Source organism: Pantoea phytostimulans (assembly GCF_046118715.1).
Classification (GTDB): Bacteria; Pseudomonadota; Gammaproteobacteria; order Enterobacterales; family Enterobacteriaceae; genus Pantoea; species Pantoea phytostimulans.
Map to the genome: position 1 here is coordinate 57,672 of NZ_CP173699.1, position 57,671 is coordinate 115,342.

Here is a 57,671-nt window from a genome sequence, read left to right on the forward strand (position 1 = left end):
TTTGTTTTCCACTAGAGAATAACATCTTAAAACGGCACACCCATGCATCTTCTAAAACCCAGGGTGCTCGCCGATTGCGCAATGATGATCAGACGCAGGGTTTATACGATAAAACGCCCTGCATATCTCTATAATGGCTGCGCTAATGGAATTGTTAGGCCAATAACGCTTCAAGAAAATCCGCCAACGCTTTGCGGGGATCATCCTCTTCCGACACGATCATCTCAATGCCCCATTGTCCCAACACCTCTTTTGCTACCGGATTGTTGCGATTGGTAAACAGGTAGGATTTAGGCCGCGCGGTCGCCAGGCCGGTGCGGCCCCACATTTTGGTCAGACGATAAAACAGCAGACGAATGTTAAAGTCGCTGATGCTATAGCCAACGAACAATACCGAGTTGCCCATCACGTCGTGCGTCAATTTGATATCCAGCGGGGAATCAAAATAGAGCCGTTCAAAGTAGCTGCTTTCGTCCAGCACAATCGACGTATCATCGTCGAAATCACCATGCAGCTTAATGATGTGGCGCTTATCTTCCGTCAATGAGACTAAATCAGCTGCATTCGCGACCTTAAAATAAGGGACGCCGTGCGCTTCGTGTGCCGCTTCGAGCCAGCGATCGTAATTAGTGGTATAGATACGAGAGAAATTGCCTTGCGTGATCATGGTATGAATTTCGGAAGAACGAACATCAATATCAGGCCGATGCCATTCACGATCCATCCAACTGCGTAACGGGCCCAGCGAGCCTTTTTTCTGCTTGTAATATTCCGCCAAGGAAAGGTGCGTGCCGTAGGTGTTGAATATTTTAGGATCGTAGCCCAACTCGTTGGCGAGATGGGAAATTAACTCATGCCATTCCGGCAAGCCAAGGTTACGTGAGATACCGGCACCAGCAAAAAGAATCAGTTTTCCAGAATCGTAGGCGCGTTTTAATTCAGGTTTCATGCTACTCCCCGCGCAGTTTTTAAAAAGTTAGCAAAGCGATCCAGTGCGATGCGGCGCATGGAAATCTCATTTTTCTTGTCACCCATCTCGGCAAAGGTCTGATCATGACCCTCGGGAATAAAGACACAATCCCACTGAAAGCCGCGCGTACCCGCAGGTTTGGCCGCGATGGTGCCGCGCAGTTCGCCGGAAAATTGATACATTTTTCGACCGTCACAATAGCCCAGCACGGTTTTCGCCGTGACGCACTGGCTATCCAGCCCCTGAACCAGCGCAGTGAAGCGTTCAGCGTCTAAGCGGTTCCAGAAAATGCGTGTCAGACCGGCAGGCAAGCCATTCAGGCCATCAAGATAGAGACCGGTATGCTCCACAAACAGCGGACGCCCAATCAAGGAAAAAGCTTTGGTGAGTTTGTCGCGGATGAGTTCTAACTCATTTTCAGTTTGAATTTCTTCGATGCGGCGGGCAATAGGCAAAACTTCAACACCGACAGGCTCAAGAATTTTGCGTACCTCCGCCAGCTTTTGCTCATTGGCAGAAAGGAATCTGATTTTCATGCTACGTCCAGGTTAAGGTCCTGATGACATTTTTTATGATATTGCCAGGTCAGTTAAGCTGGAAAGTGTAGCGCAAATCGGCAGGCAAAGAGTGGACCGAACAGAAGCATCCTTGCTTCTTTTTATTAATAAACGATTCCCGGCGGGTTCACTGTCGAATGGCTGATCGCTTCATCCTGCTCGCCCCAACGCTGTAATACCTGCTGATATTGACCACCCGCAATGGTGCCATCCAGCGCCGTTTGTAGGGCATCGGCCAGGCCATTGCCTTTTTTGGTGGTCACAGCGACCCACGCGCGAAACGGCCCGGTGCCAACGATTTTGGTTTGCCCGCGTGAGGCCGCTTTCCAGGCGGCCATGGAATGTGGGCCAAACATCGCATCGGCGCGTCCAGAAAGCAGCAAAAGCGTCGCGGAGGCATCATCCGTTAAATAAATTGGCTGCACCGGCGGCAAACCTTTTGCACGATTTTTCTCATCCCAGCTCAGGAGAATCCGCTCCTGATTCGTACCGGATGCCACAATAATCCGCTTGCCTGCAATCTCTTCCGGCGAGTTGATTGAGGTCACTGAACTGTTAGCTTTCACCACAAAAGCATGGTTGTCCGCACGGTAGGTGGCGAAATCGAACTTCTTCTTCCGCTCTTCCGTTACGGCAATATTAAACATCGCCACATCGTAGCGCCCAGCGGTAATGCCAAGCGGCCAATCCTCCCAGGAAGCGGGAACCAGCTTGAGTTTTAAGCCAAGGCTGTCCGCCAGTAACCGCGCAATATCAGGATCGCTGCCGATGCGGGTCTGATTATCTGACGCCAACAGCGCCAGCGGCGGTGAATGGGTAGCGGAGGTCGCCACCGTTAACGTGCCCGGCTCGATAAAGTGAAAATTTGCGGGGATCTTTTTAATCGCATCTGGATTCGCAGGCGCGTTAATGGGCGTTTCATTTTTTGACGCGTCTAACTTCTCGGCGGCTCCCGCCGCCTGACTCACCAGCAAAACGGCTAACAAGGTTATTGCGCAGAAATTTCGCATGACTGACTCTTCCTGTAATTACAAAACACGTGCGAGGAACCGTTTAGTTCTTTCATGTCGTGGATTATTCAGTACTTGCGTGCTATTGCCCTGTTCTACGATTTTGCCATCAACCATGAACACCACGTTGTCGGCAACTTCACGGGCGAAACCCACTTCGTGCGTCACAATCACCAATGTGGTGCCGGAGCGCGCCAGCTTTTTGATCACGTCGAGCACTTCACCGACGAGTTCAGGATCGAGCGCCGAGGTTGGCTCATCAAACAACATTACGCGAGGGTTCAACATCAAGGCGCGCGCGATAGCAATACGCTGCTGCTGCCCCCCAGAAAGATGGCGCGGCCACGCATCCGCTTTGTGGCGCAACCCAACGATATCCAGCAATTCACCGGCACGCGTGACCGCGTCACGTTTTGTCAGTTGCCGATGCGCAATCGGCGCTTCAATCAGATTCTCAAGCACGGTGAGATGGGGGAACAAATTGAAGTTTTGGAACACATAACCGACGTTAATACGCTGACGTAAAATCGCGTGCTCTTTCAATTCATACAGCTTGTCGCCACGCCGCTGATAACCGATATAATCTCCATCAATCTGGATAAAACCCGCATCAACGCGTTCAAGATGGTTGATCGAACGCAGCAACGTTGACTTGCCCGAACCAGATGGCCCCAGAATCACCGTCACCGAGCCCGGTGCCAGTTCCAGCGAAACGTCATCCAGCGCTTTGTGCTTACCAAAACTTTTACTGACGCTGGTGATACTAATAGCGCCTGTGGTATGGACTGAGCGGTAATCAATGGCTTCGGACATGGCTAATTTCCTCAGTTGCGATCACCGGCGCGACGCGATTGCGCCATTGACGCCAGCGTGAAGGTTTTGGTTCGCGGGTTACGCTACGGGCCAGCCAGCGTTCAACGCTGTGCTGAATCACGGACAGCACGGTGGTGATAATCAAATACCAGGCCGCACCGACCATCAGCAACGGAATCACTTCCTGATTGCGGTTGTAGATCATCTGAATGGTGTAAAACAGCTCAGGCATTGCCAGCACGTAAACCATTGCTGTGCCTTTCGCCAGGCTGATGATTTCGTTAAACGCGGTAGGAATAATTGCGCGTAGCGCCTGCGGCAGAATGATGCGGAAAGTACGACGCGTGGCGGATAAACCCAGCGCTGAAGCCGCTTCAACTTGACCATGATCAACCCCCAAAAAACCGCCGCGAATGATCTCAGCGCTGTATGCCGCTTGCACTAGCGTCAGACCAATTACCGCAGCCGGAAACTGCCCCAACACGTTGATGGTCTGGAAGTTGCCCCACGACAGCGCGGTAAAAGGCACGCCAATCGATAAGGTGTCGTAGAGATAGGAGAAGTTGTACAAGATGATCAGCACAACAATCAGCGGCAGCGAGCGAAACAGCCAAATATAACCCCATGCTAAGCTACTCAATAACCAGGATGAGGAGAGTCGCGCCAGCGCCAGCAAACCGCCCAGCATCAAGCTGAAGACCGTGCCGAGTAGTGTTAATAACAGCGTTTGCCCTAAACCATGCAGGATTACCGGATCGAAAAACCAGCGGGCAAAGACACCCCATTCCCAGCGCGGATTAAACGCCACCGATTGCACCACGCCAGCCAGAATAAACAGGGCGATAATCGCCCCCACGGTACGTGCTGGATAGCGCGCCGGCACCACTTGCAATTGCGGTTCCTTACTCATCGTGCCTCCTTAACTGGCTTGGGCGACGCTTTGAACGTCAATCACTTTAAAAAAACGCAAACGGCCGTCATGCGGCGGCTGCCCATAACGCTCAAGATCGCCGCTGATATCGCATTGAGGTTGATAACCGTGCCCGGTATAAAGCCGCACGGCTTCCGGCTGGCGAAAACCGGTGGTGAGAAAAAGCCGTTGATAACCGGCACGCAAGGCGCGCCGCTCCAGCTCTTTCACCATCACCAAGGCCAAGCCCTGACGGCGCAGATCGCGGCGTGTCCAGATGCGTTTTAGCTCAGCGGTTTGCTCGTCATAGGGTTTATAGGCGCCCATTGCGATGATCTCGCCATCACGCTCCAGCACGATGAAAAGGCCGTGTGGCGGTAGATACCACTCCGTCAGTTCTACCTCTTTCTGCGAGGTGAAGTAATCACCATAGCGCGCGGCATATTCACCAAACAGACCTGCGAGGATCGGCTGCAATTCTGGTGCTTCTGGTGAGACTTCGCGAAAATGTTGCTGGCTCATATCGCCTCCTTAATCGCCTAATCCCGGCGGGTTGATCTCAGAACGATCAATGCGTTCTACGCCTTCACCCCAGCGGTTCAATACTTTTACGTAGTCGCCGTTTTGCATCACACCGTTGAGCGCGGTGCTGACAGGTTCCGCTAAACCGCTGCCTTTTTTCATCGTTACGGCGATATGCGCTGCTTTCGGCCAGCCGCCATCAACGCTGCCTACCAAGCGGGTTTTGCCATTCAACGCCGCTTTCCATGCGCCAATTACGTTGGGTCCAAAATAGGCATCAGCGCGACCGGATTGCAGCGCCAACGTTTGGGCGGCGTCATCTTTGGAGTAAACCGGGGTAAAGGGCTTCAAACCTTTGGCCTGGTTCTCTTTATCCCAGGCCAGGAGAATCGCTTCCTGGTTGGTGCCGGAACCAACAATGATGCGCAGCCCGGCTATATCTTCTGCTTTGCTGAGTGATTTAATCGGGCTGCTGGTTTTTACATAAAAGCCCAGCGAATCTTTACGGTAGGTGGCGAAATCAAATTTCTCTTTGCGATCTTTGGTGACAGTGATGTTGGTGATCGCTGCATCATATTTGCCCGACGCCACGCCTAACGGCCAGTCTTCCCAGGAAGTGGGCACCACGTTGAGCTTCAGACCGAGGCTGTCGGCAACGAGACGGGCGATATCCACTTCGCTGCCCAGCAAGGTTTTATTGTCATCAGAAAAGACCGTTAAGGGCGGCGAATTGAGTGCCGCGACCGCTACGGTAAAGGATCCCGGAACCGCAAAGCGGTGACCCGCCGGAATTTGTGCCACTGCCTGCGCGTTTTTACCGGTGTTGATCGGTGTTTTATTCGCCTCAAGGCTCACGCGCTGTCCGTTGTAATCCACATTGGTATCTTCAGCCCATGCACTACTGCTGGCAGCCAATAGCATCAGGGCGATCACTGTTTTCGTTTTTTGCATAGCGAAGACTCTTATTGTTGTGTGAACTGATTAACGGGTTGTTTCAGGGCAAAACTGTCGCGCAATGTGGTTCCGGGATACTCGCGACGCGATAAACCACGCGCCTGCAAAATCGGCACCACGCGATCAACAAAGCGTTCAAAGGTATCTGGCGTACCGCCGTTGATAATGAAACCGTCGGTGGCGTCGGTTTCAAACCAGAGTTGCAAACCATCAGCGACTTGTTCAGGCGTACCGTGGAACAGCGGGCGCGGGGTAGCCGCTTCCAGCGCAGCCTGACGCAGCGTGTGATTAAACTGACGCGCCTTGCTTTTGATTTCATCGGTGGTGCTGCGGAAGCTGTTTTGTCCGATATCGCCTAATTCAGGGAAAGGTTCATCAAGGGGATATTGCGAGAAGTCGTGATGATCAAAGAAACGACCCAAATAGTTGAGCGCATCTTTAATCGAGACCAGCGCAGCGGTGGTTTGATATTGCTGTTCCACGTCGTCGGCATCGTCGCCAACAATCACGCTAACCCCTTGGAAGATGTGCAAGTCTTCCGGTTTACGGCCTTTCTCCACCAGCTGCTGCTTAACGTCGCGATAAAACGCCTGCGCTTCTTCTCGCGTCGGTTGATGAGTAAAAATTGCATCGGCGTGGCTGGAGGCCAGCTTTTTGCCATCTTCAGACGCACCGGCCTGGAAGATAATCGGTCGGCCCTGCGGCGTGCGGCCAATGTTCAGCGGGCCTTGCACCTGAAAGAAATCGCCATGGTGATCCAGCGTATGCAGCTTGCTGGGATCAAAGAACTGGCCGCTCTCTTTGTTACGAACAAACGCATCCTTTTCCCAGGAATCCCACAACCCTTTCACCACCTGCAAATACTCATCGGCAATGCGATAGCGCAGCGCATGTTCCGGGTGCTGGGCGCGTGAGAAGTTCTTAGCAGACCCTTCCAGTGGCGATGTCACCACATTCCAGCCAGCGCGTCCGCCGCTCAAATGATCGAGGCTGGCAAACTGGCGCGCCACGGTAAAGGGTTCGCTGTAGGAGGTCGAAACCGTGCCGACCAGCCCCAAATGTTCCGTCACGCCGGCCAACGCGGACAGCAAGGTTAACGGCTCAAAACGGTTTAAAAAGTGAGGGATCGACTTTTCATTGATGAATAACCCGTCAGCAACAAACAAAAAATCAAGTTTGCCCTGCTCAGCTTTACGCGCAATCTTCTTGGCAAACGCAAGGTTGATGCTGGCATCAGCCTGCGCTGCCGGATGGCGCCACGCTGACATATTGCCTGACGCACCGTGCAAAATCGTACCCAGTCGAAGCTGTCTCGTTGTCATGATCTTCTCTCTGTTTTAGTCGTAGCGAGCCTGGCGAGAGTGCATTTGCCTCGCGTCCAGACGCCATTTAAAAAGGGGGATTAATTCAGAAGGGGTTCACAACATCGTGCGTTGAGATGTTGCAGCGCCTGCTGCGCCAGTTGGGCAAAATAGTGTGCGGCAGGGGCAATTGAGGCTTCATCTGGCGTGAAGGCGGCATGATGTAAACCAAAATCGCTGGCGCTGCCGATACTGACAAATACACCGGGAATTTTTTGCAGATAGTAGGCAAAATCCTCACCAAGCAGGTGCAAATCAGCCGTTTGCACGTGATAGCCGACCTGCGCCGCAATCTCGCTACTGAAGCGCGCCCAATCGGGATCGTTGATCAACACGGGCGGGCCAGGATGCCAACGAAGTGTCGCGTCGGCACCATGGGCTAAGGCAATGCTCTCCACCAACTGACGCAGTCGCTGTTCCAGTTCGGCGCGTACCTGAAGATCGTGAGTACGCGCGGTGCCGCCAAATTCCACCCCGCTCGGCAATACATTCCAGGTTTTACCGCCGTCAATGCGCGTAATGCTCAGCACCACGCTATCGAGCGCATTGAAGCTGCGGCTGGTTAAGGTTTGTAGTGCCTGAATGATCTGACTGGCAACCACAATCGCATCAACGCCTTGCTCAGGGTGCGCAGCATGCGCGCCTTTGCCGTTGACGTGGATAATGAATTTGTCCGCATTGGCATAAAACGCGCCGCCGCGCGTGGCGAAGGTGCCGGTGGGCAACCCCGGTTCGTTGTGCATGCCAAAAATAGCCTGTACATCCTCTAACACGCCCGCCTTGATGAACTGTTTTGCACCACGGCCAATCTCCTCAGCAGGCTGAAATAAGATGCGCACGCACCCTTTCAGTTGCGCTTCCTGCGCTTTTAATTCCAGTGCTGCGCCCAGCATTACCGCGCTGTGCAGATCGTGCCCGCAGGCATGCATCACACCAGGATGGCGAGAATGAAAGCTGACACCGCTGGCTTCGTGAATCGGCAGTGCATCGATATCGGCACGCAGCGCCACCCGCGTTTCACCGCTGCCAATTTCGGCTACCACACCGCTCTCCAGCGGAAAGTCCAGTAAGCGAATACCCGCACTCTGCAACCATTCACGCAGACGCGCAGTGGTCGCAAATTCCTTTCCGGAGAGTTCCGGCCAGGTGTGCAGTTCGCGTCGCCACGCAATCAACTGTGATTCATTCGGCTTCATGGTTTACCTCCGCTGAATGTCTGCACTCAGGCTTCGACCAGATGGTGCGTTGCCAACAACGCCAGCGACGCATGACGCGCAACGGGTTCGGCAATCGGTGTATCAATAATGAATTCGTCAATGTTGAAGTTCTGATGCAGCGCTTCTAGCTGAGCATGGACTTGAGCCGCGGTGCCTTTGAGCAGCGACGGCGTGCGCGGCTCGATCAGGTAATCGGAAAATCCCCCCTGCCGCACATAACGCTCTGCCTGTTCCAGGCTGCCGACATTCACGCTCGGGCCGTTTTTGACCTGCACGTGATAGTGCTTGAGATCGGACACCAGTAGATCCGCCTCAGCAGGAGAATCCGCCACCACAACCTGCACTGCAACCAAGGCACGTTGCCCCTTACTGAGCGTGGAATAGGTATTCAGCGAATGCTCAAGCAACGGGCGATCGCCATTGATGTGGGCAGCAAAAACAAATTGCCAGCCCAGCTCCGCCGCGAGTTTGGCACTCTCTTCGCTGGCACCCAGCAGAAAGCGATTCGCCGGTCGCGCCGGTTGTGGCGTGGCGCGTAAAACCTCTTCGTCATCATTTTCATCCTGCGCGCGGGTCTGCAACCAGTTATCAAGCAGGCGCAACTGTTCGGCGAAACTGCCCTTCTCGTCAGCGTGAACGCCCAGTTGCAGCGCATGGGTTGAAAGCGGTAAACCGCCCGGTGCTTTACCCACGCCAAGATCGATGCGTCCCGGCGCCAGTGAAGCCAACAGGTTAAAATTTTCGGCGACTTTATACGGGCTGTAATGTTGCAACATCACGCCGCCTGAGCCCACTCGAATATGTTGCGTCTGCGCGATGATCCAGGCGATCAATACTTCAGGTGAAGGACTCGCCAGGCGATCGGTATTGTGATGCTCGGCCAGCCAGAAACGGTGAAAGCCCCAGCTTTCTGCCTGCTGAGCCAGCTGTAATGTGCGCTGTAACGCGGCGCTGGGCGCTTCTCCCGTTACAACCGGTGATTTATCTAACAGACTCAGTCGATATGACATTCACCCTTCCCTCTTAAATACGATTTGTGGGCTAGTGTGGAGCGGAGGTTATATTTCGTAAAACAACAAATATGAAAATACGAAGTTAAAAAATGGCAATGCAACGTAATGCGCATTGTGTCTTGAAATGAATTACGAATAAAAAAACAGGCTTAATGCGAAATCTATTTATTAAAGTGTAATCACTCCGCCGTTAATTATTCGCGTTGCGGAAAGGCGGCAAGCCTGTTCATCCCCACCACAGAAAATTCAGGGTAACTGGCATGCACAAGCGCAGCCAACGCCTCTGCGACGTGAAGGATTGAGGGTATTTGTCAATTCCAGATAAGCTTTGACCAATTCGTTGCTTCACCTGATAGCGCCGTCATTCGATGATGATTCCAGCCTGCTAAGGCAATTAATAACAAAGGAATTCAACATGAAGACGTTATTACCGATTTCGCCATTGTCGCGCGCTTTGGCCTTTGCCTTACTCGCCGGGAGTTTTGCCAGCCATGCCGCTGAGACGCCGGTTAAAGGCGGCACGCTGATCTATCTTGAACAGCAGGCGCATACCAATCTTTATCCACCCGCAGGTGGGTTTTATCCTAATGGCGGCATACTGAATCAAATTACCGATAAACTGACCTGGCAGAATCCAAAGACGTTGCAGGTTGAACCCTGGATTGCAGAAAGCTGGACCACCAATGAAAATAAAACCGAATACACCTTTAAATTAAAATCGGGTGTCACCTTTTCTGATGGCACGCCATTAGATGCCAATGCCGTGGCTAAAAACTTCGATACTTACGGATTAGGAAATAAAGCTCAACGCCTGCCGGTTTCAGAGGTGATTAATAATTACGATCGCAGTGAAGTCATTGATCCACTCACGGTGAAGTTTTATTTCAAAAAACCGTCACCGGGCTTTTTACAAGGCACCGCAACCATTGGTTCCGGGCTGGTATCGCTAAGCACGCTGGCGCGTAATTTTGATCAACTGGGTGATGCGCGCAATATCATTGGTTCTGGCCCTTTTGTGGTCAGCGCTGAAAAGTTAGGACGCGAAGTCGATTTAACCGCCCGTAAAGCGTATGACTGGGGCCCTAAAAATGGTCAACAGCAAGGCCCGGCGAATCTCGACGGCATTAAAGTGATCGTCACCCCGGAAGACAGTGTGCGTATTGGTGCATTGCTGGCGGGTCAGGCAGATTTTATTCGTCAGGTACAGGCTTACGATGAGAAGCAGGCCAAAGACCAAAACTTTCCTATTTATGCCGCACCCACGCGTGGGGTAAATGACAGCATCAGTTTCCGTCCAGATAACCCATTGGTCAGCGATATTCGCGTACGTCAGGCGCTGCTGCATGCCACTCACTCGAAACAGGTGGTTGAAACGCTGTTCTCACCAAACTATCCGCAAGCAACATCGGTGATTGCTACCACTGCCGCTGGTTACGTTAATTTGGCTGACAAGCTCACCTTCGATCAGGCAAAAGCCAAAAGTCTGCTGGATGAAGCGGGTTGGAAAGCGGGTGCCGATGGCATTCGTGAAAAGCAGGGACAACGTCTGGCGTTGACCGTATATGAATCACTGCCGCAGCCGCAGAACAAAGAGGTGCTTCAGCTCATTGCACAGCAGTGGCGTCAGGTTGGCGTGGCGTTAACGGTAAAAGCCGGTGATGCAGGCAGTAAAACCATCGACAGCCTCGACCCGCAGAAAACACCGCTGAATGTCACCGAAGTCGGCCGCGCCGACCCTGATGTGATTAAAAGCAGTTTCTATTTTGCTAACCGCGATGCGCTGCTGCAAAAAGGCGGCTCCAGCGACAAGGTGAAAAACTTCCGTGACGACAAGCTGAATCAACTACTGGTGGATATTTCCGCTGAAGTTGATCCGGCTAAACGCCTGCAATTAACCGGCGACGTGCAGCGCTATTTGCTGGACCAGGCCTACGTGATCCCGGTGTTTGAAGAGCCGCAGGTCTTTGCGGGTGCGCCCTGGTTAAAAGGCGTCAATTTCGAAGCCGTTGGCCGTCCAGCGCTGTATGGCGCATGGCTGGAAAAACATTAAGTTGAGGTGAATGATGCGACGTTATCTGCTGCATCGGGTTGGGCTTGGGCTGCTGGTGTTATGGGCCGCTTTCACCCTCTCTTTCGTGCTGTTGCAAGTGCTGCCGGGCGACGCGATTTTGATTAAATTTCAAAATCCCGATCTTGGCCTCAGCCCACAACAGATCGCGGAGATGCGCGAGGCGTATGGTGCTGACAACCCGTTGTGGCAGCAATATCTGCATACGCTGGTCGCCATGCTGCACGGTGATTTTGGCTATTCCGTGCAGGCGGGCGTGCCGGTCAGCGATCAGCTAACCAGCAATCTGCCCGGCACATTACGCCTGGCGCTGTGTGGCTTTTTGCTGGCGATGGCTCTGGCGTTCGTGCTCGCGGCGTTGTCACGTTTTCCGGCGTTACGCAGCCTGCGCAATCTGTTGCAATCGCTGCCTGCGCTGTTCATTTCAGTGCCAACCTTTTGGCTCGGCATTGCCCTGATTCAGCTGTTCTCTTTCCAGCTGCGTTGGATTCCGGTGATCAATCCGTCGCCGTGGCAGGGCTTGATCCTGCCGATTATCACTGTGGCCATTCCGATTTCGGCTCCTTTGGCACAAATTCTATTACGCAGCATTGACGATGTGGCGACGCGTCCGTTTGTCGCGGTGGCTCGCGCTAAAGGGGCCAGTGAAAGTTATGTGCTGTGGCGCCATGTGTTACGTAACGCCATGCTACCGGTGCTCAACGTGGCCGGTTTGCTGTTAGGCGAGCTGATCGCAGGAGCGCTGATTACTGAAACCGTGTTTGGTCTGGGTGGCTTGGGCCAACTGACACAGCAGGCTGTGAATAATCAGGATGTGGCAGTATTGCAAGCCGTGGTGATGATTTCAGCGCTGGGATTTGTCGTGATTAACCTGCTGGTCGATCTGCTGATGCCGCTGCTGGATCCCCGGTTACAAACAGTGGGAGGTGCAGCATGAGTCTGGTTGATTACGCCAGCGCACGTCAAAAAACGGCGGCCACACCTCGCCGCAGTTTCTCTGTGCAACCCGGTTTATGGCTGGCCTGGTTAGTAATGATTGCTGCGCTGCTGGCCGCAGTGGCGCCAGGAGTGTTCACTGACTACAGCGCAACCGACGGTGTTGCCGGTGCGCAACGTTTAGCCCCACAACTCGGACACTGGCTCGGCACCGATCAACTCGGACGCGACCTTTATGCACGCATTATCTACGGCGCATCACATTCACTCTCTGCGGCACTGATTGCGGTAGCGATGGGATTGATCGTGGGAACCGCGTTAGGCGTGCTGGCAGGTTCAATCGGCGGCAGAACGGAATCCTGGCTAATGCGCGCTGTGGATGTGCTGCTCTCAATTCCGTCACTTTTATTGTCGTTAAGCGTGTTGATTCTCATGGGTTTCGGCACCTTGCATGCCGCACTGGCAGTCGGCGTTGCGTCTATCGCCAGTTTTTCCCGTCTGGCACGCGGTGAAGTCGTGCGCATTCGTCACAGCGAATACGTTGAAGCCGCCTTTGGTAGCGGCGGACGCTTCTCTACGGTGCTGTGGCGTCACATTTTACCTAACGCGCTGACGCCGGTTATCGCCTACGCCGCGTTGCAGTTTGGTCAGGCCATTCTGGCGCTCTCGACGCTGAGCTTTCTCGGTTACGGCACGCCACCGCCCGCGCCTGAGTGGGGATTATTGATTGCCGAAGGTCGAAACTATCTGGCAACCGCATGGTGGCTAACCACCTTTCCCGGCGTGGTGGTGATAGCCGTGGTGCTGTCAGCGAATCGCATCAGCCAGCAACTGTCAGGAGTCCGCCGATGAGCACGTTATTAAAGGTCGACAATCTCAGCCTGAGTTATCGCAGCGCCAACGCCTGGCAACAGGTGGTGCACAACGTCAGCTTTGAACTGAAAGCAGGTGAAATAGTGGCGCTGGTGGGTGAATCAGGGTCGGGCAAAACCACCACCGCGCAGGCGATTATTGGTTTAATGGCGGAAAATGGCCGCCGCGATAACGGCAGGATCTTGCTCAATGATGAGGAGATCAGCCAATGGTCGCAAAAGCGTTTTGATTCGCTGCGCGGCGCGCGCATTAGCCTGGTGCCGCAGGATCCGGGCAATTCCCTGAATCCGGTAAAAACCATTGGCGAACAAGTGGCAGAAATCTTGCGTCTGCATCTCAACCTTAGCCGTTCTCAGCGGCAACAGCGGGTGATTGACCTGCTCACACGGGTGGGATTAAGTCATCCTGAACAGCGTGTTAATCACTATCCGCACCAGCTTTCTGGTGGTATGAAGCAGCGCGTGCTGATCGCTATCGCCCTGGCATTGCAGCCGGACATCATCATTGCCGACGAACCCACCAGCGCTCTGGATGTCACGGTGCAGAAACGCATTCTCGATCTGCTTGATACGCTACGTCGTGAATCGGGCACGGCGGTGTTATTTGTCACCCATGATTTAGCACTGGCCGCCGAACGTGCCGATCGCATTATTGTGTTTCGTCACGGCGAGATTCAGGAAGCGGGCGTAACCGCAGACGTGATCACTACACCGAAGCATCCGTACACGCGGCAATTGCTGACCGATGCCGCACCGCGCCCGCGCCAGCCTTACTCTGCGGCCCGCTTTTCTGCCCCGGCTATTCAGGCAACAGCCATTAATAAAAGCTTTAGGCTGAGCAAACAACAGCGCTTGCAGGCGTTGAATGATGTGACTTTTCAGGTGCAGCGCGGCACCACACATGCATTGGTGGGTGAATCTGGCTCCGGCAAAACCACGCTGGCGCGCATTCTGCTTGGCTTTGAGCAGCCCGACAGCGGCAGCGTGAAGCTGGATGGCATTGTCGTCAACGGCATGAAGGGCGAAGCGCTACGCCAGTTGCGGCGAAAAATTCAGTTTGTTTATCAAAACCCGTTTGCCTCACTCGATCCGCGCCAGACGCTGTTTGAGATCATTGAAGAACCGCTGCTCAACTTTGAAAAGCTGAGTCGTGCAGAACGTCGCCTGCGGGTTGAAGCGGTAACTGCACGTGTGGCTTTGCCGCTGGCGTTTTTATCTCGTCGCGCCCGCGAGCTTTCCGGCGGTCAGCGACAGCGTGTCGCACTGGCGCGAACATTAATATTACAGCCCTCGATTCTGGTGCTTGATGAAGCCACCTCCGCACTGGATGTCACCGTGCAGGCGCAAATTCTGACGCTGTTGCAGCAGCTACAGGCTGAGCAAGGCTTGACCTATCTGTTTATCACCCACGATTTAATGACAGTGCGGCAAATAGCCGATAGCGTCACGGTATTAAAAGCGGGAGAAGTGGTTGAGCGTGGTGACGTTGTCACGATATTTGAATCACCGCAACACGCCTATACCCAAGAATTGATCGCGGCTATTCCCCCGCTTTACCCGACTCATCAAGAGGAACCTGCATGAATATCGGCTTTTTTACTCGCCTACTGGATAACGTCCCGGCGAAAGAGCGCTATCGGCTGGCGACAGAGCAGATTCAACACGCTGAGCGACTAGGTTTCGACGGAGCGTGGATTGCACAGCACCATTTTCATGAACAGGAAGGCGGCTTGCCGGCACCGCTGCTGTTTTTGGCGCATGTTGCTGCCCATACGCGCTCCATCCGTCTGGGCACCGCGATCATTACGCTGCCAATGGAAAACGCGTTACGCGTAGCGGAAGATGCCGCCGTATTGGATTTGCTGGCCGATGGACGACTGGAAATCGGACTGGGTTCAGGCGGTACGCCAAATTCGTTTTTACCGTTTGGCCTGACGTTTGCCGATCGCAGCGGCGCATTCAACGACAATTTGCACACCCTGATCAGCGCCTGGCGCGGTGATTCGCTAAGCCATCCGGATAACCACCTTTATCCGGCTGCCCCACAACTGGCCGAACGGGTATGGATTGCCACCTTCTCAGTTGAAGGTGCGATTCGTGCCGCCCAGGCGGGACACGGCTTGATGTTATCCCGCACTCAGCCGCGTCCCGCTGGACAACCTGAATTGCCGCTGGACGCCATTCAAAATCCGATTATTGACGCTTATCTGGCGGCGCTTCCAACCCCTGTAGCACCACGCATTCTGGCTTCGCGAACTGCCTTCGTCGCCGATTCCACTGATTATGCGCGGCGCATCGCCGAGCCGGGCATTCGTCAGCAAGCGGCGCACTATCTCGCCAGCGGTCATACGCTGCGTGGCGAAAGTTTCAGCGATTTACTGACGCAGTTTGATGCGCACGTTGGCGACGCCAGTGACGTTCTGGCTTCACTGGCGCAAGACAGCGTTTTGTCGCGCGTTACTGATATTTCGTTTCAGGTGCATTCGGTTGAGCCTTCACACAGCGACACGCTGCGCTCAATCGAACTGATCGCTGAAACCATTGCACCCGCGCTCAAAGCGGCGGGTTAAGCACGCTAACTGGAGAAGAAGATGACTCAACCCAACGATTTACTGGCTGCGCTGGCAGACATCGCTCCCGATTCTGAACTGGCGCAGGCACGTCAAACGCGTGACGCCGCTACACGACATGCGCAAGGCAGTTACGACGTGCTGTTTAGCCAGGCCGATGAAGACTTTCCCTTGGCGGAACGGTTCGCAATCGCGGCGCACGTGGCAGAATGGCACGCACAAGCGGGTTTGCAGGCGCATTACCAGCAGCAGGCAGAACCGCTGAGCGATAGCACACGCCATCAAGTTGCCCTGGCCTTTGCAAAGCGCTTGACCTTTGCGCCGGTTGAGGCCAAGCCAGAACATCTTACTGAACTTCAACAAGCTGGCTGGAGTGCACGCGGCGTTGTGACGTTGTCACAGTTAATTGCTTTTATCAGCTTTCAAAGCCGTTTATTAGCAGGGTTATTACTGCTCCAGGGCCAGCAGCCAACGAGTGAGGGTCCGGCTGTAGTGGCGGGCCGCTGGCATGATGCGCCGCAGACCGCGAGCGGGAAAACCGCGTTGACCGCCTTTACACAGCACGCGCTGGGATGGGAACCCTGGCTGGCGGCAAAACCGCTGGCCGAGTTTACGCCAGAAGAACACGCCACGCTGGCGCGTTTTGGGCACACGGATTCCGACTATTTCCGCCTGCTGGCGCGCAATCTGCCGCTGCTTGAGCAGCGAACCTTAACCGATAAAGGCATTTTCTATACCGCCGGTGGATTGCCACGTGCCGAACGTGAATTAGCCGCTGCAGTGGTAAGTAAAGTGAACGGCTGCATATTCTGTGCTTCCGTACATGCACGCAAAGCCAGTCAACTCTCGAAAGAGGATGCAGCGGTACAAAAGCTGCTGAATGTTTCACCGGGTGCGGTGTTGTCGCATGGTCAATCTCCACGCTGGGCAGCGGTGATCGGCTTTTCAGCTTCTCTCTCCGTTACGCCACAGCAGGCATCATTGAATCAGATCACCGTGCTACGCGAGCATGGCCTGGACACGCTGGCTCTGCTCGATCTGATCCAATCCAGCGCCTTCTTCGCCTGGGCCAACCGCCTGATGCTCACACTGGGTGAACCTTTCCTGCCAACGTCTCAAGGATGATCATGACTACGCTTTTAACTGAACAACGTTCTACCTCATTATCAGCACAACAGCTTTCACAACAGCGGGTGCAATGGCGGCGTGAATTACATCAGCATCCTGAGTTGTCCAATCAGGAGTTTGCCACCACAGAACGTATTACGCGCTGGTTGAAGCAAGGTGATATTCGTTTACTGCCGTTTGATTTGAAAACCGGCGTGGTGGCTGAGATCGGCCAAGGCGAACCGTTAATTGCCCTGCGCGCTGATATTGATGCGCTGCCGATTGAAGAAGTCACCGGACAACCGTGGGCATCACAGCAACCTGCCGTTATGCATGCCTGTGGCCACGATCTGCATACTTCAGTGATGCTGGGTGTTGCCCATCAGCTCAAACAGCGCGAGGCTGAATTGCCGGGTCGGGTGCGCATTCTGTTTCAACCGGCTGAAGAGACGTTTGATGGCGCGAAGCAGCTGATTGACGCAGGCGCACTCGATGGCGTTCAGGCGATCTTTGGCATGCACAACGCACCAGATTTGCCATTGGGTGTATTGCGCACGCGTCCCGGCGCGTTCTATGCCAATGTCGATCGCTTTGTGATCCGCATTCATGGTAAAGGCGCACATGCCGCCCGACCACAGGAAGGCATCGATTCTATTGTGATTGCCAGCCACATTGTCACCGCTCTGCAAACCTTACCGAGTCGTGTATTCAGTTCGTTGGAATCGGTGGTGCTGAGCGTAACGCGCTTTACCGCCGGTAATACCTGGAACGTGCTGCCACAAAGCGTTGAGCTGGAAGGTACCGTGCGCACCCACAACGCTGACATCCGTGCCCAGATCCCGCATAAGATCACCTCTCTGATTCAGGGAATCGCCGGCGGCTTTGGCGCACAGGCTGAGCTGGAGTGGATTGAAGGCCCGCCCGCATTAATCAACACGCCTGCTTGGGCAGATTTCGCTTTGGCACTGGCGCAGGAAACCGGTTATCACGCTGAACGCGCTGAATCGCCGCAAATGGGTGGCGAGGACTTTGCTTTTTACCTGCAACAGCTACCTGGCGTTTTTGTCAGTATCGGCAGCGCCAGTGATTTTGGTTTGCACCATCCCGCTTTCGATCCTGATGAATCACTGATCGATGCAGCCGTTAACTATTTTAGCGAGCTGGCGCCGCGTGCTTTGCGGATTGTGGCGCAGCAATGACGAAAAGAAGGAGACACTTAATGTCTGTACCTGTTCCACAACCCGTTCTGGATCATGTGGTGATCAACGTTGCCGATCAGTTAGATGCGGTGAGTGCACTTTATCGTCGCCTCGGTTTTCAGCTGACTGAACGCGGTCATCACTCGCTGGGTTCCAGTAATCACCTGGCGATATTCGGTGAAAACTACCTTGAGCTGCTGGGTTATGAGCAAGGTAACGCCCAGAAACGTGCCGATCTTTGGCAAGCACCGCCAGGTCTAAGTGGACTGGTGTGGAAAACAGACGATGCAGACAGCGAATTTCTGCATTTACAGCGTCAGGATTTAGACGGTGACGCGCCCGCCTCTTTTCATCGCCCTGTCGACTTACCCGATGGCACGGTTGGTGAGGCACAATTTCGCACCGTTCGCCTGCGCCCGTCGTTAATTCCCAACGGCCGTAGTTTCTTTTGTCAGCATTTGACGCCAGAAAACGTCTGGCAAAAGGAATGGCAGCAACATCCCAACGGCGTGCAGAACATCAGCGAGTTTGTGATCGTAGCGCAGGATCCGGCGCTGGCGGCGCAGGTTTACAGCCATCTGTTTGGTGCCGCACGCATTCTTGCCTGCCCTGAAGGGGCTTTTGTTTTGCGTGCTGGTGCAGCAACAGTTCGCTTCGCCTCGGCAGACTATGCAAAACGTCGCTTTCATTCTTTACCCGAAGATTATGACGGCAGTGCACGCATGGCGGCGCTGGGATTTAAAACAGAGGATTTGGCGAAGGTCAAAGCGGCGTTGCTGCTGGGCGATGTGAATTTCATTGAGGAAGAGGAGGCGATTGTGGTGGAAGCCTCGTCAGGTTTTCACCTGGCGCTGCGCTTTCATCTATAACGTGCAGGGAAGGCTCAGCCTTCCCTGCTTTTAGGCGGCGACGTGCTCGCTACCCAGCAGTGAAAGAACCTTGCTACGCAGTGCCACTAATTCTGGATCATCACGGCGACGCGGCCACGGCTGCTTAACCTCAATAATCTCCACTATCTTCGCCGGACGCGGGCTAAACACCACCACGCGGTTAGCCATAAACAGCGCCTCTTCCACATCATGCGTCACCATCAAGGTCGTGAATTGCTGCTCTTGCCACAAATCGACAATCTCCTGCTGCATGCGTAAGCGCGTCAATGAATCCAGCTTGCCAAGCGGTTCGTCCAGAATCAGTAAGCGAGGATGATTGATTAAAGCGCGCGCCAATGCCGCACGCTGCGCCATGCCGCCAGAAAGTTGATGTGGCCAGGCGCGTGCAAACTGACGCAGACCTACGCGATCCAGCATGGCATTGATACGTTCTTCAGCCGCCTGCTTTTTCTCGCCCCGAATTTGCAGTCCTAATCCTACATTGTCGTAAACCGTGCGCCAGGGATAAAGCGTAGGATCTTGAAACACCACGACGCGAGAAGGGTGTGGCGCAGTAATGGCGCGACCTTCTTCTGCCAGTAAGCCACTGGCGGGTTGTTCGAGTCCAGCCAGCAAGCGCAGCAAGGTCGATTTACCGCAGCCGGACGGGCCTAATAGCGCCACAAACTCACCCGCTTTTACCTGCAAGTGAATATTTTCCAATACCGCCAAATCGTTTCCTTCCAGCGTAAAATGGTGGCTGACATTTTCGATATCAATATTAACGCCAGCACTGTTCGCGCCTCTATTAATAGCGTCTACATTCTGTGATGCCATATCATATTCCTCAAGCGGATGACTTTAAAAATGCATTTTAAAAATTAATAACACAAATAACCCGCCGGTAATTATGCTAATAGCAGCATAGCGTTTGCTAATCACTCATAAATAAAAACCGCATTACCTCATACGGGATTGTTATTTGGTGTGCGGTTCCAGCTTTGCGATATTGCTTTAAATGCGGGTTTATCAATATTGATGACTAACAGGGCTTGCGCATTCGCAATCAATTAATGAATGCCTGGCGAATACAGTAAATATTGCAGTTATCAGCGGGAGAGAAACATGGTGAGTGAAACGTTAGCACTGGGGCGATCGTCAAATGCGGTACGTCGCATTGATCCCCTCTTATGGACAGCATTACTCTGTTGGTGGGGATTGGTCGCGCTGATGACCGGCCTGCCCGATAAACAAATCGGCTTTGCGGCCCCACGCTTTGTCAATGAAACCCATGCGTTTTTTATCGCCCTTGCGTCACTCCTTACGGTGTTAGTGCTGGCAGCCAGCGCAGCACCCCATTTGAAACTCTGGCAACCGCTGAAAACCAGTGCGCGCTGGTTAGTGGTGTTAGCCCTGCTGTTGGGGATTTGGGAATACGTCACCGCGAAGCAGGCGCTGTTGCCCGCCCCCTTTTTCGCCCCACCGCGTGCGTTGCTTGAAGCTTACGCCACAGATTGGCCCCGCCTGCTCGACAGCGTACTGAATTCGCTACGTCTGCTGGCCATTGGGTTCGCCTTTGGTAGCGTGGTGGGATTCATTACTGGCGTGGCAATTGGCTGGTCGCGCGGGCTGGGATATTGGGTGCATCCTGTTTTACGTTTTCTTGGGCCGGTGCCGTCCACTGCGTTGTTACCGCTCTCGCTCTATTTCTTTCCCTCAAGCTTTTCCGCAGCGGTCTTTCTCATTGCGCTGGCGACCTGGTTCCCGGTGACGGTGTTGACGTGGTCAGGCGTCGCCAGCGTTGATAACCGTTATTACGATGTGGCGCGCACGCTGGGGGCGAACGCATTGTTTTTAGTGCTGCGTGTCGCCGTGCCCGCTGCTCTGCCGCATCTGTTTGTCGGGCTGTTTATGGGCTTGGGCGCCTCATTCTCGGTATTGGTTGCTGCAGAAATGATGGGTGTTAAATCAGGTCTTGGCTGGTATTTGCAGTGGGCGCAAGGCTGGGCGGCGTACGCCAACATGTATGCGGCATTGATCGTCATGGCGCTGCTGTGCTCTTCGCTGATTACGCTGCTGTTCATCGTGCGCGATCGCACGTTGGCGTGGCAGCGCAATGCGGTGAAATGGTGATCGCACTTTTATCTCAGTGAGGACAAGAAATGGCTGCATCTATTTATAATTCAATAACCGAGCTCACTGGCAATACGCCGCTGCTGCGCCTGACGCGCTTTAGTGAGCGCTACCAGTTGCATGTTGACCTGCTGGCGAAGCTGGAGTTGTTTAATCCTAATCACAGCGTGAAAGACCGCATTGCGCTGGCGATGATTGAAGATGCTGAACGCCGCGGCCTGATAAAACCTGGCGATGTGATTGCTGAAACCACCAGCGGCAATACCGGTATTGGTCTGGCGGCGTTTGCGGCGGCAAAAGGTTATCACTTTCGTGTTTACATCAATGACTTTGTTAGTATCGAACGCAGCAAGGTGATTCAGGCTTTAGGCGCAGAACTGATCCCTTTTAGCCTGGTGCCGGGCTTTGCCGACTTCTATGCCTCTACCGACGGCGATTTTGTCGCGGCAACCCGCTGGCTGGTGGCGCGGGTGCGGGAAGCAGAACCGCACGTACACTTTTTGCAGCAGCTGGAGAACCCGGCGAATCCACGTGTGCACGCGCTGACAACCGGGCCAGAGATCTGGCGCGATACGCAAGGTGAGCTTGATATTTTAGTGGCCTCGGTGGGCACCGGCGGTACGCTTTCTGGTATTGGGCGCTATCTCAAATCGCAGTATCCAGAACTTCATGTGGTTGCTGTAGAACCGGGTATTGGCTCGCAGCCACAACCTGATAATCCTGACCCGCTTGAGATCACTGGCGTTCACGCCTTTAGCAGCCAACCACCGGAGCGGATCCCCGCCAATGTCGATCATCAGGTGATTGATGAGGTGATTGCAGTGGAAACCTGGCAGGCGTATCAGGCGGCGCGCGAGCTGGCATTAGTCGAAGGGATATTAGTTGGGGATTCGTCGGGAGCGGTGCTGTATGCGGCAAGGCAGTTGGCAGCCAGGCCAGAGAATCAGGGAAAACGTATCGTCATTTTGCTGGCGGATGGCGGTGGAAATTATCTTTCTACGCAATTGTTCGATCACCATCGTCCCGCAGAAAGTTTAAAAAACGCCAATGCGGTACAGACATCGCAACCGCTTTTAAGCTGATCGTTACAAACAAAAAAGGCAGCCGAGGCTGCCTTTTTTGTTATATCAATACGTCTGAAGTAATACCTTTGGCGAAGAGCATCGGATCGGTTTCTGGACGTAATACGTTGATCGCTTTTAAATCGCGGGCATAGACGTCTATTTCCTTCACAAAGTCATTCCCCACGGAATAGTGGCCGTGCGTATGGGTTTTCAATACGCTGGCAATCTCCTGTGGCGTGGTATTCAGCGCTTTACCATTAAATTCGGTGCCAATGGTATCAGGATGCTGCGCCGCATAAGCATGCGCCTGTAAAATCGCATGGGTAATCGCCGCTGCCACTTCAGGCTGATCGCGAATCAAACTGCCGCGCGTACCAATGACGCAGCAGCTCAGATTGGCATATTCATCAATTAAGTTGGTCGCAACCTCGCGATAACCGGGCTGTTGAGAGAGTCGCCACATCACCGGATCGGATCCGGTTGCGGCCTGAATTTCACCCTTCTGTAACACCAGCGGCAATAGGTCTTGCGGATAAACGCGCCAGTTTACATCCGTATTAGGATCAAGCCCGTGCCGCTTCAGCATTAAGGAGAAAAAGTTTTTATCGGCACCGGCCATATCGGTAACGCCAATGGTGGTGCCTTTCAGCGCTTCAAGCGAGCGTGGACCGTCGTCGCGCGTTAACAGCCGCATACAACCGCCATGCGTGCCTGCCGTTAGCTTAACGTCAAAGCCCTGCTCCAGTGCTTTTAACCAGCGCAGCGCCATGCCCACCGCGGCTTCGGCTTTGCCAGTGGCGATCGACTCCAGTAAAAGTTCGGTTGAATTGCCAAAGTTGACGAACTCGACCTCCAAATTATGTGCTTTGAAGAAATTATGCTGATCGGCGACGATCACCGGCGCCAGACAAATAGCGTTGAGGTTCACCGCCAGACGTATTTTCGCGGGTTTTGCCAACGCCCATTTCCCTGCACCTCCCTGTAAAATATCCGGCGACATATTCATCGCGTCATGAGGGTTTGCCCAGGCGGGTAATGCGCTGGCGGCTAATGTCGCCGCCGAATAATTAAGAAAATGCCGACGAGATAGTGAATATTGAGCTGGCACGATGTTACTCCCAAATAAGTGGAGACCCTTAACATAAATAACGTTTTTATTAATCTTCTGCAGAGTAATGATTAATTTGCTCAGCAACCAGCATTGAAATTATGCCAATTCTGCATGAGGTTATCTGGTATTTTGCTTTTACATTGGCGGCATAAAAATAAAAGATTGCGTCACAATCAGGTTATTCATTGAGGCTTGCGTTATGTCCGTTAACGACAGCGATAATACATCCATCTTTTTGCGAGAACGTCTGCCCGCCATTACGCGTACCCTCCAGGAATCAGCCGATCAGATTGATTGGCAGGGCGAATTTCCCCACGAAAATTTTGCGCTGTTGCAGCAACACGGATTACTGAGCCGGGCGCTACCGATTTCGGCGGGTGGATTCGGGGCTAATTTAACGGAATCCCGCGCCATTATTGCCGCCATAGCACAAGGCGAACCCTCCACCGCCTTGATTGTGATTATGCAGTATTTGAATTCACGCCGTTTAGGTGAGGATTCAGACTGGCCAGAATCCGTTCGTCTGCGGGTAGCGCAAAGCGTGCGCGATCAGGGCGCGTTGATTAATGCGCTGCGTGTTGAACCGGAACTCGGCACGCCAGCACGCGGCGGTTTACCCAAAACCATCGCGCGCCGTGAACCCGATGGTTGGCGCCTGAGCGGTGAGAAGATTTACGCCACCGGCAGCGTGGGCTTGAGCTGGTTTTTGGTTTGGGCAAGCAGCGACGACGCCGATCCGCTGGTGGGCAGTTATTTGGTCCCGGCATCGGCAACGGGCATTCGCATTGAACCTGAGTGGGATCATCTGGGTATGCGCGCCACGTGTAGCCATCGCGTGGTATTTGATGAGGTATGGATCCCGGCTGAAAATGCCGTCAACGTCAGCCGCTGGAGCGAACCACGTGCAGGTTTAAATGATGAGGAGACGGTATGGATGGCGGTTTTGCTTGGATCGCTCTATGACGCCATCGCCCACGCCGCGCGCGACTGGTTTATCACCTTTCTTCAGCAGCGCATCCCGGCAAATTTAGGTGCGCCGCTGGCGAGTTTGCCACGCTTTCAGGAGATTGTTGGCCGGGTAGAAACCTTGCTGTTTACCAGCCAGACGCTGCTCGATTTTGCCACGTCCGGGCTGGTTGCAAGCGCTCAGGCGCCGAAGATCAAACAGGTTGTGATTGAAAATGCCATTCGCAGCGTTCAGCTGATGGTAGAAAGCATTGGTAATCATGCCCTGACGCGCAGTAATCCACTTGAACGGCATTTACGTAACGTGCTGTGTGGCCGCATTCATACCCCGCAGGATGATGTCATTTTTACAGCTGCCGGTAAAACGGCGCTCTCATTTAACAGGAGTCACAAATGACGCTCGAATTTATTGGTCTGGTCGGCGCGCATGAACAGAGTGAATCGGATGCAGGCAACGGTAAAATTGTCGATATCCCTTTTATCAAAGCCTTTTCCCATGCTCAGGAATATGCAGGTTTCGATAAAGTGTTGCTGGCGGTCAATACCCGCGCGCCAGACTCGATGATTATCGCCAGTTACGTCGCCGCCTTTACGGAGAAGTTGGGTTTGCTGGTTGCGCATCGTCCCGGATTTCAAGCGCCCACCTTTGCTGCACGCCAGTTTGCCACGCTCGATCAGCTGAGTCAGGGGCGCGCATCGATCAATGTGATTACCGGCGGAGACAGCGGCGATTTGCAGCGCGACGGCGATTTCTTGACCAAGGATGAGCGTTACGCCCGCACCGGTGAATATGTGCAGATCATGAAACAGGTGTGGCAATCCGACCAGCCTTTTGACTTTGAAGGGGCGTTTTATCAGGTACGGGATAATTTGACTGAGGTGAAACCGCTGCAAAAACCACGGGTGCCCATCTACTTTTCCGGTGCTTCACATGCTGCGGTGGAAATTGCAGCGCAACATGCAGATGTCTACATGATGTGGGGCGAACCGCTGGAACAGGTTGCAGCCCGCATTGAACAGGTGCGTGAAGCGGCGAAAAAATATGGTCGTGAAAATGAGATTCGCTTTAGTTTGTCACTGCGTCCGATTATCGCTGCCAGCGATGAACAGGCGTGGGCACGGGCAGAATCGCTGCTGGCCGCCGCGCAGGCCAATATAGGCGGTAAAGCGATCCAGCCGGACAGCAATGTCGGTTCACAACGGTTGTATCAACTCGCGACGGCGCGCAAGGTTTATGACAGCTGCCTGTGGACAGGGATTGCGGCGCTTTCAGGCGCTGCGGGCAACTCAACCTCGCTGGTGGGTTCGCCGGAAACCGTCGCCAATGCCGCATTGGAATACTACAAACTCGGCGTGACGACGTTTCTGTTTCGTGGTTTCGATCAATTGCGCGATGCCACTGAGTATGGCCAGTATTTGCTACCCGTGATTCGTCAAAAAGTGGCGGAGTATGAAGCCGAGCAGAAGCGTTCATCAGCGGCTTAGGTAATAAGGCTTGAGAACGTTTTTTAAGAGGATTGTAAAGTTTGCAGTAAAAACGCCTCCTAAGAGGCGTTTTTACTACGGGATAAGCCAAGGCAAAAAAATCAGAAGCTGTAGCTCGCCGTTACCGAGACGTTACGCGGTTCGCCGTAAACCACATCACCATTGATATTGGTGTCGTATTTTTTGTCGAACAGGTTGTTAACGTTAGCTTGCAGCGCCAGCTGTTTGGTCAGCTGATAGCGGCTAAAGAGATCAACCAGCGCGTAGCTGCCCTGCTCAGAGTAGAAGGTGCCATTGCCGCTTGGGCCCGCGCTCTCTTTCCAGACGTGAGTTTGCCAGTTCACACCACCGCCAATGGTCAGATCCTGCAACATCGGCAGGCGATAACGGGTGAACAGTTTCAGCTGGGTGCGCGGCAGGTTTGGATTAACCGCTTCACCATCGCGATCTTCCGCAATGTAACGCGTGCCACCAAACGTCATCTGCCAGTTATCGGTTAATGCGCCGTTGACTTCAAACTCCACGCCGCGGCTGACTGTGCCTTTTTTGGCTTCATATGCCGTGTCGGTTGACCCTTCAATGATGCGACCAGTGCTGACGCCGACATTATCCAGCTCGGTACGGAACACGGTGAATGACGTCGTCAGGCGACTATTAAACCAATCTGATTTCACACCCGCTTCATAGTTGTTACCTACAACCGGTGAAAGCGTCGCGCCACTGCTGTCACGGTTAGTTTGGGGTTTGAATACCGAGGTGTAACTCGCGTAAGTCGACCAGTTATCATTGATGTCATACACCAACCCACCATAAGGCGTGATGTTGTTTTTCTCTAAATCACCGGTCAGCGTGTTGTTGATCCAACGCGTGTAGCGGGCACCTAAAATCAGATGCAGCGGATCGGCCAGTGAAATGCGCGTTGCCATGTAAGCTGACTTCTGGCGCGTGGTGTCATCTTGCGCCAGCGAGCGCGGACCCCAATCCGTTTCAGGGAATTGACCGTTGTAGTTGTTGAAGTCACCCAACTCTTCCGGCGAAATATTGGCAAACGCACTGTAATACGTATTTTGCTGCTTACTGTAGCTTACGCCTGCCATCAATTCGTGGGTGCGCCCAAACAGCTCATACGGGCCGCTGGCAAAGGTATCCACTGCATCCACTTTACGCTTGCCGGTGTTATAACCTGTCCCACCCACCACCGGATAACCGGCATATTCCGACTGTCCAATACCGGTGACTTTGTCGAAGTAGCCATCAATATAGAGCTGCTTACTGGCGAAATTGGTTTCGTTATGCGTACCGTTTAAGGTGAGCTGCCAGCCGTTATCAAACGCCTGCTGCAAATTGACAAAGACCTTTTTGGTCTCTTTGTTGTTGTAAGCCCAGTCCGGCGCGGTATTAAAGCCACGGCGATAATCGGTTTTGCTGCCATCGGTGTAGTAACGCGGCAAGCCACCCCAGGTTGGGCTGTCGGCTTTATTTTCCTGATATTCATAACCCAACGACAAGGTCGTTGAGTCAGTCAGGTCTGCATCAACGATGGCAGATATAAATTTCTTTTCAGCACCGTAACGCTCAACGAAGCTGTTTTTATCTTCATAACCGGCAACGACGCGTCCGCGCACGTTACCTGATTCAGTCAGCGGAGTCTGAACATCGGCGACATAGCGCTGTTTATTCCAGCTGCCGTAGCTGGCGGAAAGGTCGCCCGTTGCCACTTTGCTGTTCGCATGTTTACGGATCATATTCACAGCTGCCGAAGGATTACCCGCGCCGACTAACAGGCCATTCGCACCACGGACGACTTCAATACGCTCATACAGCGCCGAGTCGGTTTGTGAATCGCCCAGGTTCCAGCGCTCTTCAAATACGCTGGGAATGCCGTCAATCATGTAGTTATCAATCAGGAAGCCGCGTGAATAGTAGGTTTTACGATCCATGTCAGCGGTGCTTTCCTGAATGCCAGTGGTGTTATTCAACACTTGCCCCAGCGATTGCAGCTGCTGATCCTGCATACGCTGCTGGGTAATAATACTGACCGACTGCGGAATATCACGCACGGTAGAGGTTAATTTTGTTCCTGCACGTGTCACGGGCACGCTGTAATCGGTATTAGGCGTATCGGCAACATCACCCGCAGAGGATGCACTCACCACCATGGTCTGATCATCAGTGGCGGCGGGCACAGTCGTTTCTGCTGCTTGCACATTGTTGGTGAAGGCGGTAGCGACAACAGCCGCCAGCAAGGAGAGACGCAGAGGTTTGTTGTGCGCAAGCGAAGGCATGTTCGTTGCAGATTCCCTGACGCGCTTAACATCAAAAGACATCGGTAATTCCTCATTTATATTTTTGATTTTTTGCCACTGTTCACAGCCTTGCAGCCTGGCGGACGAAACCGCTGCGTTTCGCCTTTTTTCTGGGGGTTATCCCAGAAAACCCTCTCTGCGTACGTCTTCGCGCTGGCGTGATGTTGCCTTTAAAGCAAATGAGAAATATACGCATTGCTATTATCATTGCAAGAAATTGTTAGCAAATGATGCGAAATTTCTCGAACTTTTAACGTTCACTAAAGGTGTTGATATCAAAGATATTTTGTGAAATATGGGAGGGCTTTTAAGTCAGAAGGCGCGGGAAATGTCTTGATTCGGTTAATGTTATTTCAAGATAGCAGCAGGATTTTACTGATTTTTGGCCTGAATCAAGAAGATCCAGGCTGTAAGGTGAAGGCAAGGAAAGGTCACTCAGCGCTTAACAGCGCAGCACCTTTACCATTTCCAGCGCTTTTCCGCTAACTCTACTAACAAACGTGCCGCTGGCGATAATTCGCTGAGGGAGCGAAATTGCCAGCCAAACGTGCGTGGCATCATGACTAACGGTAAAGGGATTTCGATTAACGCCTCTCCGGCGCTTTCGCCTTGCAACAAACGTCGCGAGATAAAACTGAGCAGTTCAGTTTGTGCCAACATGCGCCGAAGCGGAGAAAGCGTGTTGCTTTCTACCTGCACGCGAGGCGCCGCATAGCCGCCGCTGCGTAAGCGCTGTTCAAGCCATTGTCGGGTCGCCACCTGTGGCGCGGGCAACAGCCAGCGATAGTGACCAAGTTGCTCGGGCGTTGGATGAATATTAGCGAGCGGGTGTGATTGACTGGCGGCGACCACCACCGGATCTTCCACCAGCGGACGGGTGATGAATTCACTGTTACTTTCAGGCAGGAAACCGAGAATCAGGTCCAGCTTGTTTTCACGCAGCCGGTTTTGTAAAAAGTCATTCAGCCCTACCTGAATTTCCACCACGACGCTGGGCGCTTGCTGCAGCAGTTCGTGCGTCAACTCAGGCAACATGAACTCAGCAGCTGTCGCTGCTACGCCCAAGCGGATTACCCCCGCCGTTCCGGTGCCTAAAGCATGCAAATCTTTTTTTGTCATCTGCATTAGCAGAACCACTTTTTGAGCGCGTTCACAAAGTAACAATCCGGCTTCCGTGAGCTGGATCCCGCGCCCTACTTTCAAAATCAGTTTGGTTGATGACGATTTTTCCAACCGCTGAATACATTTAGTTAACGCCGGTTGGGTGATACCAAGGGATTGCGCCGCTTTACCTAAATGCGCCGTTTCGCGAATCGCCAGCAAATAGGTGAGATCTTTAAGCTCCATTCATTCCCCAAAGGAATCGATTGATAATGATTGGAGAATATTATTTATTTTTCTCTCATGCCAGGCTTACCCCACGTTAACAAGGGAATAACAGAGTATTTAGCGGATATTTAATGAAGATTCGCGAGTCATCTCACAGAAATGAAAAGGGCGCGCCTCATTTTTAAGGAAAATAAGGGCGTTTATTGGCATAACGACGGCCTGCTTTTTTTAACTTAAAAGACCGGTGAATCTCAGCCTTAGCCATTTAATATTAATTACAAAACGTTATTAACTATTTCGGCGCCCCTGATCGCGCTGATTAATTTCGATACATATGTGATTTGTTTAACGCAAATCGGCAATGTCTTACTCTACAGGATATCACCATGCTGCTGATAATCAGTCTGCTTATGATAGTCACGTTTATTGGCTTATTAATGAGCAAAAAACTCTCTGCTCTAACGGCGTTAATATTTATTCCTACGCTGTTTGCCCTGTTTCTCGGACACAATACCGACGTGGGGGATATGGTGATTAAAGGTTTACGCACCGTCGCACCAACCGGCGTAATGTTAATCTTTGCCATGATCTATTTTATGAGCGTCACCGATGCCGGCATGTTTGATCCGGTAATTAAACGTATTGTTTCTGCTGTGGATGGCGACCCAGTAAAGATATTTTGTGGAACGGTTTTATTAGGCTTTATAGTTGCGCTGGATGGTGATGGGGCCACGGTGTATATGATTGTGCTTTCCGCTTTCCTACCCATTTATAAACGTATGGGTATTTCAACCCTTAAAGCGGCTTGTCTGTTATTACAATGTACCGGATTGGGCAATATGTTTCCTTGGGGTGGGCCGACCGCGCGCGCAGCAACAGCGATACATGCTGAGATAGGAACGCTTTTTGTCCCGATGTTGATTCCCTTAATTGCCTGTGTGATTTGGACCTTTGTTCTTGCCTGGATTTTGGGACGTCACGAACGCAAACGTATCGGCTGGCAAGCCACTACAGCCGCCGTCGAACACAAGCTAGAGTTTGAAATCACGCCTTGTCCAGCCTGGCGATTTTGGGCCAACTGGTTGCTCACGATTGCCTTGCTGGTGGTGTTGGTGTTGGGCGTGGTGCCCATGGCTTATCTGTTTATGTTAGCGACAGCCATTATGTTCATGATCAACTATCCATCGATCGGCCAGCAACAAGCGCAATTAACCCGACATGCTTCCGCTATTCTTTCGGTCGCGAGCCTGATTTTTGCAGCGGCGGTATTTACGGGGATTTTCTCTGGAACCGGTATGGCAAATACGCTAGCAGAAGCCATTGTGCGGGTAATCCCCGATGCATTAGGCCCTTATTTGGCGGTGATTACCGCGCTGTTGAGTATTCCAGTAACCTGGATGGTTTCTAATGATGTCTTTTATTTCGGCATGTTACCGGTGCTGGTTAAGGCCGCCGGGCATTATGGCATCACGCCTTTAGAAATGGCCCGAGCGGCGCTGGTTGGACAGCCGGTACATATTTTGAGCCCGCTGGTCGCCTCGACATATTTATTAGTCGGCATGCTTAAAATCGATTATGCACAAACACAGCGATATACCCTGCGTTGGTCATTCATTACCTGCATGGTGTTATTTTCTGTGAGTATCTTGGCGGGCTGCTTTCCCTTCTATCAAAACGCCTAAAATGAACACCTGCCCGTGAGGCGATATTTTAAACGATATCGCTGCGGGCACTTTTTTTAAGTCTTGTCTTTTTATGCGGAACGTTTAAAACGCCCCATTCTCAAAACAACGTAAATAGCGCATTTTCCTCTCGCTAAGATATTTCCTTCTGAATCTATTTTTCGTAAACTGCATTGCTTTATAAATATTCGTTTCATCTTTAAGGATTAATCAATGAGTGATGCGCTAAAGGCGTTGAATAACCTACGTACATTACGTGTTCAAGCCCGTGAAGTTGACATTGACACGTTAAATGAAATGCTTGAAAAGCTTTCTGTCGTGGTCGCTGAGCGTCGTGAAGAAGAAGAAGCTGCGTTAGCCTCTGAGCGTGAAAAAGCAGACAAGTTGGCGAAATATAAAGAAATGCTGTTAAACGACGGCATCGATATTTCTGATTTGACCAAGTTGGCATCTGTTGAAACTAAAAGTAAAGCCAAGCGTGCACCACGCCCGGCTAAATACCAATACACCGATGAAAACGGTGAGACTAAGTCCTGGACCGGTCAGGGCCGCACGCCTTCTCCAATCAAAAAAGCATTGGAAGCAGGCGGTTCATTGAACGACTTCCTGCTTTAATCATCATCGCGGCGCTTATTCCAGGCGCCGCGCTGCTTTACTGTATCGCGCTGGTCGTAAACAATACGTTGCGTAGCCAACGATAACCGGCATCACGATGCGTACGCTCATGCCATGCCACGCTTTTAGTAAAACCCGCAAGCGTCAGCGGCGGATTCATGATCTTTAACCCCTGCATATTCACCGCCAACCGGCGCGGCACCACCGCGATAAGATCGCTGACACGCAATATTTCCGGTAATACCAAAAAACTACTCACCGATAATGTCACGCGTCGTTTATAGCCTAACGTTGCCAACGCATCATCTGTGACACCGTGAAAATGCCCCCCCTGATAAGAGACCAAGGCGTGATCGAGTGAACAAAAGGTTTCTAGCGAAAGACGCTCTTCTGTCGCCGCAGGATGATCTTCACGTATCAGGCAAACGTACTCTTCATCAAATAGCGCCCGGCTATGTAATTCAGCAGGCGTGGAATCAGGGGTCAGCAAGGCGACATCCACTTCACCGCGCTCCATCTGTAACTTCACTTGATCGTAAACTACCGGCAAGACAGATACACGTATGCCTGGTGCCTGCTGTCGAAGCGCAGCCATAAACGGAACAACCACAGCGCGTAACGCATAATCGGTCGCAGCAAGGGTAAATGTCATTTCAGCACGGGAAGGATCAAAGGCTTTTGGTTGAAGCAGCACGTTAACTTCAGACAATATCTGCTTGATGGGCGCGGCCAGTTCTAACGCGCGAACGGTGGGTACGATACCGCGCTGAGTGCGCGTAAATAAAGGATCGTCAAAGCAGTCACGCAGCCGCGTTAACATGCCGCTCACCGCAGGTTGGGTCAGCGCCAGACGATCGGCTGCACGCGTCACGCTGCGTTCATCTAGCAAGGCGTCCAGCGCCTTGAGTAAATTCAAGTCCAGCGTTCTGATATCAGTCGTCATGATGAAATTCGCGCTTATGAACAGAAACGCTGATTTCAGCACGCGGCACCGGTTACTGACAACCTTGAATCAATACCCGCGTTGCACATTCACAACGCGGGCCAAGGCGTTACGCCACCGGTAAACCGAGGTTTTCACGCAAAGTAGAATAAGCGTAATCCTCTGGGAATAAGCCCCGGCGGCGCAATTCAGGTATTACCAGCTCAACAAACAAGTCGAGCTGTTCCGGCATAATGGCAGGCATGATGTTGAATCCATCCGCGCCGCCCTGCTCCAGCCATAGCTGAAAATCGTCTGCAATATCTTCTGCCGTACCCACAATCACACGATGACCGCGTGATCCCGCGGCGATGGCTGCCAGTTCACGAAGAGTAAGGTTCTCACGCTTTGCCATCTCGGTCAGTAATTTCACCCGGCTTTGATTACCTTCACCCAGCGGAACTTCAGGCACAGGCCCATCCAGCGGATAGGTTGACAAATCCAGCCCGAAACGCAGCGAAAGTTGCTTCAAACCGTTATCGATATCGACCAGCGTATTGAGCTCTTTCCACAGCGCTTTGGCGTCTTCACGCGTGCGCCCGACAATCGGCATTACGCCAGGCATAATCACCACATGTGCAGGATCACGACCGGCCGCTTCAACCTGCGCTTTCTGTGACTGATAAAACTGCTGAGCCTCTTCCAGGCTTGCCGCGGCGGTGAACACCACTTCGGCCGTTTCAGCCGCCAGTTTTTGACCATCCGTTGAAGAACCTGCTTCGATAATCACCGGGCGTCCTTGTGGTGATCGGGTAATATTCAGGGGGCCTTGAATCTGGAAATGCTCACCTTGATGGTTCACTGACTTAATCTTCTCATCCACAAAGTAGCGGCCGCTGGCTTTATCAGGTTGCACCGCGCCCTCTTCCCAGCCTTGCCAAAGTTTATTCGCGACGTCTAAAAATTCGCGTGCGCGTCCATAACGTTCGGCGTGATCTGGCATATCTTCACGACTGAAATTACGTGCTACGTCGGCTGAAAACGAGGTCACAACGTTCCATGCAGCACGTCCACGGCTGATATGGTCAAGTGACGAAAATGCGCGAGCCAACGTGAAAGGATCGCTGAACGTCGTTGATGCGGTGGCTGCCAGGCCAATACGCTTAGTGTGCGTCGCCAATGCCGAAAGCAGCGTGAGCGGCTCAAGCCGCGCCATGGTTGAGGGTAAGCGATACATGCTTGTTGCAAGGGCATCACCGACAAAAAACAGATCAAACCGACCCGCTTCCGCTTTCTTTGCCAGCGTAATCAGCCAGTCGATATCCGTAGGCGCTCCTAACTGTTCGGTCAAGCGCCAGCCACTAACGTGATGGCCCACCGGCTGGACAAAAAGCCCGAGGCGCAAACGCGTATTACTGTTTTGGTTACTCATACTTTTCCCTTGAATGATGTAAGACCGCGTAGCCGCGATAAAAAATGTGCAATTAAGAAAGGGTGTCGGTGGCGAGCAGTGCTTGTTCTAACGCTTCCGGCGACACGGTAAAGGGTAAACGCGCAGCGCTGGCAGCAGGAAAGCGAATCGCCTGTGCAAGTTGACGCATGACTTGCTGACGATTCTGATGGAACGCCGGCAGCCTTAACGGCGTGTCAAAACATGTTAATAACGCCACCAAATCAGCGTCTGGCTGACCTTCTGCGTGTTCCATAATCGACTGCACCAGCAAACTAAAACCCACCTTTTCTCCGTGCAGCCAGTGATGCAGTTCTGGTAGATGGGTTAATTGATTATGTATGGCGTGAGCGAATCCCGGCGTCGGTAAATCATCGCGCATGCTGTTAGCCAAGCCTGCCAACACAATATTGGCGTCAATGACTTTTTCCAGCGCGGGCGTCACCTGTTTTTGCTGATTGGCTTCAATCGCTTGTTGGCCCCATTGGCGATAAGCCTCAACCGCCCGTTGCGCAGCCATGACTTTGAGATCCAGCGCCAGGCTTTCTGGATTGTGACGTTGATAAGGACGGAATTCATACCACTTCGCCAGCGCATCAACGATGCCCGCTTTTAAATAACGCACATCGCTTTGGGCGATGACTTCGCTGTCAACCAAGACCAGCACTGGCATTTTGCGTAACGGCTGGCTGCGTAAATGACCGCCTTGCTCATTATAAATGATGGCGATTGGTGACCAGGCTGCACATGTTGCCGCGACAGTCGCAAAGTTGATGACCACCACATTGTCTAACGCATCTCCGGCTGCCTTTGCACAATCCAATACACGACCGCCACCCACAGCAAAAATAACCGTGGCGTCCTGCTCAATAACATTATTCTTAAAGCGATTAATCGCCGCATCGGTACATTCACCGTTTAAATATTCCAGCTGCCATTTAATATCAGCATTGTTTAACGCCTGCGTTAATTCTGAATTAACCACATGCCAGGCTGTTTCAGACGTCAAGATACGAATGTTTTTTCCGTAAGGAGCAAGATATTCCCCTACTTTTTTTCGAATGCCGGACTGTTGGATATAAGCTTGCGGGGATTTGATCGCTAACACGTAAACGTCCTGAGTGAATTTTTATGTTTTAAATAACTAACATAAACAATAGGATAAATGACACTTAGCTAAATTTCATCGATGGCTTCATATTACGTAAAATATGCAGTTACGCAATCTTAAACCGACAAATCGCTTTTCACATTTAAGCATTACTATATTCACTTTTCACATATAGCCCGCGAAACGTTTACTGTTAATCTGACCAACAAATAAAAAGTACAACTGTTTAAAATTTAAATCGGGATTGATTATGCCACTTGCTTTTCGCCAGGTTAAAGAAGATGAAGTCGATGAATATTTATCTCTCATGCTCGCGGCTTATGCTGCAGTCAAAGCGTTAGGCATTCATTTCGATGCAGCCACTGCCGATCGCGATAAAGCGTTACGCCATCTGCAAAGTCATGGCGTTTACGCGCTTTATAAAGACAAGGTAATGGTTTCATCCGTGACGGTGCGTTATCCGTGGGGCCCGCTGCCGGGGCCTTTTGGTTTACCGCATATCGGCTGGTTTGGTGCAGATCCCGATTACGCCGGGCAGGGATTTGGTCAGCAAATTCTGCAGCACCTCGAGCAGGATATTCTTATTGGTCAGCTTCGCGCGCCTGCCGTTTCTCTGGGCACGGCCACCCGCCATCCCTGGTTAAAAGAGATGTACCTAAAGCGCGGTTTTATGCCGATGCACACCACCGATCTCGGTAAAGGCCACATCACGCTTTATATGAAAAAAGTGCTTAATAGCGCATTACACGAGACATGGCTTTCGCGTCAAAGTCATCAATTACAGGACGTCGCTAAATGAGCACACTCGATGAACAGGCGTTAATTGCATTTCGCCATGAATTGCACCGTTACCCAGAGCTCTCCAACGAGGAATTTGAAACCACTGCTCGCTTGCGGGCGCAGTTGGAGCACCATGAAATCCGAATTCTCGATTTGCCTTTAGCCACGGGTTTAGTGGCAGAGATTGGTTCGGGCGAAGGCCCGCTCGTGGTGCTGCGTTCTGATATCGATGCTTTGCCAATTGAAGAACAATCTGATGTGTCATTCCGTTCTGAACGCCCCGGCGTGATGCACGCTTGTGGTCATGATTTTCACAGCTGCGCCGCGTTGGGTGCCGCTATCTTACTAAAACAGCAGGAAGCGCAGTTAGCCGGGCGGGTGCGTATTTTATTCCAGGCAGCAGAAGAAACCGGACAGGGCGCACCCGTTTTGTTGGCAACCGGCGCATTACACGATGCCGCCGTGATCTTTGGCATTCACAACGATCCGACTTTGCCGCCAGGCGTCATCGGCAGCAAGGCTGGCCCGCTGACCGCCGCAGTTGATCGTTTCAAGGTGACGGTTCGCGGTATCGGCAGTCACGCCGCGCGACCCCATGAAAGCATCGATCCCATTGTCATCGCCGGGCAACTTGTTACGGCCCTGCAAACGCTGATCAGCCGCAATGCGCCATCAAATGACAATGCAGTGGTGTCAGTTACGCAAATTCACAGCGGCACCACCTGGAATGTGATCCCGGATAGCGCCTGGCTCGAAGGTACGGTGCGTTCCTTTTCAGCCGAAACACGTGAATTACTTTCTCAACGTTTTCACCAGATCATTAATGGCATTGCTGCTGCGTTTAATGCTCAGGTTGAGATTGACTGGCAAGCGGGGCCACCCTCAGTGGTCAATGATGCAAACTGGGTTGAGTTTGCGCTGGAACAGGCAAGCCAAAGCGGCTTCGAGGCACGTGTAGTGGAAGCCAGCCCCATTGGTGAAGACTTTGCTTTCTATCAACAGGCGCTGCCTGGCGCTTTTATGATGATTGGCACCGGCGAACCCTACGCGCTGCATCATCCCGCTTTTCGTGTAAATGATGATGTTTTAGCGCCAACCGCTCGTTATCTGTCTGAACTTGCTGTGAAAGCGTTGGTAAAAGCTTCATGAATTTAACCGCTGATTTAGCCCATTTAGTTGTCCATTCTCAGCCTGATGAGCAGGCACATCAGGCTGCTAAACGAGGCATGAAAGATTTTATCGCTGTCACCTGGCCGGTGTTACAACGTCACGTAATTGACAGCGGTTTGCCTACGCTACGCACTCTTTATGATGTGAAAGAGCCGCGATCGCGCGCGCTGTTGCTGGGATACGCGGGACATGCCCTGGATTTTGATGATTTTCATGCAGATTTCCGTGGGCATCCTAGCACCGTTATTCTGCCTGCACTCATGGCATGGATATACCAGGCTGAAAGTGTGGATCTGAACCGTTTTCTGGATGCTTACATTTTGGGTGTTGAAGTGGCAGGCCGTCTCGGTTTGGCCGTTACGCAACAGCATTACACATTGGGTTATCACAATACCGCGTCGCTTGGCACGCTGGCCGCTGCTGCTGCCCTGGCGCGATTAACAGAAGCCACCGAAGCCCAAACCGCGGTGCTGCTAGGTATCGCGGCAACGCAGGCCAGCGGCTTACGAGCACAATTTGGATCGGCAGTTAAACCTTTACACGCAGGCTTAGCCGCTGAACGAGCCGTGAGTGCCACGCAACTGGCGCTGGCCGAATTCCACGGGCAAGCCAGTACGGTGCTGGAAGCCTTTATAGCCAGTAGCAGCCAGGGTCAGCATCAACCTGAACGCCTGATTACTCACTGGGGAAATCCCTGGCGGATCAGCTCGCCAGGGCTTGAATATAAACCTTTTGCCACCTGTAGCGGCACGCACAGCGCAGCCGAGGCCGCACATGCAATACGCGAACAAGGACTTGCCAACGGTGAATCGCTGGAGAGTTTTCTGCGTAAAATTGAACGGATTGACGTGGCCTTTCCTCCGGGCGGCGATATCGCTGCATCCGTGCGCGTGCCCAAAAATGGTATCGAGGCGCGTTTTAGTCTCGAATACGTTATTGCTGCCATGCTGATTTATAACGAGCTGCGCATGACTGACTTTGCCGAAGGTGACGTGAATGCTGACGTGCTCGCATTGGCTGCAAAGGTGCATCGCTGTCCTGACGAAACCGCCCCGCCGGATGCCTTAAACCCCGGGCTGAGATTTCATGACGTTGCTGTTCAACGTAGTGATGGAAAGACGTTACGTTGCCGACAAACACGTCAACAATCTTTGGCCACGCCGGTTGACGTTGAGGGTAAATTGCAGCGAGCGCTGGAAGCGGGATCACCTGAACAATGTGAAGCCATGCTGAAAGCCTGTGAACTGCGCAATGACGCTGATTTAACCCAATTAACCGCTGCCGTTTTTAACGCATTACATTGAAATCAAAAAATGAAAACAAGAGGCTCAGGCGTGATACAGCGCCTGAGCCTCTCTTATCTGTTTGTTGAAACTCAACGCTAAGTCTCAAACGTGCCGGTAAGCCTCGAACGGCTTTGAAATAGCCGCTTCAGGCGGTAGAAAAGCGCGAACGTCAGGTGCGTCGCCCAAAAATTTCCTCACCTCTATCACCGTGATCTGGCCGGTACACCCCTGCGCCAGCGAAGATGTGCCAATATCGTTGGTTAAGACATTCGGGTTGCCGTGACGACACAAAGGCCGGGCTGCATGCACATCTACCGGGTCATACCAAGCGCCGGTCGGAAGCTGAATAACGCCAGGCATAACATCTGTGGTCACGCGAGCGCTGGCCAGTACGTGTCCGCGTAGATTAAACAGCTCAATAACATCACCCTGTTTAATGCCGCGCCGACTGGCATCTGTCGGGTTGAGGCTGCACACCTCACGTCCATTTTGTTTACCGCTTTGACTGTAGGCTCCAAAATCGAGTTGGCTGTGCAGTCGCGTTGCGGGTTGATTGGCAATCAGCCAAAGCGGATATTCTGCATTCGGTTTTTCACGCGGCTCACGCCAAACCGGATGTCCAGGACAGCTCTCGTAACCGAAACTGGCAATGGTCGCCGAGTAGATTTCGATTTTTCCGCTTGCCGTAGGCAGCGGCTTAGCATCGGGATCGGCGCGAAAACCGTTGATCATGCGTCCGGCATCGTTCAACTGCGGCAGCGTTAAGAAACCTTGTTGCCAAAAGTCATCAAAATCGGGGGTGCTGACGCGGTGCGCCGCTAATTTTTCCTGCATTTGACCATAGAGATGACGTAACCAACCTTGTGTATCGCGCCCTTCGGTAAACGCCTGCTCGCCGCCTAAACGTTTAGCCAGCTCGGTGAAGATCACATAATCATCTTTTGCCTGGGCATAAGGCGCGGCAACCGGTTGCATGGCAATCAAGTGGCGATCGGTTGGGGCGCCGCCAATATCTTCTCGCTCCAGCGTCATGGTCGCTGGCAACACAATGTCTGCGTGACGAGCAGTGGCGGTCCAGGCAATTTCGTGCACGATCAACGTATCAAGCCGACAGAATCCACGTCGTAAACGCGCTAAATCCTGATGATGATGAAACGGATTGCCGCCTGCCCAGTAGGCCAGTTTGATGTCGGGATAGGTTAAACGGCGTCCGTTATAATCAAACTTTTCACCTGGATGCAGCAACATATCAACGATGCGCGCCACAGGAATAAAGCGATCAATACCGTTTTTACCCTGCGGCAATGCCGGGAAGCTCACCAGATTATGTTGTTTACCGTAATGACCCAGCGCGCCAAGTGCATAGGTATAGCCGCCGCCCGGTAAACCCGGTTGGCCCAATGCCGCCGCTAACACTAATCCAAGCCACACTGGCTGCTCCCCGAATTCTGCGCGTTGAAGCGCATGTGCCACCGTGACAAGCACGCGTCGACCCTGTAACGAGCGAGCAATATCCCTAATATGATCTGCTGACAGACCACAAATCTGCGCTGCCCATTCTGCATCGCGTTTCACGCCATCCTCTTCACCGAGGATATACGCTTTCATTGTCTCCCAACCGACACAGTAACGCGCCAGAAAGGCTTCATCGGTTAACTGATGTTCAATCAGCACTGCAAGTAAACCGAGGATAAAGGCCGCATCGGTGCCGGGATTCAGCGCTATCCATTCACCCTGGGCTTCAGCCGGAAGATCGCTTTTTAGCGGGCTAACTGAAACAAAGCGTGCGCCACGTGTGGAAGCCTGCTGCATATAGCCGCGCTCGGTGTGTTCGCTGACGCCACCGCTGGCAACCTGTGAATTTTTTAATGCTAAGCCACCGAATGCCAGGACGATGTCGCTGTGTTCGGCAATCTCTTGCCAGCTGACCCCACGCCGGGCAATTTCATTCATGTCGCCCACAATGTGCGGCAACAACACCGATGCGGAACCTGAGCTGTAGCTGTTAACCGAACGAACGTAGCCGCCAAGGGTAGTGTTCAGAAAGCGATGAACCTGACTTTGGGCATGGTGAAAGCGGCCAGCGCTGGACCAGCCATACGATCCACCGAAAACCCCTTCCGGCCCGTAACTGTTTTTAACGCGAGTGAGCTCAGCGGCGATCAGGGAATAAGCGTGATCCCAACTCACCGCCACAAACTCATCATCGCCACGGCGTGAATCTGCGCCGGGCCCCTTCTCCAGCCAGCCGCGACGGATCATCGGTTGCGTCACGCGCGCCGGATGATCGAGAACCTGCGTAAAGTTGCTAAGTAGCGGGCTGGGATCGGGATCGCCGCTGAAGGGCTCAATAATTAACGAATTGCCGTTAGGGCGTGCGCGAAAAGCACCCCAGTGCGAACTGTGCATGCTGGACATAATATTCCCAGTTAAAACGGTGCCTAAAGCACCGTTGAAATGAAATTACGTACGCGACCATTTTCAGGATCATCCAGCACCTGCTGGGTTGGGCCTGCAGCCACTATCGCCCCCGCCTCCATGAACACGATGTTATCGGCCACTTCACGCGCAAAGCCGATTTCATGTGTAACAATCACCATAGTGATGCCGGAGTGTGCCAGTTGCTGAATGACCTGGAGTACTTCCCCCACCAGCTCTGGATCTAACGCGGAAGTGGGTTCATCAAACAGCATTACGCCGGGATCCATCGCTAAGGCACGAGCAATCGCCACGCGCTGCTGTTGTCCACCCGACAGATTTTGCGGCCATTCATCTTCGCGCCCCGCCAGTCCCACCTGTTGCAGCAGTTTTCTGCCTTTCTCGGTTGCTTGCTGACGGCTCTGTTTTTTCACCCGCATGGGCGCATCAATAATGTTCTGCAACACGGTACGGTGCGGGAAAAGGTTGAACTGCTGAAACACCATGCCAATCTGACTGCGTTGCCGCGCAACGTCACGGCTATTGAGTTCGTGCAGCGCCTGGCCCTTCTGCTTATATCCCACCATTTCGCCACCAATACGGATGGTGCCACCATCGAGCTTTTCGAGATGGTTAATGCAGCGCAACAGGGTTGATTTGCCTGAGCCGGATGGGCCGAGGATCACCGTGACCGAACCCGCTGGAATATCAAGGTTTACCGCATCCAAAATCGTGTTACCGGAAAAGCGCTTAGTGACTTTACGTAACGTAATTGCTTCAGCCATTGCTGACACTCCTTGCGGCTTTAGGCAGCGTAAAACCGGTAATAATGCTCAGCCAACCGCGCTTTTCCTGGCGCGTGACGCCACGGGAGAAGTAGCGTTCAACATAATATTGTCCGATCGACAACACCGAGGTCATCAGCAGATACCACAAGGTGGCAACTAACAGCAGCGGGATCACTTCATAAGTACGCTGGTAAATAATCTGCGCAGAGAACAGAACGTCCTGAAGTGAGATAACTGAAACCACGGCGGTCGTTTTAAGCTGACCGATAATTTCGTTACCCGCAGGCGGCAGAATGGCGCGCATCGCCTGCGGTAAAACGGTATGACGAAAAATTTGTGCTGGTCGATAACCCAACGCACGGGCCGCTTCAAGCTGACCATTTCCTACGCTTTGGATGCCGGCTCGCACAATTTCAGCCGCATAAGCAGATTGGTGCATGACTAAGGCGATCACTGCTGCACTGAACGGACTCACTAACGCGTTAGATTGCGCACTCCAAAGCTCACCGACTCCCGGCAAAGAGAGCGCAATTGTGGGGTAAAGTGCCGCGATGTTGTACCACAGAAACAGTTGCACCAGCATCGGCACACCGCGGAAGAACCAGGTGTAAGCCCAGCTCACCGCAACCAATACTGGATTGGATGAGAGTCGCATCAAGGCCAGTACGGTTCCGAAAGCAAAACCGAGCACGACTGATATGGCGGTGAGCTGTAGCGTCATCAAAACGCCCTGCAGAATTGACGCTTCAGTAAAACTCTCTGCGATAACGCCCCACTCAAAGCGTGGGTTGTTCATCATCGAATGCGCCATTGCCACTACGCAGAACAGCACCACCAAGGCGCTGAACCAACGACCGTAATAGCGTTTACTTACGATGCGTAAATCATCAGTGTGTTCAGAATGTGAACTCATTTGAAAATCTCTTCGTTACGTTTGGCTTCCGTTACTGCACCGAAACCAATGCCCCAATGATCGAGAATTTTTTGGTAATTGCCATCTTTGATCAGAGAATTCAGCGCGGCCTGGACAGCAGGTTCAAGCGGAGAATCTTTCGGGAAAGCAACGGAAACCGGCGCGTCATCAACATGGATTTCACCGCTCAACGCTAAAGGTTTGATCAGCTTGGTCTGCCAGCTCAGGCCCTCATAAGGGCCAAAAAACATCGGCACGCGACCACTTACAACAGCCTGAACACCAGCAGGGCGATCGGGAAATACCGCCACTTTGATCGGCTGCTTCCCAGCGGCTTCACAGGCTTTGCTGGCTTGTTCCAGTCGCATGATTTGCGTTGTTCCCGCGCCTGCACCGACCTCTTTACCGCATACGGCATCAAAGGTGGTAAAAGGGGCAATGCTGGCAGACTTCAGAGAAATAATGCCGAGGCGACTGGCGTTATAGTAGCCAACAAAATCGACCTGCTTCAGGCGGGTTTGCGTGGCATTGATGTTAGATAAGGCAACATCGTAGCGACCGGTTTTTAAACCCGGAATGATATTGTCGAAACCGCCGGTATCGCGCCATTGCACTTTGATACCCAGGCGTTCACCCACCGCATTCATGATGTCGATTTCACGGCCTGCCAGGGTTTTATTGTCTTCCTTAAAGAAGGTGGTTGGCGGCGTATTAGGGTTGGTTCCAGCGACGATATATCCGCGCTGAGTAATATCTGGCGGCAGCAGGCTCTTTAGTTTGGCATCGGCATCGACATGCAGCGAACTGTCAGTGGGAACAGAAACATCGGCAGCGTTAGCGAAGTGAGTGGCCATTACGAGCGCTAATAAGGTCATTCCTTTAGTTAATTTCACTGGAACCTTTCTCCTGATAAGAATCATCAAATATTCTCCAAAATGGGAGAATTAACATCATCAAAGTAAATCGTTTATAACGTTACACCGCCGCCAATTCATTGGCTGTCGCTGACGCAGATCATTGTCTGTGAATATATGCATCTATAACAAATGCGAAAAACATCTAAGCTTTTGCTAAAAATGACATTAGAAAGGGCGTTTAGGAATAAAGCTATGCCGGGGGTTATTACCCTATACTTTTAAAAGAGAAAGTCGTGTTTATAGTCATTAATAAAATCAAACAGCAAAGTCAGGCAAGGCGGCCTAAAAAGTCAATAGATACAACAAGTTTTATGCGATTCGACATAAAACAGCCGTTCAATCCAACCGCCAGACATAAGATTAATCGCGATATATCAACCCTTTATTGATCTAAAGAATTAAAGCAATATCGTTATAGGTATTCCGTTAAGTTATTAGATATAACATTTAAAATCTATTCTAAGTCACCCACATCAATCTTAACGCTTATTTATTATTCACTGTTTATTTTAATTATAGTCATGATGACATGTACATGAGTGACATATCACTCAAGGCTAACCTTTCACCTTCGAATCGATGCCGCAATGCATAATAACTTTCACAGGACGTAATTTGCAGTAAAGCATCTGAATAGTTATTTAGCGCCTCACGCATTTGGTCCAAATAATTATGTGTATCATAAACGCGGTCAATTCCTTCCAGTGCATGGTTCATGATTTTTCGAGCGACATCGTTTGGCGTATCTAATGCAGATAACTTCGAACGTGCGGTTCGACGCAGGTCTCGCGGTGAAAATGGCTCAAGCCCTAATCCGCGCGGTGCCCGAATCATCCGCCGCAATGCCTGGTTAAGTGCGCCTTTCGATAGCGGTTGCTGCGCATCACGCGGCGCGGGAACTAGCCAGGGCGATCGCGAATCCGATGATTTTATTAACTGTTCGATACACAGACGCATCAGCGGTGAAATCGGCAAAATGTGTTCGCGCTGCGACTTGTTACGCGTGCCCTGCTTCCACAAACCCAATTGCAGATCAAACTCAGATTTCTGGGCCTGAATAATTTCATCTGGACGCCGCGCACTCGCCAGGCACAAACGCAGCGCCCAGCGCGCTTGTTCAGAAAGCGCCCAGTTATCAAGCCCATGCCAAAAAACCCAGATTTCGGCGTCAGATAATTGTCGGGTTCGAGGCGGCGTAGCTCGCCCGGCCACATCGCGTTTTTTCATGGAGGCGATTGGCGAATGATCGAGATAACCCTGAATTTCCGACCAGGCTAAAAACTGTTTAGTTAAGGCAAAAACGCGCCGCGCTTCTTCTTTTTTACCGTCAGCGATCAGGATGTTGTAAAGGCGATTCAATCGTAACCGGGTAATGCTTTTCAGCGGAAGTGAGCCGATCTGCGGCAGCACATGTTTGAGTAAAGAGGAAATAGCGATCTCGGGTCGACGTCGAGTAACCAGTAACGAAAGTTTTACCCACACTTTCATCACCTGCTCTACCGAGCCTTCATCACCAAAATTATCGAGTTGGCCAAGTGAAGAGGTTTTGATGTCGTCCAGCCAAACCAAAACATGGCGACCAACGTGTGATGAAGACAGTGTCATTCGCAAACTTTCCCTTTTCAATCGCGCAGCTACACAGGTGTTAAACGACGCATTTTACTGTCCAATTGCATGTGACTCCAGACTTAATAGGTCTGGAGTCATAAAGACGCGTTTTAACGTATTTTATTCACCTTATCGACCTTGATTACCGGCTCAAAATTAGAATGGAGCAGCGTTTTTTTGCTGTTTATTTAACCAATTGTGGAGGAATGTAAAGGTGCTACTCCAATATATACAATGATAACCATTATCATTATCATACGCATTTACTTACAAACGTTAACGTATCAGGGAGATTGATTAAGTGAATGTAACTACGCATGTCCAGAAGCGTCCCATTGCGCTTTTGCTGGCTGGACTGTTGAGCACTTCTGCTTACGGCGCTAATGAAGAAGAAACGGATAAATTGGCTGACGGTGAAACCATGTTAGTCACCGCCGAACAGGAATTAAAACAACAACCTGGCGTCTCAACCATTACGGCGCAGGATATTGAAAAAAGCCCGCCTGTAAATGACCTTTCCGACATCATTCGCAAAATGCCTGGCGTCAATCTTACCGGTAATACGGCTAACGGCAGTCGCGGCAATAATCGCCAAATTGATATTCGCGGGATGGGACCAGAAAATACCTTGATCCTGATTGATGGTGTTCCCGCCTCTTCGCGCAACTCTGTACGTTATAGCTGGCGCGGCGAACGTGATTCCCGCGGCGACACTAACTGGGTGCCGCCGGAAATGGTGGAACGTATTGAAGTCATTCGCGGTCCTGCTGCCGCACGTTACGGTTCTGGCGCAGCGGGCGGCGTCGTTAACATTATTACCAAACGGCCCACTAATGACTGGCATGGATCGTTATCGCTTTACACTAATCAACCGGAAGATGACAAAGAAGGTGCAACGAAACGCGCCAACTTTAATTTGAGCGGCCCGCTGGCAGGCGACGCATTAACTATGCGCTTGTACGGCAACATCAATAAAACCGATGCTGATGCTTTCGACATCAACACCGCAGAAAATGGTTCTGCCGCAGCTGGGCGCGAAGGTGTGCGTAACAAAGATATTAACTCGGTACTTTCGTGGAAACTGACGCCAGAGCAAATTCTGGATTTTAGTTATGGCTATAGCCGACAAGGCAATATCTACGCTGGCGATACGCAATACAGTAACGGTGGCGGCAATGCGCTGATTGAGTCTCTGCAAGGTGATGAAACCAATCGCCTTTACCGCCAAAGTTATGGCATCGCGCATAACGGTATTTGGGATTGGGGACAGTCGAAACTGACTTTCAACTACGAAAAAACCAACAATACGCGTTTGCAGGAAGGAACCACCGGCAGCGGCGAAGGCCGCATTAACAGCAATACTTACTCCACCAGCCGATTTGAAAGTTACCGCGCTGGCAGCGAAGTCAGTTTCCCGCTGGAATTATTGCGGGATCAAACGGTTACTCTCGGTGCTGAATGGAATCGCGATGAGCTTAACGATCCGGCATCCATGCAGGCAACCAACGCATCCGGTGTTGTCATTGGTGACGTAAGCGGCGATGCTTCAGCCCGAAACAGTAAAAACACCGCAACCATCAGTTCACTCTATTTTGAAGACAACATTGCTGCGACTGACAGTACAGAAGTAATCCCCGGCTTGCGCTTTGATTATCACGATAGTTTTGGTGCTAACTGGAGCCCAAGCCTGAATATTTCACAGGGCTTAGGCGATCACTTCACATTGAAGGCCGGTATTGCTCGCGCATTTAAAGCACCCAACCTTTATCAATCCACAGAGGGTTATCTCCTTTCAACGCGCGGCAATGGTTGTCCAATCGGTATCGCTACCGGCAGTTGCTATTTATTGGGTAACGAAGATCTGGATCCTGAAGTTAGCGTAAACAAAGAGTTGGGGATTGAGTTCATCAATGAAGGTTACGTCGCTGGCATTACCTGGTTCCGTAATGATTACAAAAATAAAATTGTCGCCGGTACCGATATCATTGGCTATGCCTCGAATGGTAATAACATTCTGCAGTGGAGCAACGGCGGCAAAGCTGTGGTTGAAGGCCTAGAAGGTAACATGACGATCCCGGTCATTCGTGACACGTTGGAATGGCGTACTAACGCAACGTACATGATTCAGTCAAAAGACAAGGATACGGGAAATCCGCTTTCGATCATTCCCGAGTACACCATCAACACCATGTTGGACTGGCAGGTTACGCAAGATTTTTCCAGTAACCTGAACTGGACAATGTATGGTCGTCAAAAGCCGCGTGAATATGCAGAATCACGTACCGAAGCAGGCTCATTATCGACCAAAGAAGTGGGTGCCTATTCTGTTTTCGGCCTGAACTTCAACTACGACCTGACCAAAAATTTGCGGGCTAATGCCGGCATCAGCAACCTGCTGGATAAGCGTATTTATCGCGAAGCGGAAGGTGCTTCAACCTATAATGAGCCCGGTCGCGCATACTATGCTGGCTTAACAATGTCCTTCTGATTACGGGCTATTCTCAAAAAAGCGCTTCTTTATGAGGCGCTTTTTTATTTAAAACAATTAGATAAGTGTTACTGTGTTTTTGTCGTCGATTTTATCAGGAAGATTCGTAGAGTTTGGCGTGGGTCTTTTCTGATTTAGGTTGTGAACATAATGATTCTAGAGAGCACGCCCCCCATTAGTGACAACGTCACCTATATTTCCTTTGAAAAATTCCACTCAGCATGCAAATATACAAAGCATATACGTTTCATATAGGCATAATATGGGCATTGTAAAAATTTCCGACCTTATGCATGAGAATTTGCGTATCGCCAGTCAGGCGATGAGTCGCTCCATTAACTCTCAAGCAGAGCATTGGTTGAAGTTGGGCATGATGGCCGAACTCTATCCACAGCTGAATCAGCATGAACTGGCGCAAATGTTAATTCGCGCCGAACTGGATGGCAGTTCAGATATTCGTAACTTAGTCGTTAGCGACAATCTCACTTCACAAGGAGATGTGTAATGAACACAGTAAAAATTCACACGGCACGGGAAATTGAAATGGCGCGTTCAGCGGGTCATGCTGCCGCGAAAGTGCTGGAGATGATCACTCCACACGTCAAACCCGGGATCACGACGGAAGAACTTGACGATATTTGCCATGATTACATCGTTAATGAACTGAAAGTTACGCCCGCGAACATTGGGTATCACGGTTATACCCGTACCACCTGTACTTCTGTGAATCATGTGGTTTGCCATGGCATTCCCGCTGCGAAAAAGCTCAAAGATGGCGACATCGTGAATATTGATGTCGCGATCATCAAAGACGGATGGTATGGCGACACCAGCCGTATGTACTTTGTTGGGCAACCTTCCGTACGCGCCAAACGTCTGGTAGAAATCACCTATCAATCCATGGTTGCGGGCATTAAAACTGTTCGTCCTGGCGCAACCTTAGGGGATATTGGCGCTGCAATCCAACGCGTCGCGGAAGGCGCAGGTTTTTCCGTGGTGCGTGAATATTGCGGACACGGCGTAGGCGAGATTTATCACACCGATCCTCAGGTGCTGCATTACGGCACACCGGGCGAAGGCATGCCGCTTAAAGCAGGGATGATTTTTACTATCGAGCCGATGATCAATGCAGGCAAAGCCGGAACCAGTTTGCTTTCCGATGGCTGGACAGTAGTGACCAAAGACCGTTCACTCTCCGCGCAATGGGAGCATACCGTTGCCGTGACCGAAGACGGTTTTGATCTGTTAACGCCATGGCCTGAAGGAACCGGCGATTATCCGGCCATTTGATTCTGAGAAAATAAGGCGGAAGCGCCGTAAGCGCTTCCGTTAAAGATTAGTGCTGTGATGTGGATTGCCGTAGATGAATGCCATTGCGTCCAGCGCGTTTGACCCGATAAAGTGCTTCATCGGTATAACGCAACCATTCATGGATCGAACCCGCCTCTCGTGCCGCAGCGATACCGATGCTGACGGTACATTGATAGTCAGGGGAAGCGGGTAAGCGGATCAGTTCGATCTGATTTTTGATTCGCTCTGCCATGGCAATGATGGTGACATCATCTGCATCCCGAACGATAACACCTAACTCATCGCCGCCAAAACGTGCGGGCACGTCCTTCATTCCGACGTTGTTACGCAGCGTTCCCGAAATCTCTGCCAACAAAAAATCTCCCGCTTCATGGCCAAACGTGTCGTTAACATGCTTGAAATGATCAACATCCAGCAGCATTAAATACGCATTACCCTCGCCACGTTTGGTGCGCAGAAACTCGCTTTCGAGACGGCGCTCAAACAGGCGTCGATTAGGAATTTTTAATCCGGGATCCATTAACGCGATGCGCTCCAGTTCGCTATTTTTTTTCCTTAAACTTAGCGTGAGGTTGTGCGATACAACACTCAACGCCAGTAAATAACCGGTTGCCAGTGGTAACGTTAACCATACGGTGCGCGTCGAAAATTCCGTTTCTATCGGGGCGCCTTCCAAAGCCCAGACCAAGGCAAAAGCAAACAAAAAAGCCTGAACAGCGGCGATCAACTGTGACCAGCTAACGGTCAGAAATCAGGACCGCTATAATCACAAATGAAGGCAGCGGACTGAGCGCCATCAACCCAACCCAAATACCACCGAAGGCGGCATCGAGAGTTAAATTGTTGCGTTCGCGCCCGGTGGTATCCTGTGAATTTAACGCTAAACGGTAGGCGATATAGGGCCAGGCAAAAGCATTTATAAACAGTAATCCACAGGCACCCAGGCTTTTTCCCTGCTCCATCAAGACGGATAAAATGGGCAGAAAACACAAAAATGTACCCAGTTGGCGCATAGCAAACATGCGACGTACAAAGCGTGTCGAACGCAGCTTTAGATGGTTGTCATCAGGTGAGTAGTAATTCATCAATTAACAGCATCAACGTAGGGTTAAAGCAGTTTATCGAGATTTAACTTAAATAGGGTAATTTTTTGAGACTTTTCAGGTTGAAGTATGATTTTTTTAAATATAAGAAATTCGAATCGTTACGCTCAAGGTGGAAAGCTAACACATACAACCGCTTCCGATCGCTAATTCTCTTTAGCTAGCGCGGTTTCAACAGAAATAAATTTAACGTTTCTTTATTCCGTTCTGGAAAATGTCAACGCATGCTGTCTCCTGCCATCACGAAAATATTCTGCAAAACAGGCTTAACCAGGACGGTTATCACCTAATGCTAACAGTTGACTGCGCAACAGTTAATGCAGGAAATGGTTCATTAGTTTTTATATTTCAATAATAAGCCAAGCGGGATAATGTAATAGCATCCTCATAGCACTGGCATTCGAGCAGAGCGTTGCCATCTCGACTTAAAATCCAATAATAAATTTCTCTCTGTTTTTTGGGTTATTGGTCAGCGCTACAGCCGCAGCCCAGGATCAGGCTGCGGCAAACGCCTTTTTTTCTCACGTTTTATGATAAAACAGAGGCTAACTTTCTTTCCGTTAGTGATATTACTCAATAGAAATGAGTATTGCGCTAGCGACTATTACAGCAAAACAATAAGAGCTCTGTTTTAAATTATATATTTTAAACCTGATGCGGCTGCCGACGATCCTGTTTTTCACGTTTCGATGATTCATGAAGATCGCATGACGCGGGTAAAGATAGGCTGATCAATCCGGCAATTACTAATGAAGCCGCTAAAGCGCAGACGGCGACATTTTGGCCGTAAAGATAAATCATGATGCCGACCAGATAAGGACCACAAAATCCCCCTAAATTACCTAATCCATTAATGACGCCTCGTGCGCTGCCCGCGACTTCTGGCGAGGCAATACGTCCAGGAATAGACCAGAATGGGCTGGTTGCGGCTTTCAGGAAGAATCCACAGACCACCAACGCGATGTAGGCAGCCACGATGTGGTTGCGTAAAATCACTGATGCCAACAGCGCGGCAGCAAAGCAAAACAGTGAAATCATTACCCACATCCGACGTTTACCTGAACGGTCGCTGAACAGAGAAATAAGGTAAATACCCACCATGGTCGCGACAAAAGGCAGCACCGCCAGCAAGCCTACATTCGCCATATTTGCGCCTGTCAGATTTTTCAAAATACTCGGCAGCCACAAGGTGTAGCCATAATCACCGGTTTGATAGAAGAAATTGAGTGCGACCAGCTTCATCAATCCTTTATTACGAAAAACATCTTTAAGCGGCGCTTTGCTAACGGGTTGTTTGGACTGGCGTGCAGCGCGCTCACGGCTAAGCGCTTCAATCAAATATTCTCGTTCACGTTCCGGTAACCATCGAGCTTCTTCTGGTCGGTCACTGATCACTAACAGCCACACCAACAACACGACGGCAGAGAGTAAGCCTTCGATGATAAATAACCACCGCCAGTCTGCCATGTTGATGATCATGCCCGAAACAGGTGCCGTTAACATGCCACCCAGCGGCGCAAACATCATGACAAAAGCGTTGGCGCGGCCCAGCTCTTTTTCCGGGAACCAGTTGCTGACCATGGTTAATACCACTGGCAGCATCCCACCTTCAGAAACACCCAAGACAAAGCGTAGCGCCAACAGTTGATAGTGATTGGTCACAAATCCAGTCGCTATTGAAACCACCATCCAGGCTATTAACGACCAGGCGATAAAACGTTTACCACTGCCATTTACCGCAATACGGCCACCGGGCACCTGTAAAAAAAGATAACCGATAAAAAAGATGCCGCTGGCAATGCCCGCCATCTGACTGGTAATGGCAAGGTCCTGCTCCATGCCGCCGGGTAAAGCAAAACTGATATTTACGCGATCCATAAAGGAGATGATGCAGGTAATCAGAATCGGGGCTATCACGCGCAGCCAGCGTGTTCCGGGTATCTTATTGTTCATATCACGCCCTCTGTTTTAAGCAATACGCAGCCTTAACGATGGGCCAGAAGCTCATCGTTATTGCAAAATTGAGTGAGTTAAATTGCGTTTGGTAGAGTTTGCTGCTTGAAAAAGGCATCAACGTTGGCGTAAACCACGTCGCGCATTTTTTGTCGGGTTTCATGGGTAGCGCTACCGACATGCGGCTGTAAAACCACATTCTCTAACGCTATAAGCTCAGCTGGAACCTGAGGTTCATCTTCAAAAACGTCTAAAGCAGCGCCTGCTATTGATCGGTTTTGCAAGGCAGTGATTAACGCCTTCTCATCCACTAAAGATCCGCGAGCGATATTAATCAGCCAGGCATGTTTCGGCATTGCAGCCAACACAGAATCGTCAATTAGTCCACGCGTCTCTTCACCGCCCGATGCAGCAACCACCAGGAAATCGCTTTCTTGAGCCAATGAAATTAAATTATCTCGGCATACATACGGCAACGCGGGTTTAGCGCTTCGACTGAAATAACTGACTGCCATATCGAAGGCTGCAGCACGCTTAGCAATAGCGCGCCCAATGTTGCCCATCCCGACAATACCGATACGTTTATTACTTACCTGAGTGCCGAGTGGCGGAGCCTGTGTAATCCACTGACCTTGTCGTACAAACTTATCACCGGCAACCAGATTACGCGCCCCGCTTAAAATCAGGCCGAGCGCCATATCCGCGACATCATTGGTCAAAACGCCAGATGTGATAGTGACAGCGATATTATGCTGACGGGTGTAATTCAAATCTACGCCATCCGTTCCAACACCGAAAATAGCGATTAAACCCACATCAGGCAGGTGCTCAAGCACCGCGTTACTTACGCCGACATCGCCACGCGTAACCACCGCGCGGACTGCGCTGCCATGTTGATTAAGCCATGCCAGTGGCTCAGCTTGTTCGTAAAGGCGAAAGACCTCAAAGCTATTGCTCAGCTTTTCCAACAGTGAGTCAAGAACAGGTGCGATTAATAAAACAGTGTGTCGGGTAGATGAAGTCATCAGCATTCCTCATAACAGTTACGTTCGGCAGATGACCTCTATTAAAGGCGATTTTGAGCTTTTTTTTGTGACTAAGGTCACGTCAAATAGTGTTACTAATTTGTGTTACCGATGTCGTGATCTTGCTGACTATTCAGGTAGTTGGAAGGGTTCAGATCGTCGCACCCATCGATAACCGATAATGCAGATCAACCTGCTCAATGGTTGGCTGGTGACGCAGTTTTTTAATCAGAATCTCTGTCGCAATCTTGCCCATTTCAAAACGTGGAGTGATCACGCTCGCCAGCTTTGGCGTTGTTACCTGACCAATTTCTAAACCATGAAAACCCGCAATTGCTATTTTTTCAGGTACGTTGATGCCTGCTGCCCGGCACTCCTGTAACACGCCAACGGCTAAGTCATCATTGGTACAAAGAATGCCGTCCATATCAGGATACATCTGGCGGGCTAGCGTCATCATGCCGGTTCCAATCGACACCGAAGAGACCTTATTCGGCACAATGCGGCCATCAGGTAACGCTGCGGCGCTCATCGCTGCACGGTAGCCTGCGTAACGCTGCTCATCACGAATATCTGACATCGATCCAAAATAGATAACGCGCTTTTTGCCGCTACCAATCAACATGTTGGTCATATCAAACCCGGCGCGATAATTATCAAAACCCACATTGATACGTCCCGGGGTTTGACTCAGACCCATCACTTCAGCCACCGGAATGTGAGCTGCTTTTAAATATTTTTCTGCGCGTACGGTATGTGCCGATTCAGTTAACAACAGTGCTTTAACATTGAAAGCTAATACCGTCGCAATTTGTTCTTCTTCACGCTGGCTATCGTAATCATAATTAACCACCAATGTCTGGTAGCCTTGCGTCGCCGTAACCGATTCTATACCCGCTAATAAATCAGCAAATATCTGATTATGAAAAGAGGGAATTAATACGCCAATGCGCGGCATAGCCTGACTTGCCATGGCAGGATTATCAGCATCCGGTTGATACCCGACTTCTTCAATAACGCTGGCGATGCGTTCAGCCGTTTCAGCTTTCACTTTCTCTGGGGTACGTAAATAACGGCTTACCGTCATTTTTGTTACACCCGCTAGCGTTGCGATATCGTGTAACGTGATGCGCTGCATTTTCATTGACTCTTTCCGTTGAACGTCCATCCCGTCTGCATAGTATGCCCGGCGAAACAGCAATGTTGAATCCCTGGAAGCCGCGTAATGCGGCGATTTAACTGCAAAATACGCGATGCCTCACAGCAAGTGTAACTGAGTTTTGTAACATCATTTAAAGTGATCTCCATCACAGTTTTGTTGGCTGTAAAACCGTGAGATAGCATCATCAATTTCGCAATCAAGGCGAGTTTTCGATGAATACACTTTTCAGTCTGGCAGGTAAACGTATTTTGCTGACTGGTTCAGCGCAGGGGATCGGCTTTGTTATGGCGCGCGGTTTAGCTGAACAAGGGGCGGAGGTGATTATTAATGGCACCCATGCTGAGCGTGCTGAAAACGCGGCAATGAAATTACGCGATGAGGGATTCACTGCCCATATTTCGTTGTTTAATGTTGCCGATGAAGCAGCCGTTGAGCAGGCCATTACGCAGATTGAAAATCATATTGGGCCGATTGACGTATTGTTTAACAATGCTGGCATCCAGCGGCGACATCCCTTTACTGAATTTCCGCTGAACGAATGGAATGATATTATTGCCACCAATCAAACCGGCGTATTCATTGTTTCGCAATGTGTAGCCAAAAGAATGGTGGCACGTAAAAAAGGCAAAATTGTTAATATCTGCTCAATGCAAAGTGAATTAGGCAGAGACACCATTACGCCTTATGCAGCAGCAAAAGGTGCGGTAAAAATGTTAACGCGCGGCATGTGCGTCGAGCTGGCTCGCCATAATATTCAGGTGAATGGCATCGCACCCGGCTATTTCCAAACGCCGATGACGCAAGCACTGGTCGATAACGCTGAATTCTCAGAATGGCTCTGTAAACGTACGCCAGCAGCACGTTGGGGTAATCCTGAAGAACTGGTTGGCGCTGCCGTTTTCCTCTCATCAAAAGCCTCTGATTTTGTTAACGGCCATCTGTTATTTGTAGATGGCGGCATGTTGGCGGCAGTGTGATCTTATTAAGGAGAAACTGAGATGGCAGGACAATGCATTATCGTGATGGGCGTTTCCGGTACAGGTAAATCAACTGTGGGTATGGCGCTGGCAGAAGCGGTCCATGCCAAGTTTATTGACGGTGATGATCTTCACCCGCGTTTTAATATCGTGAAAATGGCAGCAGGCGAAGCATTAAATGATGATGATCGTATGCCTTGGCTTGAGCGGCTCTCTGATGTCATTTTTAGCCTTGACCAGAAAAGTGAATCGGGTGTCTTGGTCTGTTCTGCGTTGAAAAAACGCTATCGCGATAAACTCCGTACGGGAAACCCGAATCTGCGCTTTATCTGGCTTAACGGTGACTATGAATGTGTGCTTGAACGCCTGAAATGCAGACAAGGTCATTTCATGCCTGAAGCGTTACTTTTAAGTCAGTTTGCCACGTTAGAAGCGCCAGACGAGGAAGAGAACGACGTCATATCGATAAATATCGCACCTTCACTCAGCCAAATTGTGAATCAATGCGTAGATATTTTACGTGCAGATACACCCTTGCCTGCTCGTCTGGCATCTTAATAGTGCGTTTCATGCCTCGTCAGAATGAGGCATGAAAACACCTTTAGTTTATTTAATGTTGCTGCGTCGTCCTCGTCGCCAGAGCACGATAACCACGAGTAGCACCACCATAGCGACGATAATGCCCGGCAAAATCCACGGCTGTGCTTGTGCCAGTACCGGTGGATGTCCACCTTTGCGAATCCAGGCGACATCACCTGCCGTTACGCGAACCTCAGCATTTCCATAATTGTGCAGGACAAAGTTACTGATTTCTGCGATTTGTTGATCTGTCAGCTTATCAACGTAAGAAGGCGAACTAAAACCCGGCATCAGGACGTCACCGTCTGCGGTTTTACGCTGAACGCCGAACAAAATAGCGGCAATCAGGTTGTTGGGGTTACGCATTCCCGTCGCCGTATTGTGAAACAGAGAAGGATAAGCCTGATTCACACTGCCTGCGCCATCTGGCTGGTGGCAACTGGCGCAATTGCCGCTAAATAAAACGTCTCCATTGCTTAAGCTGTGATTAGCATTATTCGGGTTGCGCCCACGAATGCTGTTTTCAACATCCATAGGTTTACCATATTGATAAGCGGGTTGAGTCTCCCCTTCTTCCCGAATGGGAGCCGTGCTTTTCAGGTAAACAGCGATAGCATTGAGATCGCTTTCAGGAAGATATTGCAGGCTATTTTCTACCGCTTCAGCCATGCCGCCTGCGGCCTGATTTTTGCCCTCTGCGCGGCCGGTTTTTAGATACTGGACCAACTCCTGATTCGACCATCCGCCAATGCCGCTAATCGGGTCAGAGGTAATATTTGGCGCATACCAGCTGCCAAGCGGTCCACCCGCCAGCGGTTGATCGCTTTTTTCCTGCATCAAGACGCCTCGTGGCGTATGGCATGTATTGCAGTGCGCAAGCCCGTTTACCAGGTAATTACCGCGATTCCATTCTGCGCTTTGGCTGGCATCGTTTTGATAGGGTTCTTTATCCGCAAACAGCAGGTTCCAAAAGGTCATACTGAAGCGCATGTTGAAGGGAAAAGGTAAATCGGTCTGTTGATTAGCCTGCTCGACCGGTTTCACCCCGTGCATGAAATAGTAATAGAGCGCATGGAGATCCTCATCCGTCATTTTACTGTAAGAGGTATAAGGCATAGCGGGATAGAGTTTTGCGCCATCGGCGCGCTCGCCCAGGCGAACAGCATTTGAAAATTCAGCCTCGCTATACTGTCCAATACCGCGCGTGCCGGGGGTGATATTGGTGGAGTAGATCGTTCCCATAGGCGAAGCGATGCCGTAGCCGCCGCTAAATGCACTCTTGCTGCCGGGCGCGGTATGACAAGCCTGGCAGTCGGATGCGATAGCGACCTGTTCGCCTCTGGACAAGAGATCGCTATTGGGGGTTTCAGCCTGCGCACTTAGTGTCATCATGGCGGCGAAAGAGGTGATCAGCAGGCGTTTCATGCGAACTCCTTCATGCGCAGGCTGATGTCATGAGCCGCTTTTAAGCCTAATGCCGCCATCGTCAGCGTGCTGTTGACCACGCTGGCAGACGGAATCGCGCCGCCGCCAGGAAGCCAAAGGTTTTCATGGTCAAAGGCCCGACAATTACCATCTACCACGGCATCTTTACCACTTTTCCCCATGATCACGCCGCCCATAATATGGTTATTGGCGTTCAGACCTTGGCTGATCATGAACTCCTTACCATTAAATAATTGCCCGATCTTTTCGAGTTGCACATGTGAGGCTTCGGCACCTTTACGCACATAGTCGCCCACATCGTAATAGATATCGGGGCATGGCAATCCATGCGGGTCTTTACGGGTTTTACTCAGAGTTAAGCGGTTTTCAGGATCCGGCAGGGGTTCAAGGCTAATGGAGAGATCAACGCTGTGTACCGCGCGGTAACGAATCTCTTCGTCCAGCTCTTTACCCACCAAGCCTTTCGCTAAAGCCTGCTGTGTTGCCGTCACGACGCGCGAGATATTATTCAGAATGACTTTATTGGCTGAATAGTCACGACGGAATTCCCCATCGCGATAGCCCACCATACAGCTGCTTTGAGCGGGTCCACGACCAAGCCAAACCGGCTCTTTCGTCAAGAAGG

General features: G+C 51.4%; 50 protein-coding genes and 1 pseudogene (1 of these 51 only partly in view). 23 read left to right on the forward strand and 28 right to left on the reverse strand.

Going from position 1 to position 57,671, the window contains the following annotated elements; translation table 11 throughout:
* Positions 1-154: 154 nt before the first annotated feature.
* The 10 genes from ACF2G4_RS18760 to ACF2G4_RS18805 all read right to left on the reverse strand — a co-directional run bounded on the left by ACF2G4_RS18760 (position 155) and on the right by ACF2G4_RS18805 (position 9,324).
* Entirely contained in the window at positions 155-949 is a 795-nt protein-coding gene (locus ACF2G4_RS18760) for an SIR2 family protein (RefSeq protein ID WP_215848430.1), read from the reverse strand.
* Entirely contained in the window at positions 946-1,506 is a 561-nt protein-coding gene (locus tag ACF2G4_RS18765; protein WP_215848431.1) for a non-canonical purine NTP pyrophosphatase, read from the reverse strand. Before ACF2G4_RS18765 ends, ACF2G4_RS18760 begins: the two co-directional genes overlap by 4 nt.
* 125 nt (positions 1,507-1,631) lie before the next feature.
* A complete protein-coding gene (locus ACF2G4_RS18770) occupies positions 1,632-2,537 on the reverse strand; it encodes an ABC transporter substrate-binding protein (RefSeq protein ID WP_215848432.1) in 906 nt (301 codons plus the stop codon).
* A gap of 18 nt (positions 2,538-2,555) precedes the next feature.
* Positions 2,556-3,350, reverse strand: a complete 795-nt coding sequence (locus ACF2G4_RS18775) for an amino acid ABC transporter ATP-binding protein (RefSeq protein WP_243079381.1) — start codon at positions 3,348-3,350, stop codon at positions 2,556-2,558.
* Complete coding sequence (locus ACF2G4_RS18780; RefSeq protein WP_409076126.1) at positions 3,334-4,260, reverse strand: amino acid ABC transporter permease; 927 nt, start codon at positions 4,258-4,260, stop codon at positions 3,334-3,336. Before ACF2G4_RS18780 ends, ACF2G4_RS18775 begins: the two co-directional genes overlap by 17 nt.
* Before the next feature lie 9 nt (positions 4,261-4,269).
* Positions 4,270-4,782: a GNAT family N-acetyltransferase gene (locus ACF2G4_RS18785; protein ID WP_243079379.1), complete on the reverse strand. Its 513-nt coding sequence runs from the start codon at positions 4,780-4,782 to the stop codon at positions 4,270-4,272.
* 9 nt (positions 4,783-4,791) lie between these two features.
* On the reverse strand, positions 4,792-5,733 hold the full coding sequence (locus ACF2G4_RS18790) for an ABC transporter substrate-binding protein (RefSeq protein WP_215848433.1): 942 nt from the start codon (positions 5,731-5,733) through the stop codon (positions 4,792-4,794).
* Positions 5,734-5,744: 11 nt separating this feature from the next.
* Positions 5,745-7,058 (reverse strand): LLM class flavin-dependent oxidoreductase, encoded by a 1,314-nt coding sequence (locus ACF2G4_RS18795; protein ID WP_243079378.1) that lies wholly within the window; start codon positions 7,056-7,058, stop codon positions 5,745-5,747.
* An 80-nt stretch (positions 7,059-7,138) separates the two neighbouring features.
* Positions 7,139-8,293 (reverse strand): amidohydrolase, encoded by a 1,155-nt coding sequence (locus ACF2G4_RS18800; RefSeq protein WP_215848435.1) that lies wholly within the window; start codon positions 8,291-8,293, stop codon positions 7,139-7,141.
* Between the two features lie 26 nt (positions 8,294-8,319).
* Entirely contained in the window at positions 8,320-9,324 is a 1,005-nt protein-coding gene (locus ACF2G4_RS18805; RefSeq protein ID WP_332626864.1) for an MsnO8 family LLM class oxidoreductase, read from the reverse strand.
* Positions 9,325-9,742: 418 nt separating this feature from the next.
* Here ACF2G4_RS18805 and ACF2G4_RS18810 point away from each other — a divergent pair, with 418 nt between their 5' ends.
* From ACF2G4_RS18810 to ACF2G4_RS18845, 8 genes are read left to right on the forward strand one after another with little or no spacing between them, the layout of a single operon-like run.
* The gene (locus ACF2G4_RS18810; RefSeq protein ID WP_243079376.1) at positions 9,743-11,377 is read left to right on the forward strand and encodes a TIGR04028 family ABC transporter substrate-binding protein; all 1,635 of its coding nucleotides are present in this window, start codon (positions 9,743-9,745) and stop codon (positions 11,375-11,377) included.
* Between the two features lie 13 nt (positions 11,378-11,390).
* Complete coding sequence (locus tag ACF2G4_RS18815) at positions 11,391-12,332, forward strand: ABC transporter permease (RefSeq protein ID WP_243079439.1); 942 nt, start codon at positions 11,391-11,393, stop codon at positions 12,330-12,332.
* Positions 12,329-13,183 carry an ABC transporter permease gene (locus ACF2G4_RS18820; RefSeq protein WP_409076127.1) on the forward strand — a complete coding sequence of 285 codons (855 nt, stop codon included), beginning with the start codon at positions 12,329-12,331 and terminating at the stop codon, positions 13,181-13,183. The genes ACF2G4_RS18815 and ACF2G4_RS18820 overlap by 4 nt, the downstream gene beginning before the upstream one ends.
* On the forward strand, positions 13,180-14,787 hold the full coding sequence (locus tag ACF2G4_RS18825; RefSeq protein ID WP_409076128.1) for a dipeptide ABC transporter ATP-binding protein: 1,608 nt from the start codon (positions 13,180-13,182) through the stop codon (positions 14,785-14,787). Before ACF2G4_RS18820 ends, ACF2G4_RS18825 begins: the two co-directional genes overlap by 4 nt.
* Positions 14,784-15,773 (forward strand): putative FMN-dependent luciferase-like monooxygenase, encoded by a 990-nt coding sequence (locus ACF2G4_RS18830; RefSeq protein ID WP_215848439.1) that lies wholly within the window; start codon positions 14,784-14,786, stop codon positions 15,771-15,773. Before ACF2G4_RS18825 ends, ACF2G4_RS18830 begins: the two co-directional genes overlap by 4 nt.
* A gap of 21 nt (positions 15,774-15,794) precedes the next feature.
* Positions 15,795-16,898, forward strand: a complete 1,104-nt coding sequence (locus tag ACF2G4_RS18835; RefSeq protein WP_409076129.1) for an alkylhydroperoxidase domain protein — start codon at positions 15,795-15,797, stop codon at positions 16,896-16,898.
* A gap of 2 nt (positions 16,899-16,900) precedes the next feature.
* The gene (locus ACF2G4_RS18840) at positions 16,901-18,079 is read left to right on the forward strand and encodes an amidohydrolase (protein WP_409076130.1); all 1,179 of its coding nucleotides are present in this window, start codon (positions 16,901-16,903) and stop codon (positions 18,077-18,079) included.
* Positions 18,080-18,099: 20 nt separating this feature from the next.
* Positions 18,100-18,948 carry a VOC family protein gene (locus ACF2G4_RS18845; protein WP_215848442.1) on the forward strand — a complete coding sequence of 283 codons (849 nt, stop codon included), beginning with the start codon at positions 18,100-18,102 and terminating at the stop codon, positions 18,946-18,948.
* A 30-nt stretch (positions 18,949-18,978) separates the two neighbouring features.
* On the opposite strand, the gene ACF2G4_RS18850 is transcribed toward ACF2G4_RS18845, so the two are convergent.
* Complete coding sequence (locus tag ACF2G4_RS18850) at positions 18,979-19,785, reverse strand: ABC transporter ATP-binding protein (protein WP_332626870.1); 807 nt, start codon at positions 19,783-19,785, stop codon at positions 18,979-18,981.
* A gap of 288 nt (positions 19,786-20,073) precedes the next feature.
* On the opposite strand from ACF2G4_RS18850, the gene ACF2G4_RS18855 reads away from it, so the two are divergent.
* Both ACF2G4_RS18855 and ACF2G4_RS18860 read left to right on the forward strand, forming a co-directional pair.
* Positions 20,074-21,081 carry an ABC transporter permease gene (locus ACF2G4_RS18855; RefSeq protein WP_409076131.1) on the forward strand — a complete coding sequence of 336 codons (1,008 nt, stop codon included), beginning with the start codon at positions 20,074-20,076 and terminating at the stop codon, positions 21,079-21,081.
* A 29-nt stretch (positions 21,082-21,110) separates the two neighbouring features.
* A complete protein-coding gene (locus ACF2G4_RS18860; RefSeq protein ID WP_332626872.1) occupies positions 21,111-22,163 on the forward strand; it encodes a cysteine synthase family protein in 1,053 nt (350 codons plus the stop codon).
* A 40-nt stretch (positions 22,164-22,203) separates the two neighbouring features.
* Here the strand turns inward: ACF2G4_RS18860 and ACF2G4_RS18865 are convergent, their stop codons facing one another.
* On the reverse strand, positions 22,204-23,253 hold the full coding sequence (locus ACF2G4_RS18865; protein ID WP_243079367.1) for an ABC transporter substrate-binding protein: 1,050 nt from the start codon (positions 23,251-23,253) through the stop codon (positions 22,204-22,206).
* A gap of 202 nt (positions 23,254-23,455) precedes the next feature.
* Between ACF2G4_RS18865 and ACF2G4_RS18870 the strand changes: the two genes are divergently transcribed.
* Both ACF2G4_RS18870 and ACF2G4_RS18875 read left to right on the forward strand, forming a co-directional pair.
* Positions 23,456-24,619: an acyl-CoA dehydrogenase family protein gene (locus tag ACF2G4_RS18870; RefSeq protein WP_409076132.1), complete on the forward strand. Its 1,164-nt coding sequence runs from the start codon at positions 23,456-23,458 to the stop codon at positions 24,617-24,619.
* On the forward strand, positions 24,616-25,707 hold the full coding sequence (locus ACF2G4_RS18875) for an LLM class flavin-dependent oxidoreductase (protein WP_409076133.1): 1,092 nt from the start codon (positions 24,616-24,618) through the stop codon (positions 25,705-25,707). Before ACF2G4_RS18870 ends, ACF2G4_RS18875 begins: the two co-directional genes overlap by 4 nt.
* 101 nt (positions 25,708-25,808) lie before the next feature.
* Here ACF2G4_RS18875 and fhuE read toward each other — a convergent pair whose 3' ends face one another.
* Positions 25,809-27,992, reverse strand: coding sequence for a ferric-rhodotorulic acid/ferric-coprogen receptor FhuE (gene fhuE, locus ACF2G4_RS18880; RefSeq protein ID WP_243079438.1), 2,184 nt, complete (start codon positions 27,990-27,992; stop codon positions 25,809-25,811).
* Between fhuE and ACF2G4_RS18885 the strand changes: the two genes are divergently transcribed.
* Positions 27,991-28,305 carry a hypothetical protein gene (locus tag ACF2G4_RS18885; RefSeq protein WP_409076134.1) on the forward strand — a complete coding sequence of 105 codons (315 nt, stop codon included), beginning with the start codon at positions 27,991-27,993 and terminating at the stop codon, positions 28,303-28,305. The two genes, fhuE and ACF2G4_RS18885, sit on opposite strands and share 2 nt — an antisense overlap.
* Positions 28,306-28,472: 167 nt before the next feature.
* On the opposite strand, the gene ACF2G4_RS18890 is transcribed toward ACF2G4_RS18885, so the two are convergent.
* Positions 28,473-29,360 carry a LysR family transcriptional regulator gene (locus tag ACF2G4_RS18890; RefSeq protein ID WP_243079364.1) on the reverse strand — a complete coding sequence of 296 codons (888 nt, stop codon included), beginning with the start codon at positions 29,358-29,360 and terminating at the stop codon, positions 28,473-28,475.
* A gap of 368 nt (positions 29,361-29,728) precedes the next feature.
* On the opposite strand from ACF2G4_RS18890, the gene ACF2G4_RS18895 reads away from it, so the two are divergent.
* Positions 29,729-31,024, forward strand: a complete 1,296-nt coding sequence (locus tag ACF2G4_RS18895; RefSeq protein ID WP_409076135.1) for a CitMHS family transporter — start codon at positions 29,729-29,731, stop codon at positions 31,022-31,024.
* A gap of 213 nt (positions 31,025-31,237) precedes the next feature.
* The gene (locus ACF2G4_RS18900; RefSeq protein ID WP_215848450.1) at positions 31,238-31,639 is read left to right on the forward strand and encodes an H-NS family nucleoid-associated regulatory protein; all 402 of its coding nucleotides are present in this window, start codon (positions 31,238-31,240) and stop codon (positions 31,637-31,639) included.
* Positions 31,640-31,676: 37 nt separating this feature from the next.
* On the opposite strand, the gene ACF2G4_RS18905 is transcribed toward ACF2G4_RS18900, so the two are convergent.
* The 3 genes from ACF2G4_RS18905 to ACF2G4_RS18915 form a co-directional block, all read right to left on the reverse strand.
* Positions 31,677-32,582, reverse strand: coding sequence for a LysR family transcriptional regulator (locus ACF2G4_RS18905; RefSeq protein WP_409076136.1), 906 nt, complete (start codon positions 32,580-32,582; stop codon positions 31,677-31,679).
* A 109-nt stretch (positions 32,583-32,691) separates the two neighbouring features.
* A complete protein-coding gene (locus ACF2G4_RS18910) occupies positions 32,692-33,993 on the reverse strand; it encodes an LLM class flavin-dependent oxidoreductase (protein WP_409076137.1) in 1,302 nt (433 codons plus the stop codon).
* A gap of 52 nt (positions 33,994-34,045) precedes the next feature.
* Positions 34,046-35,119 (reverse strand): iron-containing alcohol dehydrogenase family protein, encoded by a 1,074-nt coding sequence (locus ACF2G4_RS18915; protein WP_409076138.1) that lies wholly within the window; start codon positions 35,117-35,119, stop codon positions 34,046-34,048.
* A 253-nt stretch (positions 35,120-35,372) separates the two neighbouring features.
* Between ACF2G4_RS18915 and ACF2G4_RS18920 the strand changes: the two genes are divergently transcribed.
* The 3 genes from ACF2G4_RS18920 to ACF2G4_RS18930 are packed head-to-tail and all read left to right on the forward strand — an operon-like array spanning position 35,373 to position 38,376.
* Positions 35,373-35,921, forward strand: a complete 549-nt coding sequence (locus tag ACF2G4_RS18920) for a GNAT family N-acetyltransferase (protein ID WP_409076139.1) — start codon at positions 35,373-35,375, stop codon at positions 35,919-35,921.
* Entirely contained in the window at positions 35,918-37,051 is a 1,134-nt protein-coding gene (locus tag ACF2G4_RS18925; protein WP_409076140.1) for an amidohydrolase, read from the forward strand. The genes ACF2G4_RS18920 and ACF2G4_RS18925 overlap by 4 nt, the downstream gene beginning before the upstream one ends.
* Positions 37,048-38,376: an MmgE/PrpD family protein gene (locus ACF2G4_RS18930; protein ID WP_409076141.1), complete on the forward strand. Its 1,329-nt coding sequence runs from the start codon at positions 37,048-37,050 to the stop codon at positions 38,374-38,376. The genes ACF2G4_RS18925 and ACF2G4_RS18930 overlap by 4 nt, the downstream gene beginning before the upstream one ends.
* An 84-nt stretch (positions 38,377-38,460) precedes the next feature.
* Here the strand turns inward: ACF2G4_RS18930 and ACF2G4_RS18935 are convergent, their stop codons facing one another.
* From ACF2G4_RS18935 to ACF2G4_RS18955, 5 genes are all read right to left on the reverse strand, one after another.
* On the reverse strand, positions 38,461-40,776 hold the full coding sequence (locus tag ACF2G4_RS18935) for a molybdopterin-dependent oxidoreductase (RefSeq protein WP_409076142.1): 2,316 nt from the start codon (positions 40,774-40,776) through the stop codon (positions 38,461-38,463).
* Between the two features lie 23 nt (positions 40,777-40,799).
* Positions 40,800-41,561: an amino acid ABC transporter ATP-binding protein gene (locus tag ACF2G4_RS18940; RefSeq protein WP_243079356.1), complete on the reverse strand. Its 762-nt coding sequence runs from the start codon at positions 41,559-41,561 to the stop codon at positions 40,800-40,802.
* Positions 41,554-42,477: an amino acid ABC transporter permease gene (locus ACF2G4_RS18945; protein WP_243079355.1), complete on the reverse strand. Its 924-nt coding sequence runs from the start codon at positions 42,475-42,477 to the stop codon at positions 41,554-41,556. The genes ACF2G4_RS18940 and ACF2G4_RS18945 overlap by 8 nt, the downstream gene beginning before the upstream one ends.
* The gene (locus ACF2G4_RS18950; protein ID WP_409076224.1) at positions 42,474-43,352 is read right to left on the reverse strand and encodes an ABC transporter substrate-binding protein; all 879 of its coding nucleotides are present in this window, start codon (positions 43,350-43,352) and stop codon (positions 42,474-42,476) included. Before ACF2G4_RS18950 ends, ACF2G4_RS18945 begins: the two co-directional genes overlap by 4 nt.
* A 561-nt stretch (positions 43,353-43,913) precedes the next feature.
* Positions 43,914-44,999 carry a tyrosine-type recombinase/integrase gene (locus ACF2G4_RS18955; protein ID WP_409076143.1) on the reverse strand — a complete coding sequence of 362 codons (1,086 nt, stop codon included), beginning with the start codon at positions 44,997-44,999 and terminating at the stop codon, positions 43,914-43,916.
* A 304-nt stretch (positions 45,000-45,303) separates the two neighbouring features.
* On the opposite strand from ACF2G4_RS18955, the gene ACF2G4_RS18960 reads away from it, so the two are divergent.
* The 3 genes from ACF2G4_RS18960 (at position 45,304) to map (ending at position 48,780) form a co-directional block, all read left to right on the forward strand.
* Entirely contained in the window at positions 45,304-47,490 is a 2,187-nt protein-coding gene (locus tag ACF2G4_RS18960) for a TonB-dependent siderophore receptor (protein ID WP_409076144.1), read from the forward strand.
* A 262-nt stretch (positions 47,491-47,752) separates the two neighbouring features.
* Entirely contained in the window at positions 47,753-47,995 is a 243-nt protein-coding gene (locus tag ACF2G4_RS18965) for a ParD-like family protein (protein WP_215848456.1), read from the forward strand.
* A complete protein-coding gene (map, locus tag ACF2G4_RS18970) occupies positions 47,995-48,780 on the forward strand; it encodes a type I methionyl aminopeptidase (RefSeq protein ID WP_215848457.1) in 786 nt (261 codons plus the stop codon). The genes ACF2G4_RS18965 and map overlap by 1 nt, the downstream gene beginning before the upstream one ends.
* Positions 48,781-48,826: 46 nt before the next feature.
* On the opposite strand, the pseudogene ACF2G4_RS18975 reads toward map, so the two are convergent.
* The 4 genes and pseudogenes from ACF2G4_RS18975 to ACF2G4_RS18990 form a co-directional block, all read right to left on the reverse strand.
* A pseudogene (locus ACF2G4_RS18975) lies at positions 48,827-49,886 on the reverse strand (diguanylate cyclase).
* Between the two features lie 663 nt (positions 49,887-50,549).
* On the reverse strand, positions 50,550-51,857 hold the full coding sequence (locus ACF2G4_RS18980; RefSeq protein WP_243079351.1) for an MFS transporter: 1,308 nt from the start codon (positions 51,855-51,857) through the stop codon (positions 50,550-50,552).
* 77 nt (positions 51,858-51,934) lie between these two features.
* Positions 51,935-52,882, reverse strand: a complete 948-nt coding sequence (locus ACF2G4_RS18985; protein WP_409076145.1) for a 2-hydroxyacid dehydrogenase — start codon at positions 52,880-52,882, stop codon at positions 51,935-51,937.
* A 151-nt stretch (positions 52,883-53,033) separates the two neighbouring features.
* Positions 53,034-54,026, reverse strand: a complete 993-nt coding sequence (locus ACF2G4_RS18990; protein WP_409076146.1) for a LacI family DNA-binding transcriptional regulator — start codon at positions 54,024-54,026, stop codon at positions 53,034-53,036.
* Between the two features lie 230 nt (positions 54,027-54,256).
* Between ACF2G4_RS18990 and idnO the strand changes: the two genes are divergently transcribed.
* Positions 54,257-55,021, forward strand: coding sequence for a gluconate 5-dehydrogenase (gene idnO / locus ACF2G4_RS18995; protein WP_409076147.1), 765 nt, complete (start codon positions 54,257-54,259; stop codon positions 55,019-55,021).
* A 21-nt stretch (positions 55,022-55,042) separates the two neighbouring features.
* Positions 55,043-55,579 (forward strand): gluconokinase, encoded by a 537-nt coding sequence (locus ACF2G4_RS19000; protein ID WP_243079348.1) that lies wholly within the window; start codon positions 55,043-55,045, stop codon positions 55,577-55,579.
* A gap of 48 nt (positions 55,580-55,627) precedes the next feature.
* Here the strand turns inward: ACF2G4_RS19000 and ACF2G4_RS19005 are convergent, their stop codons facing one another.
* The gene (locus ACF2G4_RS19005; protein ID WP_409076148.1) at positions 55,628-57,025 is read right to left on the reverse strand and encodes a c-type cytochrome; all 1,398 of its coding nucleotides are present in this window, start codon (positions 57,023-57,025) and stop codon (positions 55,628-55,630) included.
* Positions 57,022-57,671: the end of a GMC family oxidoreductase gene (locus tag ACF2G4_RS19010; RefSeq protein ID WP_243079346.1), read on the reverse strand. It continues 1,009 nt past the right edge of the window; the window shows 650 of its 1,659 coding nt (coding positions 1,010-1,659); its start codon lies off the right edge, out of view — the gene reads right to left on this strand; its stop codon occupies positions 57,022-57,024. Before ACF2G4_RS19010 ends, ACF2G4_RS19005 begins: the two co-directional genes overlap by 4 nt.

Coding starts and splice junctions, on each gene's coding strand:
- ACF2G4_RS18760 (WP_215848430.1), bottom strand. CDS start 949: ATGAAACCTGAATTAAAACGCGCCTACGATTCTGGAAAACTGATTCTT.
- ACF2G4_RS18765 (WP_215848431.1), bottom strand. CDS start 1,506: ATGAAAATCAGATTCCTTTCTGCCAATGAGCAAAAGCTGGCGGAGGTA.
- ACF2G4_RS18770 (WP_215848432.1), bottom strand. CDS start 2,537: ATGCGAAATTTCTGCGCAATAACCTTGTTAGCCGTTTTGCTGGTGAGT.
- ACF2G4_RS18775 (WP_243079381.1), bottom strand. CDS start 3,350: ATGTCCGAAGCCATTGATTACCGCTCAGTCCATACCACAGGCGCTATT.
- ACF2G4_RS18780 (WP_409076126.1), bottom strand. CDS start 4,260: ATGAGTAAGGAACCGCAATTGCAAGTGGTGCCGGCGCGCTATCCAGCA.
- ACF2G4_RS18785 (WP_243079379.1), bottom strand. CDS start 4,782: ATGAGCCAGCAACATTTTCGCGAAGTCTCACCAGAAGCACCAGAATTG.
- ACF2G4_RS18790 (WP_215848433.1), bottom strand. CDS start 5,733: ATGCAAAAAACGAAAACAGTGATCGCCCTGATGCTATTGGCTGCCAGC.
- ACF2G4_RS18795 (WP_243079378.1), bottom strand. CDS start 7,058: ATGACAACGAGACAGCTTCGACTGGGTACGATTTTGCACGGTGCGTCA.
- ACF2G4_RS18800 (WP_215848435.1), bottom strand. CDS start 8,293: ATGAAGCCGAATGAATCACAGTTGATTGCGTGGCGACGCGAACTGCAC.
- ACF2G4_RS18805 (WP_332626864.1), bottom strand. CDS start 9,324: ATGTCATATCGACTGAGTCTGTTAGATAAATCACCGGTTGTAACGGGA.
- ACF2G4_RS18810 (WP_243079376.1), top strand. CDS start 9,743: ATGAAGACGTTATTACCGATTTCGCCATTGTCGCGCGCTTTGGCCTTT.
- ACF2G4_RS18815 (WP_243079439.1), top strand. CDS start 11,391: ATGCGACGTTATCTGCTGCATCGGGTTGGGCTTGGGCTGCTGGTGTTA.
- ACF2G4_RS18820 (WP_409076127.1), top strand. CDS start 12,329: ATGAGTCTGGTTGATTACGCCAGCGCACGTCAAAAAACGGCGGCCACA.
- ACF2G4_RS18825 (WP_409076128.1), top strand. CDS start 13,180: ATGAGCACGTTATTAAAGGTCGACAATCTCAGCCTGAGTTATCGCAGC.
- ACF2G4_RS18830 (WP_215848439.1), top strand. CDS start 14,784: ATGAATATCGGCTTTTTTACTCGCCTACTGGATAACGTCCCGGCGAAA.
- ACF2G4_RS18835 (WP_409076129.1), top strand. CDS start 15,795: ATGACTCAACCCAACGATTTACTGGCTGCGCTGGCAGACATCGCTCCC.
- ACF2G4_RS18840 (WP_409076130.1), top strand. CDS start 16,901: ATGACTACGCTTTTAACTGAACAACGTTCTACCTCATTATCAGCACAA.
- ACF2G4_RS18845 (WP_215848442.1), top strand. CDS start 18,100: ATGTCTGTACCTGTTCCACAACCCGTTCTGGATCATGTGGTGATCAAC.
- ACF2G4_RS18850 (WP_332626870.1), bottom strand. CDS start 19,785: ATGGCATCACAGAATGTAGACGCTATTAATAGAGGCGCGAACAGTGCT.
- ACF2G4_RS18855 (WP_409076131.1), top strand. CDS start 20,074: ATGGTGAGTGAAACGTTAGCACTGGGGCGATCGTCAAATGCGGTACGT.
- ACF2G4_RS18860 (WP_332626872.1), top strand. CDS start 21,111: ATGGCTGCATCTATTTATAATTCAATAACCGAGCTCACTGGCAATACG.
- ACF2G4_RS18870 (WP_409076132.1), top strand. CDS start 23,456: ATGTCCGTTAACGACAGCGATAATACATCCATCTTTTTGCGAGAACGT.
- ACF2G4_RS18875 (WP_409076133.1), top strand. CDS start 24,616: ATGACGCTCGAATTTATTGGTCTGGTCGGCGCGCATGAACAGAGTGAA.
- ACF2G4_RS18885 (WP_409076134.1), top strand. CDS start 27,991: ATGTTCGTTGCAGATTCCCTGACGCGCTTAACATCAAAAGACATCGGT.
- fhuE (WP_243079438.1), bottom strand. CDS start 27,992: ATGCCTTCGCTTGCGCACAACAAACCTCTGCGTCTCTCCTTGCTGGCG.
- ACF2G4_RS18890 (WP_243079364.1), bottom strand. CDS start 29,360: ATGGAGCTTAAAGATCTCACCTATTTGCTGGCGATTCGCGAAACGGCG.
- ACF2G4_RS18895 (WP_409076135.1), top strand. CDS start 29,729: ATGCTGCTGATAATCAGTCTGCTTATGATAGTCACGTTTATTGGCTTA.
- ACF2G4_RS18900 (WP_215848450.1), top strand. CDS start 31,238: ATGAGTGATGCGCTAAAGGCGTTGAATAACCTACGTACATTACGTGTT.
- ACF2G4_RS18905 (WP_409076136.1), bottom strand. CDS start 32,582: ATGACGACTGATATCAGAACGCTGGACTTGAATTTACTCAAGGCGCTG.
- ACF2G4_RS18910 (WP_409076137.1), bottom strand. CDS start 33,993: ATGAGTAACCAAAACAGTAATACGCGTTTGCGCCTCGGGCTTTTTGTC.
- ACF2G4_RS18920 (WP_409076139.1), top strand. CDS start 35,373: ATGCCACTTGCTTTTCGCCAGGTTAAAGAAGATGAAGTCGATGAATAT.
- ACF2G4_RS18925 (WP_409076140.1), top strand. CDS start 35,918: ATGAGCACACTCGATGAACAGGCGTTAATTGCATTTCGCCATGAATTG.
- ACF2G4_RS18930 (WP_409076141.1), top strand. CDS start 37,048: ATGAATTTAACCGCTGATTTAGCCCATTTAGTTGTCCATTCTCAGCCT.
- ACF2G4_RS18935 (WP_409076142.1), bottom strand. CDS start 40,776: ATGTCCAGCATGCACAGTTCGCACTGGGGTGCTTTTCGCGCACGCCCT.
- ACF2G4_RS18940 (WP_243079356.1), bottom strand. CDS start 41,561: ATGGCTGAAGCAATTACGTTACGTAAAGTCACTAAGCGCTTTTCCGGT.
- ACF2G4_RS18945 (WP_243079355.1), bottom strand. CDS start 42,477: ATGAGTTCACATTCTGAACACACTGATGATTTACGCATCGTAAGTAAA.
- ACF2G4_RS18950 (WP_409076224.1), bottom strand. CDS start 43,352: ATGACCTTATTAGCGCTCGTAATGGCCACTCACTTCGCTAACGCTGCC.
- ACF2G4_RS18955 (WP_409076143.1), bottom strand. CDS start 44,999: ATGACACTGTCTTCATCACACGTTGGTCGCCATGTTTTGGTTTGGCTG.
- ACF2G4_RS18965 (WP_215848456.1), top strand. CDS start 47,753: ATGGGCATTGTAAAAATTTCCGACCTTATGCATGAGAATTTGCGTATC.
- map (WP_215848457.1), top strand. CDS start 47,995: ATGAACACAGTAAAAATTCACACGGCACGGGAAATTGAAATGGCGCGT.
- ACF2G4_RS18980 (WP_243079351.1), bottom strand. CDS start 51,857: ATGAACAATAAGATACCCGGAACACGCTGGCTGCGCGTGATAGCCCCG.
- ACF2G4_RS18985 (WP_409076145.1), bottom strand. CDS start 52,882: ATGACTTCATCTACCCGACACACTGTTTTATTAATCGCACCTGTTCTT.
- ACF2G4_RS18990 (WP_409076146.1), bottom strand. CDS start 54,026: ATGAAAATGCAGCGCATCACGTTACACGATATCGCAACGCTAGCGGGT.
- idnO (WP_409076147.1), top strand. CDS start 54,257: ATGAATACACTTTTCAGTCTGGCAGGTAAACGTATTTTGCTGACTGGT.
- ACF2G4_RS19000 (WP_243079348.1), top strand. CDS start 55,043: ATGGCAGGACAATGCATTATCGTGATGGGCGTTTCCGGTACAGGTAAA.
- ACF2G4_RS19005 (WP_409076148.1), bottom strand. CDS start 57,025: ATGAAACGCCTGCTGATCACCTCTTTCGCCGCCATGATGACACTAAGT.